Consider the following 57671-nt stretch of genomic DNA (forward strand, 5'->3'; position numbering starts at 1 on the left):
CGCCCAGAATCGAGTTCAGATCGCTGAGCTCGGTTTGCATCTCCTGGCCGGTGCGCAGATAGTCGATAAACTGCTCGATGATGGCGTTGCACTCTTCGATATCTTTATTGATCGACTCCGCCAGATAGCCATCTTCGGCGCTCATCATCTCGGTCGCCAAGCGGATACGCGTCAGCGGCGTGCGAAGATCGTGGCTAACGCCGGCCATCAGCAGCGTGCGGTCGTCGGCCAGTTGCTTGACGCCCGATGCCATCTGATTAAAGGCCCGCGTCACCGAACGCACTTCCGAAGCGCCGTATTCACGCAGCGGCGGCGGGATAATGCCTTTACCGACCTGCAAGGCCGCGTGCTCCAGCTCCACCAGCGGCCGGTTCTGGATGCGGATAAACAGCCAGGCGCCGCCGATAGCCAACAGCATAATCGCCAGGGTATAGCGGAACAACGGCGAGAAATCGCCCTGGTGAATTTCAGTTAGCGGAACCCGTACCCAGATATCAGGTTGCAGCCAGGTTTTCAGCCACACCACCGGTGAGTTCTTGTTCACTTCCACCCGAACGTCGGTCGGCCCGCCGAGCTGCTGCGCCATCTGTTGGCTGAGGAATTGGTAGTGCTGCGCCCAGCGCAGGCCGCTCTCTTCCGCCGCCGAGTTGGTGTACAGAGAAATCCCCAACTCGCGGTAAATTTCACGGCGAAACGCCGGCGGCACTTCCAACAGCGTGCCATCTTCCAGCTGCAACCGATCGGTCATCAGCATACGGACTTCGTAGGCCAATACCTTGTTGAACTGCTGCAAGCTGGGCAGGATGGCGAAGTTCAGCACCACCAGATAGGTCGTCACCAGGCTGACGAACAGCAAGGTGACGATCAACAGCAGGGTTCGGGCAAACGAGCTACGCGGTGAAAAGCGCAATCGTCTCATGCCTTGCTGCCGTCCGGGACGAAGACGTAGCCAAGACCCCAAACGGTCTGGATATAGCGTGGATGTGCCGGATCTTCTTCAACCATGCGGCGAAGACGGGAAATTTGCACGTCGATGGAGCGTTCCATCGCGCTGTATTCACGGCCGCGTGCCAGGTTCATCAGCTTGTCGCGCGAAAGCGGTTCACGCGGGTGGCTCACCAACGCCTTCAGCACCGCAAACTCACCGCTGGTCAATGGCATAGGCTCATCTTCGCGGAACATTTCACGGGTGCCCAGATTCAGTTTGAATTTGCCGAAGGCAATCACCGCTTCTTCCTGCGAAGGCGCGCCTGGCAGTTCGTTGGCCTGGCGGCGCAATACCGCACGGATGCGGGCCAGCAGTTCACGCGGGTTGAAAGGTTTTGGGATGTAGTCGTCGGCGCCGATTTCCAGCCCAACGATACGGTCGACTTCTTCGCCTTTGGCGGTCACCATGATGATCGGCATCGGGTTGCTCTGGCTACGCAGACGGCGGCAGATGGACAGCCCATCTTCACCCGGCAACATCAGGTCCAGCACCATCAGGTGGAAAGATTCACGAGTCAGCAAGCGATCCATTTGCTCAGCGTTGGCGACGCTGCGAACCTGAAAACCCTGTTCGGTTAAATAACGCTCTAAAAGCGCACGCAGGCGCATGTCATCATCGACGACCAGAATCTTATGATTCTCTTGCATTGTATTACTCCCAAAGGCTTTATTGCCTGACGTGAATATTGTTAAAAAACCCTGTCATTTCGGACAGCGTTTAATGGTATATATTCTAGACGAAATTGTTACAAAGCTTATTCTTTTGCCCATTTATCAACAATTTTCATCAAAATGCCGGCGACCATTCGTCAAAATCCCGATATTTTTAGACTGAATTTGGGATAACGCCGTTAATCGACCAAGGGCGATGCCCCATGAATTTCAAGTTGCAGCCGGGCGGCTGGTTCGGCAGTGTAACTCAGGCGAGGCGATAAAAAACGTCAGCGGTCGGCAATTTTGCGAGCCAATGCTTTATTGAGCGCTTATTGCATCCAGCAACGCCAAGCCAAAGCACCGTCATGCAACCTTTGATATCCCCATAAAGGCAGAAAACAATGAGAACGCAGCTGATAACCCGCGAGGGTTACGACAATCTCAAGCAAGAGCTGGACTTTCTCTGGCGTGAAGAACGACCGGAAGTCACCAAGAAAGTGACCTGGGCCGCCAGTCTCGGCGACAGAAGTGAAAATGCCGATTACCAGTACAACAAAAAACGATTGCGGGAAATCGATCGCCGCGTCCGCTACCTGACCAAATGCCTCGAGCAGTTGAAGATTGTCGACTATTCGCCGCAACAGGAAGGCAAGGTGTTCTTCGGCGCCTGGGTGGAAGTGGAAAATGAGAATGGCGAGAGCAAGCGCTTTCGCATCGTGGGCTACGACGAAATTTTTGGTCGCCGGGACTACATCTCCATCGATTCGCCGATGGCCCGCGCCCTGCTTAAAAAAGAGGTGGGGGATGCCGCCACCGTCAACACCCCGGTGGGCGATGCGCTGTGGTATGTGAATGAGATCGAGTACGTGAAGTAAGATTCGGTTTTTTCCGAGCGTCCGCGCAGGTGGCCGCTGTCCCGCGGAGCTTGCGGCAACAACCACCTGCGTAACCTCGGCGCATCGGGCAAAGACGGGCAGCGCCACTGGCATTTTTGCCGATCAATCCGTATAACTGTCCCCCTGTTTCCTAACCGTTCTCAACAGATACCAGACCTATGAATGACCCACTGAGCCGCATTATTGCAACAGAACTGCAGGCCCGGCCGGAGCAAGTTGACTCCGCCATCCGTCTGCTGGATGAAGGTAATACCGTGCCTTTTATCGCACGCTATCGTAAGGAAGTCACCGGGGGCCTGGACGACACCCAACTGCGCCAGCTGGAAACCCGCCTGGGTTATCTGCGTGAACTGGAAGACCGCCGTCAGACCATCCTCAAATCGATCGACGAGCAGGGCAAACTGACCGAACAGCTGGCAGGGGCGATCAACGCCACGCAAAGCAAAACCGAGCTCGAAGACCTCTACCTGCCGTACAAACCCAAACGTCGTACCCGTGGCCAAATCGCTATCGAAGCCGGTCTGGAACCCTTGGCCGACACCCTGTGGCAGGATCCGCAGCAACAGCCGGAACAGTTGGCCGAAGGCTACGTTGACGCCGACAAGGGCGTGGCGGATGTCAAAGCCGCCCTCGACGGTGCGCGTTACATCCTGATGGAGCGCTTCGCCGAAGACGCCGCGCTGCTGGCCAAGGTACGTAACTACCTGTGGAAGCATGCCCACCTGGTGTCCAAAGTGGTGGAAGGCAAAGAAGAAGCCGGCGCCAAGTTCCGCGATTACTTTGATCACCATGAGCCTATTGCCCAGGTGCCTTCACACCGTGCGTTGGCGATGTTCCGTGGCCGTAACGAAGGCGTGCTGCAGCTGGCGCTGAACGCCGATCCGCAGTTTGAAGAAGCCCCGCGCGAAAGCCAGGCGGAGCAAATCATCATCAGCCACCTCGACCTGCGCCTGAATAACGCCCCGGCCGACGCCTGGCGCAAAGCGGTGGTCAACTGGACCTGGCGCATCAAGGTGCTGTTGCATCTGGAAACCGAATTGATGGGCACGGTGCGCGAACGCGCGGAAGACGAAGCCATCAACGTTTTCGCCCGTAACATGCAGGACCTGCTGATGGCCGCACCGGCCGGCATGCGCGCCACCATGGGCCTGGACCCTGGTCTGCGCACCGGGGTAAAGGTGGCGGTGGTGGATGCAACCGGCAAGCTGGTTGCCACCGATACCGTCTACCCGCACACCGGCCAGGCCGCGAAAGCCGCCGCCATCGTCGCCGCGCTGTGCATCAAACACAAAGTGGAGCTGGTCGCTATCGGCAACGGCACAGCGTCGCGTGAGACGGAGCGTTTTTACCTTGAATTGCAGCAGCAGTTCAGCGACGTCAAAGCGCAGAAGGTGATCGTCAGCGAAGCGGGCGCCTCGGTGTATTCCGCCTCCGAACTGGCGGCGCTGGAATTCCCTAACCTCGACGTTTCGCTGCGCGGGGCCGTTTCCATCGCCCGCCGCTTGCAGGATCCGCTGGCCGAGCTGGTCAAAATCGATCCGAAATCCATCGGTGTCGGCCAGTACCAGCACGACGTCAGCCAAAGCCAACTGGCGAAGAAACTGGACTCGGTGGTGGAAGACTGCGTAAACGCCGTCGGCGTCGATCTGAACACCGCCTCAGTGCCGTTGCTGACCCGCGTAGCCGGCCTGACGCGCATGATGGCGCAGAACATCGTCACCTGGCGTGATGAGAACGGGCGCTTCAGCAACCGCGAACAACTGCTGAAAGTCAGCCGCCTGGGGCCGAAAGCCTTTGAACAGTGCGCCGGCTTCCTGCGCATCAACCACGGCGACAACCCGCTGGATGCCTCAACCGTTCACCCGGAAACCTACCCGGTGGTCGAACGCATTCTGGCCGCCACCCGGCAGGCGCTGCAGGATTTGATGGGCAACCCGGCGGCGGTGCGCAGCCTGAAGGCCAGCGACTTCACCGACGACAAATTCGGCGTACCGACGGTCACCGACATCCTGAAAGAGCTGGAGAAACCGGGCCGCGATCCGCGTCCGGAATTCAAAACCGCCACCTTTGCCGAGGGTGTGGAAACCCTCAACGATCTGCAACCGGGCATGGTTTTGGAAGGTTCGGTCACTAACGTCACCAACTTCGGCGCCTTTGTGGATATCGGCGTGCATCAGGACGGTCTGGTGCATATCTCCTCGCTGGCGGACAAATTCGTCGAAGATCCGCACACCGTGGTGAAAGCCGGCGACATCGTCAAAGTGAAGGTGATGGAAGTGGATCTGCAGCGCAAGCGCATCGCACTGAGCATGCGTCTGGACGAGCAACCGGGTGAAGGTTCGCCACGTCGCGGCGGCGGCAATGCACCGGCGAAGGATGCCCCCTCCCGCGCGCCGGCCAATAAGGCCAAACCGCGCAACAGTTCACCGGCCGGCAACAGCGCCATGGGTGATGCGCTGGCTGCGGCATTCGGTAAGAAATAGCAGGTGCGCGGCATGGCCGGGGCGAATACATTCGCCCCGGCCACTGGCGCAGTGCTGCATACTGAAAGGCCAAAGGTACACAGGGCGGAGCCGGCTCCGCCCTTTCTCAAAAAATAGCGACGCTATTTTTTGACCCGCCTCAATAAACCCGCTTATTTTTCCTGAGCGATAAACACCCGGTTTTTAAGCCTGAAAATAACGTCGAATCCCGGTTCATTAACACCGTTATTAACATGGCGTTTTCATTTTGGCATTTCCCGGCGAAACACAAATGGTTAGCGCTCGTATTCCGCAGACAAGATGTTACCGAATAAACGCCGGCTCGCCGCCACACCCTCTAAAAACCACTCAATCTGTCGCCAAGTTTTGCAAATCGGAAAAAATCGCCGCAATTACGTAACTGATTTAACTCGCCATTCGCATTTGCACCCCTGCAGACCCGGTGATAGAAATAAGGCATCAGGCAATCCGATCGTTAAGTGTCGGTGCCATAACCTTTGGTTACCAATACCCTTACTTTTTGTATTGAATACGATAACTATTCTCACTATTATTGCGTTGCGTGTTCACTGCATTACCTCATGGATTGAAAACGTCGGCAGCCTGCGATCCTCATCGCGGCGCTTCGTCTGGAACGTTCTTTATCGTCATCGGCCCAAAACCAGGGGCTCTGAGAAGGTTATATGCATCTTCAACCTAAACGCTCTTATAAAATTGCCGGTTTCTCCAATGACATCGGCCCGGCCTATCGCCAGAAACTGTTATCGCTCGGCATGCTGCCCGGCTCATCGTTCGAAGTGGTGCGCGTCGCGCCGCTGGGGGACCCGATAGAAATAAAAACCCGCCGCGTCAGCCTGGTGCTGCGCAGGAAAGATTTGGCCCTGATCCTGCTCGACGGCCAATCCTGACTCTGCGCCCTCTTGCCCCGGCCGCGGCCCCACCGCCCGGCTCAATGTCCATTGACTGATATCACGCGAAATGATGAAAAAACTCACTATTGGCTTAATAGGCAACCCCAATTCCGGTAAAACCACGCTGTTCAATCAGTTGACCGGGGCTCGCCAGCGGGTCGGCAACTGGGCAGGCGTGACGGTAGAGCGTAAAGAAGGCCAGTTCACCACGCCGCAATCCCAGGTCAAACTGGTCGATCTGCCCGGCACCTATTCGCTGACCACCATCTCGGAGCAAACCTCGCTCGACGAGCAAATCGCCTGCCACTACATCCTGAGCGGCGATGCCGATCTGCTGATCAACGTCGTCGACGCCTCCAACCTTGAGCGCAACCTGTACCTGACGCTGCAACTGCTGGAACTGGGTATCCCCTGCATCATCGCGCTGAACATGCTGGATATCGCCAGAAGCCAGCAAATCGACATTGATATCGCTGCGCTGTCGGCACGCCTCGGCTGCCCGGTGGTGCCTCTGGTCTCCACCAAGGCCGACGGTATCGGGGCGTTGAAGCAAATAATCGACCATCACCGGTTTAACGATCTGAAAGCGCTGGTGGACTATCCACCGTTACTGTTGAAGGAAATGGCTACCCTGAGCGATGCCATGCCGGAGGCGCTGCCGACGGAACAACGCCGCTGGCTGGCGCTGCAAATGCTGGAAGGCGATATTTACGGCCATCAATTGGCCGGTAACGCTACCGCCCTGCTGCCTGCCGCCAGGCTGGCGCTGCAACAGCAGCAACAAGAAGATCCTGCGTTGGTGATTGCCGATGCGCGCTATCAGTCGATAGCCACTCTGTGTGATGCGGTCAGCAACTCGCAGCAAGCGATGCCAAACCGCCTGACCGAAGCGTTGGACAAGGTGATCCTCAACCGCTGGCTGGGGGTGCCCATCTTTTTGCTGGTGATGTACCTGATGTTCTTGCTGGCGATCAACCTCGGTGGCGCGCTGCAACCGATATTTGATATAGGTTCGGCGGCGATCTTCATCCAGGGCATTCAATGGTTGGGCTACAGCCTGCACTTCCCTGAATGGCTGACGATTTTCCTGGCGCAGGGCGTTGGCGGCGGCATCAACACCGTACTGCCGCTGGTGCCGCAAATCGGCATGATGTACCTATTTTTGTCCTTTCTCGAAGACTCCGGCTACATGGCGCGTGCGGCATTTGTCATGGACCGCCTGATGCAGGCGCTCGGGCTGCCCGGTAAATCCTTTGTGCCGCTGATTGTCGGCTTCGGCTGCAACGTACCCTCCATCATGGGCGCCCGCACGCTGGATGCCCCGCGTGAACGCTTGATTACCATCATGATGGCGCCGTTCATGTCCTGCGGTGCCCGGTTGGCGATCTTCGCCGTCTTTGCCGCCGCCTTCTTCGGCCAGGACGGCGCGGGCGTGGTGTTCTCGCTGTATATGCTCGGCATCGTGGTGGCGATCCTCACAGGGCTGGTGCTGAAGTACACCATCATGCGCGGCGAAGCCTCGCCGTTCGTCATGGAGTTGCCGGTTTATCACGTGCCGCACCTGAAAAGCCTGCTGCTGCAAACCTGGCAGCGGCTGAAAGGCTTTGTGCTGCGCGCCGGGAAAGTGATAGTGATCGCCAGCATCTTCATCGGCGGCCTGAACAGTTTTACGTTCAGCGGCAAGCCGGTCGATAACATCAATGATTCCGCGCTGGCGTCGGTGTCCAAAATGCTGACGCCGCTGCTGCAACCTATGGGCGTGCACAGCGACAACTGGCAAGCCACCGTCGGGCTGGTGACCGGGGCCATGGCGAAAGAAGTGGTGGTCGGCACGCTGAACACCCTGTACACCGCTGAACACATCAATAACACCGAGTTTGATGCCGCCAACTTTAACCTTTTGGACGAGCTGAGCGGTGCTGTGGAGACCACCTGGCAAGGACTGAAAGACACCTTCAGCCTGAGCGTGCTATCCAACCCCATCGAGGCCAGCAAGGGCGACGGGGAAATGGGCGTCAGTTCCATGGGCATGATGAGCAGCAAATTCGGCTCCGGCATCTCCGCTTACAGTTACCTGATCTTTGTGCTGCTGTACGTGCCCTGCGTCTCGGTGATGGGTGCAATCGCCCGCGAATCCAGCCGCGGCTGGATGACTTTCTCCATTCTCTGGGGGCTGAACGTGGCCTACTCGTTGGCCACGCTGTTTTACCAGATCGCCACCTTCAGCCAGCATCCGCGGTACAGCCTGACGGCCATCGCCATCGTGGCGCTGTTTAATCTGCTGATCCTGTTCTGCCTGCGCCGGGCGCGCAGCCGGGTAACGGTACGTCTGGGCAAGGCGACGCCTGCCGCCTGTTGCCAGGGTGCTCAGGGTAACTGCCACTGATGGCCGGCCTGCTGCAGATCCGCGATGCGTTGGCGCTGCATGGCAGCGCTCAGGCGCAACAACTCAGCCGCCAGTTGGCGACCCCACTGCCGCTGGTACTGGCGATGCTGGAACGTTTAACGGCGATGGGAAAAGTGGAGCGGGTTGAGCAGGATAACAGCGCCTGCCTGAGCGGCAGTTGCAAAAGCTGCCCGGAGGGCAAGGGGTGCGATACGGTGGTGTATCGGTTGAAATAATCGGAGCAGGGGCGCACATTATGCGCCCCTTGTTAATCAAGAATGATTACTTGTCTTTATACACTTCGGCTGTCGCGCTGAACTTACCGTGTTCGCGGCCGGAGATAATCACATAATACTGACCACCTTTTTCATCGGCCTTCTTCGACAGTTCTTCTTTCGCATCCATCGGTGAAGTGGTTTGCGCGGTGGTGGTGACCGTACCGATCTTCTCGTATTTACCCGGATTCTTGTCCAGATCTTCTTTGGTCAGCAAGGTTGCCGCCAGGGAGCTGAAAGACACGGAACCTACGACCAACGCTGCAATAATCATTTTCAAAGATTTCATTACCATACCTCTCAAGGGAAGATTTATTTGTTATGAAAGCCGTCCAGGGGTACATGCGTAATAACACCGGCTGCCGTGACATCTTCAGACCTCGTTGCTTTCCCTGACGAGAATCCTTTTCCCAGAGACGAAACGTCAAAGCGAAAAAATCCGCGAGCGGTTTTTCAGTTTTCAGCCAACGCATCTACCCCACTAAGTATCGAACAGGTTTCTTTTTTATCCACTGAGCGGCCATTTCTTTAGCGCTTTATTGTGCGTTTTAGCGCGGAATGCCACCTTCGGTCACAAAGGTACGGATAATCTCGGCAAATTCATCAGGGTGAGAAATGAAGGGCGCATGAGCGGCTTTCGCCATGACCACCGACGATGAGTGCGGCCAACTGACATCCAGCAGCCCGGCGACCTTGCGCGGCACCACCCCGTCCAGATAACCGTATATACGCAACAGCGGCAGGGTCAGTTCCGCCATCGGCAGGCGTAAATCCGTGGTGCGCAGCATCTCCAGGCCACCGTTCAGCACCTCGACGCTCGGCATCGGCTGATTCAACACCACCGATTTCAGCAGGCGTGCGTCCTGCCGTGCGCTTGCCGTACCCAGGGTTTGTAATGCCAGAAAGCGTTCTACGGTGCGCTGGAAGTCCTGACTCAACTGATGCTGAAAACCGCTCAGCACCTCTGGGCGAATCCCCGGCCAGTCGTCCTGCGCGGCAAAGTACGGCGAGGAAGCCACGGTGATCAATCCGCGTACCCGCTGAGGCTGCGTCAGCGCAATCTGGCCGGCCACCAGCCCGCCGAGCGACCAGCCCAACCACCAGGCCTGTGGCGGTGCGGCGGCCAACACGATCTCCGCCATCTGCGCGAGCGACATGCCGCCAAATCCCTGACTGCGGCCATAGCCCGGCAGATCGACCAGATGCAGGCGAAAATGCGGCGTCAGCCGCTCAAGCGTGCAACCCCATACCTCCGCATTCAGTCCCCATCCGTGCAGCAGCACAAGATCGCGTTCGCCTTCACCTATTGTTTGCCAGTACAGCGCTGTCATCAGTTATTGTCCTTTCATTCTCATCCGTCAGGGAGGACGGCCATGCTATCAATCCACAGCCGCTGTTGGCTATGCCGGCAGCCATTATGCCTCAGCCGCCACGGCATCTGTAGTTACTGCCTGCGCCATCTGCCGGCCAAACCGCTGTGCTGCCCCTGCTGCGGTCTGCCCGCCGGCGACGCCGCACACCCCTGCGGCCGCTGCCTGCAACGGCCACCGCCCTGGCAGGCGTTGGTGTTCGTCGGCGACTACGTCGCGCCGCTGCGTCAACTGATCAAAAAATTCAAGTTTCAGCACGCACCGGAACTGGCGCCGCTGCTGGCACGGCTGATATTGCTAAACTGGCAACGGGCGCACAGAGAGCAGTATCTGAACAGACCCGATATGATTTTAGCGGTACCCTTGCAGGCTAAACGCTGCTGGCGACGCGGCTATAACCAGAGCGATCTGCTGGCGCGGCCGCTGGCGCACTGGCTGGGTTGCGATTATCGCCCTGCCGCCCTGAGGCGGGTACGAAAAACCGCTCCACAGCAGCGGCTGCCTGCCCGTATGCGCAGGCGCAACCTGCGTGGCGCCTTTCGTTGCCATGAGCCGCTGGCAGGCCGACACGTTGCCCTGTTGGATGATGTGGTGACGACCGGCAGCACGGTGGCAGAAATCAGCAGGCTCTTGCTGCGGCAAGGGGCGGCATCGATACAAATCTGGTGCGTTTGCCGCACATTGTAGTGCCACCGCAATGGGCGTATTATAACCGACAATAGAAGTCAACTACTGAGCTAATGCTATGATTCGTATAACAGATACCGCACAGGAACACTTTGCCAAACTGCTGGCAAATCAAGAAGAAGGCACCCAAATCCGCGTATTCGTGATCAACCCGGGTACGCCTACGGCCGAATGCGGTGTCTCTTATTGCCCGCCGGATGCCGTGGAAGCGACAGACACCGAGCTGAAATTCGAAAAGCTGTCCGCCTATATTGACGAGCTGAGCAAACCTTATCTGGACGACGCCGAAATCGACTTCGTCACCGACCAGTTGGGTTCGCAGCTGACGCTGAAAGCGCCAAACGCCAAAATGCGCAAGGTCGACGACAACGCCCCGCTGATGGAACGCGTCGAATACGTGCTGCAATCGCAGATCAACCCACAGCTGGCAGGCCACGGCGGCCGCGTAACGCTGATGGAAATCACCGACGACAGTTTGGCGATCCTGCAGTTCGGCGGCGGCTGTAACGGCTGTTCAATGGTCGACGTAACGCTGAAAGAAGGGATCGAGAAAGAGCTGCTGCAGAAGTTCCCTGAGCTGAAAGGCGTGCGCGATCTGACCGAGCATCAGCGCGGCGAGCACTCTTACTACTGATCCCGCTCTCCAGGCAATAGCCTGGAAACGGAAAGAAAAATGCCGGATTGGCTTCGCCAACTCCGGCATTTTTATGACAATTACCCCACCGACACCGTTCGCCGCCGCTTGTCCAGATCCTTCAGCAACCGGTTAACTTGCTGATCGGCAAACATCTCCTCGAGGGTTTTGTTCAGTTTACGCCGCCAGTTTGGGTACTGATCGCTGGTGCCGGGAATATTGACCGGTTCGGCCATGTCCAGCCAGTCTTCCGGCTGCAGGCCCAGCAGTGCGCTGGCGCTGTCGGCAACATAGCGCTGCAAGCCACGGTTGAGCAGCGGGCTCATGTTCAGCAACGCCGCCTTCTTGCCCACCTTCTGCGGCACACAGCCATAATGATGCAATCCGTCCAGCAACCCCTGTTTGGCGCGCTCACGATCGGCAAACAATTCTTTCAGGATCTCCGCATCCGGATACAGCCCCAGTTGGTTGCCCAGTTGCAGATCGCCGCTCTGCCAATAACCGCGCAGCGTCGGCAGGTCATGCGTGGTGATGGTCGCCATCGCCTGCACCGGGTAGGCCTGCGGCGCACGGAAGTGGTTCTCGCCGTCACGCTCGAAATACAGCACCTTATAAGAATAGACGCCGCTGTCGCGCAGCTTGGCGACAATCTCGACCGGCACGGTCCCGAGGTCTTCGCCAATCACCATACAGCGGTGACGCTGGCTCTCCAGCGCCAACACCGCCAACAGGTCATCCACCGGGTATTTCACGTAAGCGCCATGATCGGCGGTTTCACCGTAGGGGATCCACCACAGGCGCAGCAGCGCCATTACGTGGTCAATGCGCAGCGCACCGCAGCTGGTCATATTGGCGCGCAACAGATCGATAAACGGCTGATAACCCCGCGCCGCCATCACGTGCGGATCCATCGGCGGCAGCCCCCAGTTTTGCCCCAACGGGCCCAGAATGTCCGGCGGCGCGCCAACCGACGCTTTCAGGCAATAAAGATCCGGCTCGCACCAGGTTTCCGAACCGCCCTCCGCCACGCCTACCGCCAAATCGCGGTACAGGCCAATCGGCATTTGCTGTTGCTGGCTCCGGCGGAAACAGTCGGCGAACTGGCTGGCGGCCAACCACTGCAACCACAGATAGAAGGTCACCGAATCCTGCTGTTGCCGGCAAAACTGCTTCACTGCGGCGCTGTCGCCCTGCCGATATTGCTCAGGCCAGGCCGGCCAGCCCCACAGGCTGCCGTCAGCGGCGGCAAGATGAGCATGCAATGCGTCAAACGCCGCCTGCTGATACAGGCTGTCGCCACCGTCGGCAACAAGCTGCTCGAACGCCTGACGCTGTTCGTCACCGGCTTTACGCCCCTGGAACAACGGGAACGCCAGCTTCAGCGCCGCCAGCTTGAGCTGCGTCACCGTGCTGTAATCCACCCGTTCGCTGCTGCGTGCTTTGGTCAGCTGTTTTTGCGTGGCCGGCTTCAGCCACCATTTTTGCGCCGCATCGCTGCTCTGGAACTCTTCCACCGCGTTCACATCGATATACACCACGTTCAGCCAGCGTCGCGACGACGGGCTGTACGGGCTGGCGCTTTCCGGGTTCGCCGGATACAGCGCGTGGATCGGGTTCAGCCCGACAAAAGCGCCGCCCCGTTCCCCAACCTGCTCCACCATTTGCCGCAGATCGCCAAAATCGCCGATACCCCAGTTACGATCGGAGCGCAGGGTGTAAAGCTGGACGCAAGCGCCCCACAGCTTTTGTCCGGTCAGCAGCGCGTCCGGCTCAAAGCAGCGTTTCGGCGCAACAATCAACCGGCACTGCCACTGCCGTTCGTCCTGGGTCAGCGTCAGTTGGTGATAACCCGCCGGCAACTCGCCCGGCAGGGTAAGGGTTTTACGCGCGCCAGCGCGCCCCTGTTGCCGGCCACCGTCTTCACGCAGCAGAGTCCAGAGATACTCGCCGCTGCCCGCAAGCGGCAACGCCACCGGCGCGCCCTGATAGAACACCTTGACCGCCGGCAGCGGCGTCACCGCAGCCTCCAGCGGCGCGGCAGTCCGCCCCATGGCCTCCAGCAGTTTGCGCTTGGTGTCCTGCGCGATCGCCTGCTGTTTCCCATGAGCGTTAATATAATCAGCGGCAATACCCGCCTGAGCGGCCGCCTGATCGATGCGCTTGCGATCCATTCGCTCTCCTTAACGCTTGGCTTGCCAGATACGCTGTTGGTAGTCGCGGATCGAACGATCCGAACTGAACATACCGACCCGCGCGGTGTTAAGAATAGTGCGGCGTGTCCATTCGTCCTGGTCACGATACAGCTCGTCTACCTGCCGTTGAGCCTGGCAGTACGAAGCGAAGTCGGCCAGCACCAGATAAGGGTCACCGCCTTCCAGCAAGCTGTGCAACATCATGTCGAAGGCATGCTTGTCGCCATGGCTGAAGGCGCCGCTCGCCAACTCGTCGAGGATCGCCTTCAGGTGTTTGTCCTTCTTGCGGTAGCTGAGTGGGTCGTAGCCTTTGGCCAGCAGCGCCTTCACCTGATCGACGGTATTGCCGAAGATAAAGATATTGTCTTCGCCCACCTGCTCGGCGATCTCCACATTGGCCCCGTCCAGCGTACCGACGGTCAGCGCGCCGTTCAGCGCCAGCTTCATGTTGCCGGTGCCGGACGCCTCTTTGCCGGCGGTAGAGATCTGTTCGGAGATATCCGCGGCCGGGATCATCAGTTCAGCGACGGAAACGCGGTAGTCGGGAATAAACGCCACTTTCAGCCGATCCTTCACCAGCGGATCGTTGTTGATCACCGAAGCCGCCTGATTGATCGCATAAATGATGTTCTTCGCCAGATAGTAGCCCGGCGCCGCTTTGGCCCCGAACAGGAATACCCGAGGCACGATGTCCAGATTCGGATTGTCACGCAGTTGGCGATACAGCGACAGAATGTGCAACAGGTTCAAATGCTGGCGTTTGTATTCGTGCAGGCGCTTGATCTGCACGTCGAAAATGGCGTCCGGGTTCAGCGTCAGGCCCATTACGCCGTGCACGTAGTTTGCCAAGGCGACTTTGTTATCGCGTTTGATTTGCTGATAACGCTGGCGGAACGCTGCGTCGTCGGCATATTTTTCCAGCCCTTTCAGCGCGTCGAGATCGTTGGCCCACTCGACCTTCAGCGTCTCGTCAATCAGCCCCGACAGCGCCGGGTTACACTGTTTCAGCCAGCGGCGCGGCGTGATGCCGTTGGTGACGTTGTGGAATTTGTTCGGCCACAGCTGGTGATATTCCGGGAACAGGTCTTTCACCACCAGGTCGGAGTGCAGCTGCGCTACGCCGTTGACCGCAAAGCCGCTGACCACGCACAGGTTAGCCATGCGCACCTGTTTGTCATGGTGTACCGCCAGCTTGGCCCACACCGCCTTGTCGCCCGGCCAGTGTTTATCCACCAGCTTTTTGAAGTTGGCGTTGATCTGCTTGATGATGGAGAAATGACGCGGCAGCAGGCTGCGTACCAGCTTCTCGTCCCAGCACTCCAGCGCCTCAGGCATCAGGGTGTGGTTGGTGTAGGCAAAGGTGTTGCTGGTGATCGCCCAGGCGGCATCCCATTCCAACTGATGCTCATCCAGCAGAATGCGCAGCATTTCCGGGATGGCGATGGTGGGGTGAGTGTCGTTGAGTTGAATCACTTCATACTTAGGCAGGTCTTCGATCTTGCGGCCGGCCTGATGGTGTTTGCGCAGGATATCCGCCACCGAACAGGCGCACTGGAAATATTGCTGCATCAGGCGCAGACGCTTGCCCGCCTGATGGTTGTCGTTCGGGTACAGTACCTTGGTCAGCTTGGCGGCTTCTACGCCCTGCTTCTCCGCCTGCAGGAATTTGCCGTCGTTGAAATCCCCCAGATCGAACGGGTGCTGATGGGTCGCCTGCCACAGGCGCAGAGGTTGGGTCACGCCATTACGGAAGCCCAGCACCGGCAGATCCCAAGCTTCGCCACGCAGGGTAAACGCCGGACGCCACAGTTCGCGGCCATCGGCCAGTTTTTCCAGTTTCCCGCCGATACCCACATCCACCGACAGCGCGGCATTGTGCTGGAACCACGGGTAGCTTTCGCGCTGCCAGTTATCCGGCGCTTCTTGCTGCTGACCTTCGCTGAACGACTGGCGGAACAGCCCGTATTGGTAATTGAGGCCATAACCGGTGGCCGGTTGCTCCACCGTCGCCATCGAATCCAGGAAACAGGCCGCCAGGCGCCCCAGCCCGCCGTTGCCCAGTGCCGGATCGGTTTCCTGCTCGAGCAGATCCGCCAGCTTGATATCCTGCTCCGCCAGCGCCTGTTCGACGGTGTCGTACCAGCCCAGGTTAATCAGGTTATTCGCCGTCAGGCGGCCAATCAGAAACTCCATCGAAATATAGTTCACATGGCGCAACGGCTTGGCGCTTTTGCGTGGCGCAGGCTGCGCAGCAAGCTGCTCGGCCAGCGCGCGGCTTACCGCCTCCCACCATTGGTGCTGGGTCATCTGTTGTGCAGAACTGAGGCCAAACCGTTGCCACTGACGGGTCAGTGCCGCCAGAAAAGCATCCTTTTTAAGCATAGGCTGTGACATAAGGGAAACTCTCTATCCAGTAAGTGGGTCAAATTACCGTTATCGTGCCGGGGAGAAAGGTTGAAGGCATCATCCCGCCCGGGGATTAGCTGGGGAGGAGGATTGGGGCGTAGCTAAAATTGTGATCTCAGGCACTTTTTGACTCCCTTGCATGATGCAAAAAAGCCCGCAGACGAACGCCGCGAGCACTGAGAATAAGCAGAAAATCCCCGCTATGAAATTAGCATAGTTAATGCAGCTGATGAAGTTTTGTACATGCATCGAAATGCTTTCCCTCAACGGCCTTACCCAACCGTCCCACAACGCCGCAATTGCGCAATGATTTGCCTGCAAACGTAAAAAAGTGTGATCAATAGCAATTTAACTCCAAGCCGAAGATGAACCTTGTTGCAATACGTTTAACGTTGTCAGAAGTTAGGAGGGTGATTAATTACGAGCCATAAAATAATTAGTTTTACTCCGATCCCGGCAGGAGTCGCGATGAAATGAACCCCTTCGGGCAGGCCAACGGCTACGGGAGCCGCGATTTTCACTCTGGAATACTATGCTGATCCCATCAAAACTGAGCCGTCCGGTACGGCTGCAAAATACCGTGATCCGCGATCGCCTGCTGGCCAAATTAGCCGGCACGGCAAACTATCGCCTGACATTGGTTAATTGCCCGGCGGGATACGGAAAAACGACGCTGGTCGCACAATGGGCAGCCGGCAAATCAGATTTGGGCTGGTACTCGCTGGATGAAAGCGACAACCAACCCGAGCGCTTTGCCAGCTACCTGATCGCCGCCTTGCAACATGCCAGCGGCGGCCACTGCGTGAAGAGCGAAGCGTTGAGCCAAAAACATCAGTACGCCAGCCTGTCGGCGCTGTTCGCCCAGCTGTTCATTGAGCTGTCCGACTGGCATCAGCCGCTGTACCTGGTGATTGACGATTACCACCTGATCACCAATGACGTCATCCATGAAGCCATGCGCTTCTTCCTGCGTCACCAGCCGGAAAACCTGACGCTGATCCTGCTGTCCCGTACCCTGCCGCCGCTGGGCATCGCCAACCTGCGCGTGCGCGATCAACTGCTGGAGATGGGCACGCAGCAACTGGCATTTACCCATCAGGAAGCCAAACAATTCTTCGACTGCCGCCTGACCGCACCGATGGAACAGCATGACAGCAGCCGCCTGTGCGATGAAGTCGAAGGTTGGGCCACCGCGTTGCAGCTGATTGCGCTGTCTGCCCGGCAGTCCACCTCGTCTGCACAGCAATCCGCCAAACGTCTGGCCGGTCTGAACGCCAGCCACCTGTCCGATTATCTGGTGGACGAAGTGCTGGATCACGTCGATGCCGGGGCGCGCGCCTTCCTGTTGCGCTGCTCGGTGCTGCGTTCAATGAACGATGCGCTGATCGTGCGCCTGACCGGCGAAGATAACGGCCAGCAACGGCTGGAAGAGCTGGAACGCCAGGGGCTGTTTATCCACCGCATGGACGACACCGGCGAATGGTTCTGCTTCCATCCGCTGTTCGCCACTTTCCTGCGCCAACGCTGCCAATGGGAGCTGGCGCTGGAGCTGCCGGGGCTGCACCGCGCCGCCGCCGAAGGCTGGCTGGCATTGGGTTACCCGGCGGAGGCGATTCACCACGCGCTGGCGGCCAGCGACGTCAGCATGCTGCGCGATATCCTGCTGCAACACGCCTGGTCGCTGTTCCATCACAGCGAGCTGGCCCTGCTGGAAGAGTGCCTGAATGCGCTGCCGTATGAACGCTTGATCCAAAATCCCAAGCTGGCGCTGTTGCAGGCCTGGCTGGCACAGAGCCAACACCGCTACATCGAAGTGAATACCCTGTTGGAACGCGCCGAACAGGCGATGCGCGATCAAAAAATCGACGTCGATCGGACCCTGCATGCCGAATTCGACGCTCTGCGCGCACAGGTGGCGATCAACGCCGGCAAGCCGGAAGAGGCCGAACGCCTGGCCACCGAGGCGCTGAAGTTTCTGCCGCTTTCCAGTTATTACAGCCGCATCGTCGCCACCTCGGTAACCGGCGAAGTCCATCACTGCAAGGGCGAGCTGGCCCGCGCGTTGCCGATGATGCAACAAACCGAGCAGATGGCGCGACGCCATCAGGCTTATCACTATGCGTTGTGGGCGCTGTTGCAACAGAGCGAAATCCTGATTGCCCAGGGTTTCCTGCAGGCCGCCTATGAGACGCAGGACAAGGCGTTTGAGCTGGTGCGCGAACAGCATCTGGAACAGTTGCCGATGCATGAGTTCCTGCTGCGTATCCGTTCGCAGATCCTGTGGTCCTGGTCACGGCTGGACGAAGCGGAAGACGCGGCGCGTCAGGGCCTGAAAATTCTGGCCAACTTCCAACCTCAGCAGCAGCTGCAGTGCATCGCCATGCTGGCCAAATGCTCGCTGGCGCGCGGCGATCTGGATAACGCCCATGCGCATCTGCAGCGTTGCGAAGCGCTGTTGCACGGCTCTCAGTACCATCGCGACTGGCTAACCAACGCCGACAAACCGCGAGTGATCCACTGGCAGATGACCGGCGATACCGCCGCCGCCGCCCAATGGTTGCGCCAGACCGAAAAACCCGGCATGGCGGATAACCACTTTATGCAGGGCCAGTGGCGTAATATCGCCCGGGTGCAAATCATGCTCGGCCAGTACGAAGAAGCCGAAGTGGTGCTGGATGAACTGAACGAAAACGCCCGCCGCCTGCGGCTGGTGAGCGATCTGAACCGCAACCTGCTGCTTAGCAACCAGCTTTACTGGCAAATGGAACGTAAAGGCGATGCGCAGAAGGTCCTGATGGAGGCGCTGTCCCTGGCCAGCCGCACCGGATTTATCAGCCACTTTGTCATCGAGGGCGAAGTGATGGCGCAGCAGCTGCGTCAGCTGATTCAGCTCAATACGCTGCCGGAGCTGGAGCACCATCGCGCTCAGCGCATTCTGCGCGACATCAACCAGCATCATCGGCATAAATTCGCGCATTTTGACGAGAACTTCGTCGATAAGCTGCTAACGCACCCGCAGGTGCCGGAACTGATCCGTACCAGCCCGCTGACGCAGCGCGAATGGCAGGTGCTGGGGCTGATTTATTCCGGTTACAGCAACGACCAGATCGCCGGCGAGCTGGACGTGGCGGCCACCACCATCAAAACCCATATCCGCAATCTGTATCAGAAGCTGGGCGTGGCCCACCGTCAGGAAGCGGTACAGCAGGCGCAGCAACTGCTGAAGATGATGGGTTACGGCGCCTAAAAACCACAGCGTTGCTCTGGTCTTAATTGCCGCAGAGTTGGTTACAATGGCGGCATATTCTCATTACAAGGCAGTCAGAAGTCATGGAACAGTTTGAAGCGATCAACGTTGAACAAGCCTACGCGCGTTGGAAAGAAGACAGCGCCGCTCTGGTCGACATCCGCGATCCGCAGAGTTTTGAAGCCGGGCACACGCCGGGCGCGTTTCACCTCACCAACGCCAGCCTGCAAACATTCATGCAGCACAACGACTTTGACCGGCCGGTGATGGTGATGTGCTACCACGGCAACAGCAGCCGCAGCGCGGCGCAATACCTGCTGAATCAGGGGTTTGATGCGGTGTACAGCATTGATGGCGGCTTTGAAGCCTGGGCACGCCAGTACCCGCAGGACGTTGAAACTTCAGCGTAAAAATCAGGGCGCATCCTGCGCCCTCTTCCTTTGCTACTCCGCCGCCGCCATCGGCCGTTTGACAAACAGGCCGTAGCTGAACGCCCCCAGCATCAGCAAACCCGCCCCCAACAAGAACACGTTGGTGAACTGCCCGGTCAGGTCGAGGATCACCCCGGTGACAATCGGCGCCATCGCCGCACCGAGGAAACCGCCAAAGTTCTGAATCGCCCCCAACGAAGCCACCTGCTGTTTCGGTGCGATATCCGTCGCCAGCGTCCAGATCACGCCGGAAGGCAGCTGCGAGAAGAAATACCCCAGCGACAGCAATAAAATGCACAGCGGCGTACTGTCGACAAAGGCGATCGGCGCCACGCAGCAGGCCGCCAGCGCGGCACCGCAGACGATCGGGATCTTGCGTGCGGTGATCGCTTTCACCCCGCGGCGAATCAAACGATCGGAAATCGCCCCGCCGCACAATACCCCCAGAATGCCGGCAAAGAACGGGATCGAGGCGATCCAACCGGTCTGCTTCAGGCTAAAGCCCAGCGAATTCTCCAGGTAGCTCGGCAGCCAGGTCAGGTAAACCCAGATGGTGAACATGATGGAAAAGTTGCCCAAAATCATGAACCAGGTCGTTCTATGGCGGAACAGCGAACCCCAGCTCCCCCCCTGCGCCTGGCTGACGGCTTTTGCCGCCGCACGTTTTTCGGCGTGGATCATCGCCTCTTCCCGCGCCGTCGGATCACGGTAAAACTTCAGCCAGGCCAGCATCAGCGGAATGCCCGCCAGGCCAATGGCGATAAACATGCCGCGCCAGCCCAGGGTCAGCAGCAGCACGGTGAGGATCGGCGGAGCGATGGCGTTGGCAATCTGCGAACCGGTGTTGATGATCGACGTAGGCAGGCCACGCTCTTTCTCCGAGAACCAGCGATGGGTGATCTTGATCCCCGACGTGAAAAACGGGGATTCCGATACGCCCAGCAGCATCCGCAGGCCATAGAACATCGAGTAGCTGTTGACGAACGCCGCCATCACGGTAAATGCCGACCACAACCCCAGCGCCCAGGAAAACATTTTTTTCGGCCCCAGTTTGTCCACCAGCCAGCCGGCGGGCAGGTTGGCAAGCGCGTAAGGCCACAAAAACGCCGACAGCAGCAGGCCCATTTCGGTCGAGGAAAAGCCAAACTCCCGGGCGATAGTGGTATTGGCGATGCTCAGGTTGGCGCGATCGAGATAGTTCACCACCGCGGCAATCAACAGGATCAGGATAATGCCCCAGCGCAAACGGGAGATCGGCGCCGCCGGTGCGGCGGCCGATGCATGCAGCGCAGAAGTCGCCTCTTTCATGATTGCGGCTCCGTAAACAGGCTGAGGTGAATTTTGATCACGGCTTTGCGGATAAAACACTCACCGTGGGTTTGGCAGCAAGGGCGATGCAGATCGTGCGGGAAAAATACCGCAAAGGTGCCTGGCAGCAGCGGGACCGCCATTTCATTTTGCACCTGTTGGTAAAACACGATGTCGTGGTGGCGCCGCTCTTCCGCCACGGGTTCATCACCCCGGCGGCGCGCCACGCCGATGGTTTCTTCCCCCTGCAACAGGTACTGCACGTCAACGTGGTCAAAGTGCGACTCAGGGCGCATTTGCTGCGCCGGCACGGTGCTTATTTCCTGCAACAGACAAAACATCTTGTCGGGAATAATGTCGATTTTACCGGGTTGCAGCGTGGCAAAATCAGTGCGTTCGATAAACGCGATGGCCTGGTGAATAATCGGATGAAACGCGTGTTTTTCCCGCGCCCAGTCCTGCAGATCGCAAAGCATCATGATGGTGTTCCCCGTGTAGTGATAGTTTTAGCGGGTGTAGTAGGTACAGCGGTGTTGTTGAACCGCGGGAGGATGTCGCCATCTTCCCGCACAGCCTTAACCGGCAATTTTTTGCTGGTAGAACCCGGTGCCGCTGCGGATTTGATCCAGCAGCACGCCCAGTCCCCAGAATTTCTCCAGCACGTCGTCCTGATTTACCCGGCACAGCTCGCTGTCGAAAGTGCCCAAACGCTGGTGATAGATCTTGGCGTTTTTCGGGTAACCCAGCGTCTCCGTGACCGCCGCCAGCGACAGGAAAGTCGCCAGTTCCTGCGCCAGCTCAGGCCGCTGCGCGCCGTGGTGATACAGCCAGTGGTACAGCTCCGGGTGGAAATTGGTGAACACCCCGCTGAACCCTTTGGATCCGGCCTGCATCGCCGGCCAGGCGATAGCGGCGTTGGCATTGATGATATTCAGCGGCGTCCCTGCGGTTAATGCCACCCGACGCGTCACGGTCGGCAGATCGCAACTGACGTCCTTCAGCACGACAAAACGGCCGCTGTTGGCGCAATAGCTCAGCTCTTCATCGCTCAGCAAACGGCGGTAAGGTGCCGGGCATTCGTACAGGCCCAGCGGCATGCTAGCCGGCAACGCCGCCAGCAGGCTGTCCAGCGTGGCGAAAAATGCCGCGCTGCCCTGGCGTTGCGGGTCAAGATGGTTGGTCACCAGCACCAGCGCGTCGATGCCGGTTTGCGCCATCGCCTGCAGCTCTTCAATTTGCTGCTCCAGCGCGTCGCTGATATGGCCGGAAGCGATAACCGGCACCCGGCCGTCTACCCGCTGCACCACAAAACGCGCCAGCTCAACCCGTTCCGCCAGGCTGAGGAACTGCATCTCGCTGGACTGACAAACGGCGAACAACGCATCGACGCCACGCTGCAAATACCAGTCGATCAGGCGCGCCAGACCCGGATAGTCGATCTCGTTGCGAGCGGTAAACGGCGTTAGCATGACCGGCACAATGCCCTCGATGTTCTTCATTTTTGCTCCTCACACCGCGCTGACGCGGCAGACAATGGTGTTGTTTGATTAGGGATCAGCGCTGGCTCAGACGAGCCACCACCTGTTGATGTTGCGGCATGTTGGACGCCCCTTCTCTTTCCACCGCCAGTGACGCGAAGGCGGCGGCATAGGTTGCCGCCTGGGCAATCGTTTGCCCGGTGGCGATAGCTGCGGCGAAAGCGCCGTTGAACGCATCTCCCGCACCGGTGGTATCAACGCTCAACGCCGGGAATGCGGGAATATGCTGGAATTGCGAACCTTCGAGGATCATCGCTCCGCGCGCTCCCATGGTGATGATGACCCGTCGGGCGCCCAGCGCGGCGATACGCTGCGCCGCCTCTTTGGCGCTGTTCAAATCCGTGACCTCCACGCCGGACAGCAGCGAGGCCTCGGTTTCATTCGGGGTAATCACATCGACATATTCCAGGCATTGCAGCGCGTCGGCGGAGTAAGGCGCAGGATTGAGGATCACCCGGATCCCCAACGCATTGGCCAGCTTCATCGCGTTCAGCGTGGCGTTAAAGTTATTCTCCAACTGCACCAGCAGAACCTCTGCGCCGGCCAGCTCCGGGGCGATTGCAGCCACTTCTTCGTCGGTGATGGTTTTATTGGCGCCGGAATAAATGGCGATCATGTTCTCGCCGTCCTGCTGCGAAACATAAATGATGGCGTTGCCGGTCGGCTCGGTTTCCGATTGGTATAAAGTGAACGAGTGGATTTCCGACGCAGAGAGATGGTCGAAAGCGAACTGGCTGAACTGATCTTTGCCCACTTTGGACACGAAATGCACCTGAGCACCGGCCCGGCTGGCGGCCATCGCCTGATTGGCCCCCTTGCCGCCGGGGCCGAGCGTACTGCCGAGCGCCAGCAGCGATTCGCCGCCTTTGGGAAAGCGCGCCACTCTGGCGACGATATCGACATTGAATGACCCCAGAATACAGACCTTGCCTCGCATGTTTTTTCCTCTCTCCGGCTCCTGCACCTTTCTTTTCTGGCTTTCCAGGCGCCTTAACAGCACTTCGAACGTGCCGTCGGTTTCGGTAATTAATTTGGCCTGCAGGCTGCGGCGGATGACGATCGCGCCGCCGTGGCAGCGCTGCACTAACCCCAGTTGCGCCAGCACGTTTAAATCGCTGCGGATGGTTTCTTTGGTCACCGCAAAAGACGTGGCCAGGTACGCCACGCTAACGCGTTCATATTTATCCAGATAATCCAGAATGTTATTGCGTCGTTCTTCGAGAAACATAGTCACCTCAGCACCTGTTTTTGAGAGTAAGGGACCCCCGGTGGTTAAAAAGTGACTGTGATCATATGTTGCAGGGCTAAACGGAAGTAAACAAAAATCGCTGCAATATTCGCCGGCCCATGGCGGGAAAACCGCGGGATTGATGAGCCGTCATAGGGCCGTTAGTGAGTGTTTTTACTGGTTTTTTGCAGATCCCTTGCCTGCGTTCAAGATTTCAACGGTATAATCAGCCGTCAACGCCGTCGGCGGCAAACCGACGGTCCAACTTATCTTTACCCTATGAATTTCAAGCTGCGGCCAGGCGGCAAGTGGCTTGGAAGGCGACGGGTATATGAAACGGAATATCTATGGTTCGAGTAATCGCCGTATCCAACCCCCGCCTGGCTCAGGCCTTTGTCGACTACATGGCGACACAGGGTATTGAACTTAGCGTGCACAATACCGGCGAGGCGGCGGAAATCTGGTTGGCTGACGACAGCCATCTGGATCAGGTGCAGCACGAGTTGCAGCAGTTCCTGGTCGATCCGCTCAACCGCCGCTATCAGGCCGCCAGTTGGGAAACCGGCAACACCGGCGCCGATCTGCACTACCCAGGCTACTCCTATCTGCATACCCTGCGCAGCAAGGCCGGGCCGCTGACGCTGGGCGTGATGGTGCTGTGCATTGCGGTGTATATCCTGATGCAGGCGATGGGCGATGACACCGTGATGTACTGGCTCTCCTGGCCGCAGGACAGCAGCCAATACCCGCAGCTGTGGCGCTGGGTCAGCCACGCGTTTTTGCATTTTTCGCTGCTGCACATCACCTTTAACCTGCTGTGGTGGTGGTATCTCGGCGGCCCGCTGGAAAAACGCCTCGGCACCGGCAAGCTGTTCGTGCTGGCGGTGGTATCGGCCTTCTTCAGCGGTTGGGCGCAGTCACTGTTCAGCGGCGCGTTGTTCGGCGGCCTGTCCGGCGTGGTCTATGCGCTGATGGGCTACAGCTGGCTCAGCGGCGAACGGGCACCGGAACGCGGCCTGATGCTGCCGCGCGGCCTGATGGTATTTTCAGTGCTCTGGCTGGTGGCCGGGTATTTCGATATTTTAGGAATGTCGATCGCTAACGCGGCACACGTGGCCGGTTTAGTGTTAGGGTTATTGATGGCATTTTGGGACACGCGTCATCGCGCGCACAACGAACAATAACAGCCAGGTACAAGCCAGGCGTTTTAGGGGATTATCGTGAAGCAAACACAGCGTCATGACGCAATTATCGAGCTGGTGCGCCTGCAAGGTTATGTCAGTACGGAAGAACTGGTCGAACATTTTGACGTCAGTCCGCAAACGATTCGCCGCGATTTGAATGACCTTGCCGATCAGAACAAAATTCAGCGCCATCACGGCGGCGCCACGCTGTTTATCGACATCGGCACCACACCGGAAGCGGTCGCTCACGCACTGATGAACCACAAAAACCTGCGCGTGGTGACCAATAACCTGAACGTCGCCACCCTGCTGACCGCCAAGGAAGATTTCCGCCTGATCCTGGCCGGCGGTGAAGTGCGCACCCGCGACGGCGGCATCATGGGCGAGGCCACGCTGGACTTTATCTCCCAGTTCCGGCTCGATTACGGCATTCTCGGCATCAGCGGCATCGACATGGACGGCTCGCTGCTCGAATTCGACTACCATGAAGTGCGCACCAAACGCGCAATTATCGAAAACTCGCGCTGCGTGATGCTGGTGACCGACCATTCCAAATTCGGCCGCAATGCGATGGTCAACCTCGGCAATATGAACCTGATCGACTACCTGTTTACCGACCAGTTACCGCCGCCAAGCGTGATGAAAATCATCGAACAGTACGACGTGCAGCTGGAGCTGTGCTGATTTCCGCCCTTCTCGTCTAACCCAATGGGCGCAGCCTGCCGCGCCGTCACCCCGCCGTTTTTACCCGGGCTCAGCCTGCTGAGCCCAGTATTGCCTGCCGGAATATCCCTTTTCTTTGTATAACTACTATCACCAAACTGTTACCTCTATCACGCCTAAATGTTTTTGTTTGGTTAAGTCTTGGCTTGTTTGTTGGTTTTTGATTACAATCATGAGCGAAAACGAACATGAAAGAGCTATTTCGAACATCTGGAGGAAGTTGACGTGGAAACCAAAGACTTGATCGTTATCGGTGGCGGCATCAACGGTGCCGGCATCGCAGCAGATGCTGCCGGGCGCGGGCTGTCCGTACTGCTACTGGAAGCGCAAGACTTGGCCTGCGCTACGTCTTCCGCCAGTTCCAAACTGATCCACGGCGGCCTGCGCTACCTGGAACACTACGAATTCCGCCTGGTGAGCGAAGCGCTGGCCGAGCGTGAAGTGTTGCTGAAGCTGGCACCCCACATCGCGTTCCCCATGCGTTTCCGCCTGCCGCACCAGCCGCATCTGCGCCCGGCCTGGATGATCCGCATCGGCCTGTTCCTGTACGATCACCTGGGCAAACGCACCAGCCTGCCGGGCAGCAAGAGTTTGCGCTTTGGACCAGAATCGGTACTGAAGCCTGAACTGAAGCGCGGTTTCGAATATTCCGACTGCTGGGTCGACGACGCTCGCCTGGTGGTGCTGAACGCGCAGGAAGTGGAAAAACGCGGCGGCGAAGTGCGCACCCGCACCAAAGTGACCCGCGCATGGCGTGAAAACGGCCTGTGGATGGTGGAAGCGGTTGACGTCGACAGCGGTAAAACCTTTACCTGGCGCGCCAAGGGCCTGGTCAACGCCACCGGCCCTTGGGTGAAACACTTCTTTGACGATGGCCTGAAGCTGAAATCCCCGTACGGCATCCGCCTGATCAAAGGCAGCCACATTGTGGTGCCGCGCGCTCACAACCAGCCGCAGTCCTATATTCTGCAAAACGAAGACCACCGTATCGTGTTCGTGATCCCGTGGAATGACGAATTCTCGATCATCGGCACCACCGACGTGGAATACCACGGCGATCCGAAAGACGTGAAGATCGACGATAACGAGATCGACTACCTGCTGAAAGTGTACAACGACCACTTCAAGAAGCAGCTGGGCCGTGACGACATCGTCTGGACCTACTCCGGTGTGCGTCCGCTGTGCGATGACGAATCTGATTCGCCGCAGGCGGTGACCCGCGACTACACGCTGGACGTGCATGACGAGCAGGGCAAAGCACCGCTGCTGTCGGTGTTCGGCGGTAAACTGACCACCTATCGCAAGCTGGCTGAACATGCGATGGAAAAACTGGCGCATTACTATCCTGGCTGCGGCCCGGCATGGACCAAAAACGGTTCTCTGCCCGGCGGCGACATCGGTGGCGATCGCGACAGCTATGCCGCCAAACTGCGCCGCGAACACGGCTGGTTGCCGGAATCCCTGGCGCGCCGCTACGCCCGCACCTACGGCAGCCACAGCGAGCTGATCCTGGCGAATGCCAACGGCCTCAGCGATCTGGGCGAAGAGTTTGGCCACGGCCTGTATGAAGCCGAACTGCGCTATCTGGTAGAGAAAGAGTGGGTGGTCGAGCTGGAAGACGCCATCTGGCACCGTACCAAGCTGGGTATGTGGCTGGATGATACGCAGCAGGCGCGGGTGAAAGCCTGGCAGGCGCAACACACGAAAACGAAAACGCTCTCTCTGGCTTCCTGAGCCATTGAAGGTGAAAAGGGCCGGATATCCGGCCCTTCTGATCGGTGACAAAGGTCCGAAAAACGTGGTTTTCGAACCTTTGGGGTAAAGCAGAAGATCTCATCCTTTGTTTCATTCGCCGTCAAAGTAAACCCTTTAGCTGCAAAGAACTTTGCCTACATTCTCAAAGGGCCGGATATCCGGCCCTTTTGCATTACAGCTTGATCGGTTTGATGTGCCAGATTTCGTCCGCATACTCCTGAATGGTGCGGTCGGAAGAAAAATACCCCATGTTGGCGATATTCAAGATCGCCCGCCGCGTCCAGTCATCCTGATTGCGGTACACCTCATCCACCTTGTCCTGCGTATCCACATAGCTGCGGTAATCGGCCAGCAACTGGTAGTGATCGCCCAAATTCACCAGCGAATCAAACAGATTGCTGTAGCGCTTTGGCTCCTCCGGGCTGAATACGCCGGTGGCGATCTGGGTCAGCGCCTGATGCAGTTCGGGATCTTGCTCATAGTACAGATGCGGGTTGTAGCCGTTGCGGCGCAACTCTTCCACCTGCTCGGCGGTATTGCCGAAGATAAAGATGTTCTCTTCACCCACATGCTCCAGCATCTCTACGTTGGCACCGTCCAGCGTGCCGATGGTCAGCGCGCCGTTAAGGGCGAATTTCATGTTGCTGGTGCCCGACGCCTCGGTGCCCGCCAGCGAGATCTGCTCGGAAAGATCCGCCGCCGGAATGATCAACTGCGCCAGACTGACGCTGTAGTTCGGAATAAATACCACCTTCAACTGGGTATGCACGCGCGGATCGTTGTTGATCACCTTCGCCACATCGTTGATCAGGCGAATGATCTGCTTCGCCGCATAATAGGCCGAGGCCGCTTTGCCGGCGAAGATCACGACCCTCGGCACGCGCTCGGTCTCCGGATCCTGCAACAGGCGGTTATACAGCGTGATCACGTGCAGTACATTGAGCAGTTGCCGTTTGTACTCATGAATGCGTTTGATCTGCACATCGAACAACGCATCCGGGTTGACCACCACATTCAGGGTTTTGGCGATGTACTTCGCCAGCCGCTCTTTGTTTTGCCTTTTGGCAGCCTGAACCGCCTGCAGGAAACTGGGGAAATCGATGTTGGCTTTAAGCTCGCTCAGTTGGCTGAGATCGGTGCGCCAGGTCTGGCCAATGCTGTCGTCCAGCACGGCGGAAAGCGGCCGGTTGGCCAGCCCCAGCCAGCGGCGCGGCGTGACGCCGTTGGTTTTGTTGCAGAAACGATCGGGGAAAATGCGCGCAAAGTCGGCAAACAGCGACTGCACCATCAGCTCGGAATGCAGTGCGGAAACCCCGTTGACCTTATGGCTGGCCACCACCGCCAGCCATGCCATGCGTACCCGGCGGCCATTGGTCTCGTCAATGATCGACACCCGCGCCAACAGCTCGTTGTCGCCCGGCACCACTTCCTGCACGTGCTTGAGGAAGTGATCGTTGATCTCGAAGATCAACTGCAAGTGACGCGGCAGGATCCGGCCGATCATGTCCAGCGGCCAGGTCTCCAGCGCTTCGCTCATCAGCGTGTGGTTGGTGTAGGAGAATACCCGTTCCACGACGGCCCAGGCGTCGAGCCAACTGAACTTGTGATCGTCGATCAGCCGATGCATCAGTTCGGGGATAGACAACACCGGGTGAGTGTCATTCAGGTGAATGGCAATCTTGTCCGCCAGGTTGTCGAAGGTTTTATGCATCGTCCAGTGGCGGTTGAGGATATCCTGCACCGTGGCCGACACCAGGAAATACTCCTGCCGCAGCCGAAGTTCGCGCCCGGAATAGGTGGAGTCGTCCGGGTACAATACGCGCGATACGTTCTCCGAGTGGTTTTTATCCTCAACCGCCGCGAAATAATCCCCCTGATTGAATTTACCGAGGTTGATTTCGTTACTGGCCTGGGCGCTCCACAGCCGCAGCGTGTTGGTGGCGTCGGTATCAAAACCGGGGATCACCTGATCGTAAGCGATGGCCAACACCTCTTCGGTTTCCAGCCAGCGCGCCTTGGCGCCTTCCTGCTGAATTCGCCCGCCGAAGCGCACCTTGTATCGGGTGTTGTGGCGCGGGAACTCCCACGGGTTACCGTATTCCAGCCAGTAGTCCGGTGACTCCATCTGCTGGCCGTTAACGATGTTCTGCTTGAACATGCCGTATTCGTAGCGGATGCCGTAGCCGCGCCCCGGCAGCGCCAGCGTCGCCAGCGAATCAAGGAAACAGGCCGCCAACCGCCCCAGCCCCCCGTTGCCCAGCCCCGGATCGTTCTCTTCCTCCAGCAATTCACCGAGGCTCAGCCCCATTTCATTCAACGCGTCATCGATATCCTGGTAAATCCCCATCGACAACAGCGCGTTGGAAAGCGTGCGCCCGAGCAGGAACTCCATCGACAGGTAATAGACCTGTCGCACGTCCTGGGAAAGCTGGGCGCGGTTGGAACGCAGCCAGCGTTCCACCATGCGATCGCGCACCGCAAACAGCACGGCGTTCAGCCAGTCATGCTGGTTGGCGATAGCCGGATCCTTGCCGACAATAAACATCAGCTTATAGGCGATGGAATGTTTCAGCGCTTCAACACTGACCGTGGGTGAGGTGTAACTAATCGGTGAAGTCATAGCTTTTCTATCCCCTGAAGGGGGCGCCCTATTCTTCGGAATATCAACGCCCCGCTGAATATGGGCACAGCATGCTGCGCCCCTACAACCTACAATTACGGATGCTTGCTGCATGCACGCTAACCAGACACCCGTATTACGACTATAACAACCGTTGATAAAGCGACAGATAATCCTTTGCCGCAATCTGCCAGCCAAAATCCACGCTCATGGCGTGGCGCTGTACGTGACGCCAATGCTTTGGCCTGCTCCACAGCACCATGGCGCGCCGGATGGCGTTGCCCAGTGCGGCGGCATCACAATCATCAAACACAAATCCGCTGGCGGTGCCGTCGGCCAGATTCTCCAGCGCGCAGTCCACCACTGTGTCCGCCAACCCGCCGGTGCGGCGCACCAAGGGCAGCGTGCCGTATTTCAAGCCGTAGAGTTGAGTCAGTCCGCAGGGTTCAAAGCGGCTCGGCACCATGATCACATCGGCGCCTCCGATAATCCGGTGCGAGAACGCCTCGTGATAACCAATCTGTACCCCGACCTGTTCCGGATAGTCGGCGGCGGCGGCCAGAAACGCCTGCTGCAGCACCGCATCGCCGGCCCCTAACAGCGCCAGTTGGCCTCCCTGTTCGAGCAATGCCGGCAGCGCTTCCAATACCAGATCCAGACCTTTCTGGTTAGTCAGGCGGCTCACCACCGCAAACACCGGCAGCGACTCGTCCACCTTCAGGCCCATCGCTTTTTGCAGGTGCAGCTTGTTCTTGGTCTTGTTCTTCAAATCTTCAGCATCGTAGCGGGCGGTCAAGCGCGGATCGTGGGACGGATCCCAAATATTGTCGTCCACGCCATTAAGAATGCCGCTCAACCGCCCCTGCCGCTGGCGTTCCTGCAACAACCCTTCCATGCCGCAACCGAACTCCGGCCGGGTGATTTCCCGCGCGTAGGTCGGGCTGACGGCAGTGATATGGTCGGCGTAATACAGCCCGGCTTTCAGGAACGACATCTGGCCGTAAAACTCCAGGCCGTAAACGTTGTAAAACGAAGGCGGCAGCCACAGTTCAGCCACGTGATGGGCGGAGAACAGCCCCTGATAAGCCAGGTTGTGCACGGTGAAAATCGAACGCGCCGGGTGGCCGTTGGCCGCCAGATAGGCACAGGCCAGGCCGGCGTGCCAGTCATGGGCGTGCACCACCTGCGGCCGCCAGTAGCGGTCCAATCCCTTGGCCAACTCGCAGGCGATCCAGCCCAACAGGGCAAAACGCCGATGGTTGTCGGAATAGGCATTCATCGACTGGTCATGATAGGGGCTGCCCGGCCGGTCATACAGCCAGGGGGCGTCAATCAGGTAGATGCCCACGCCATGATAGGTACCGTAGCGCAGGCCGACCCGGCCGGCGAACGAATCGATTTCCGCCACCAGCACGGAGTCCGGTATACCATTACGCACGTCAGGAAAAGCGGGCAATAGCACCCGAACGTCGCCGCCCTCGGCAATTTGAGCCGCCGGTAATGCGCCAACCACGTCTGCGAGCCCCCCGGTTTTCAACAGAGGGAACATTTCAGAACATACGTGTAAAACCTGCATTATCACTCCTGAAGTCGGCAAAGAAGCAGGCTTGCCGCTGTTGTAAATTCCGCGTTTTGCAAGCCATCAGTCCATTCACAAGGCGGCGGTATCATCGTTCCGCCGACAACCTTAACTCACAACTTTGACAGCATTTCGCGCGTCACCAGCACAATGCCGCCTTCCGAGCGATAAAAGCGTTTACTGTCTTCATCGGCGTTTTCGCCAATCACCATGCCCTCGGGAATGTGACAGGCGCGGTCAATGATGCAGCGCCGCAGGCGGCAGGAACGGCCGACGTTTACGTCCGGCAGCAATACGGTAGAGTCGATGGTGCAGAACGAGTTCACCCGTACCCGCGGGAACAGCACCGAATGCACCACCACCGAACCTGAGACGATGCAGCCGCCGGACACCAGCGAATTCATGGTCATGCCGTGGCTGCCGGAACGGTCCTGCACGAACTTGGCCGGCGGCAGCGGCTCCATATGGGTGCGGATCGGCCAGGCGCGGTCATACATGTCCAGTTCCGGCGTCACCGAGGCCAGATCGAGGTTGGCGCGCCAGTAGGCTTCCAGCGTGCCCACATCGCGCCAGTACGGCGGCAGATCGGGGTTGGAGGTGACGCAAGACAGCGTGAACGGGTGCGCCCACGCCGCTTTCTGAGCGGTGATTTTCGGGATCAGATCCTTGCCGAAATCGTGGGTGGAGCCGGGGGTCGACATATCCTCTTCCAACAGTTGGAACAGATAGTCGGCGTTAAAGATGTAGATCCCCATGCTGGCCAGCGACATCTCCGGGTTACCCGGCATTGGCGGCGGATTGCTCGGTTTCTCCAGGAACTCGAGGATCAGATCGTTCTCATCGACTTCCATCACGCCGAATTCGCTGGCCTCATCACGCGGTACCGGCAAGCAGGCCACCGTGCATTGCGCGCCCTTTTCGACGTGGTCGATCAGCATGCGCGAGTAATCCATCTTGTAGATGTGATCGCCCGCCAGGATCACCACATACTCGGCATCGTAGCGGCGGATGATGTCCAGGTTCTGGTACACCGCATCCGCCGTGCCCTTGTACCAGTGCTCGGTACTGAGGCGTTGCTGGGCCGGCAGCAGATCGACAAATTCGTTCATCTCTTCATTGAGAAACGACCAGCCGCGCTGAATATGCTGCACCAGGGTATGGGACTGATACTGGGTGATCACGCCGATGCGGCGGATACCCGAATTCAGGCAGTTCGACAGGGCAAAATCAATGATGCGGAACTTACCGCCAAAGTGGACGGCAGGCTTGGCACGGGTTGAGGTTAAATCTTTCAAGCGCGAACCGCGGCCGCCGGCCAGAATCAGAGCAACGGACTTAATCGGCAGTTGGCGCGCCAACATCAGGGGGTCTTTATTTTCAAACCTAACCATAGCTGACTCCTTTTATTATTTCTGTACCAGCACGCAAATCGAGTGCGCAGCCTGGTTCCAGGCGGGTAAAACCGCCTGCGATCCTTCCTGAGTAAAGGGGGCGACAACCTGCCAATCGCCCGCAGGCAACCTCATCTCCACCGGCTGCGGCGTGGCGTTAACCACCACCAGCCAGCGCTGCGACAGGCGGATCTGCAGTTGCAAGTTTCCCTGCTCCCATTCTTGCGCCGCAAGCGGCAGCCCTTGCGCGTTCAGCCACTGCACGCTGCCGTCGCCCTCCTGCCACCAGCGGTCTTGCTGCAGGGCGGGGATCTGCCGGCGCAGGTGAATCAGCGCTGCGGTATAAGCAGTGAGCGAGTCATCCGCCTTGGCCCAGTCGAGCCAGGTGATGGCGTTGTCCTGACAATAGGCATTGTTGTTCCCCTGCTGGCTGTGTCCATGCTCATCGCCGGCCAGCAGCATCGGCGTCCCCTGAGACAGCAACAACGTAGCAAGCAGTGCCTGCCGGCTGGCCCTGCGGCGTTGCACAATGGCGTCGTTGGCAATCGGGCCTTCAACACCGTGGTTATAGCTGAAATTATGGTCGCTGCCGTCACGGTTGCCTTCACCGTTAAGCTGGTTGTGCTTACGGTTAAAACTGACCAGATCCTGCAGGGTAAACCCGTCATGAGCGGTCAGCATGTTGATGCCGGCGTACGGCGCACGCCCGCGTTGGTTGAACAAATCGCTGGAGCCGGCAAAGCGTTGGGCAAACTGGCCAAGCGGTAAATCGCCCTGCAGCCAAAAGCGGCGTATATCATCCCGGTAATGGTCATTCCACTCGGCGAAGCGCCCCGGAAAAGCGCCCACCTGATAACCGCCGGGGCCAATGTCCCACGGCTCGGCGATCAGCTTGCAACGCGACAGCAGATCGTCCGCCAGCATCGCCTGGAACAGCGGCGCATCGCGATCGAACGCCGGGGTGCGCCCCAGTACGCTACCCAGATCGAAGCGAAAACCGTCGACATGACATTCGCTCACCCAGAAACGCAGGCACTCCATCACCCAGGCCACGCCCTGCGGTTTATCCAACCGCAGCGTGTTGCCGCAGCCGGTGTCGTTAACGTATCCCCCGTCGGGAGTCAGCCAGTAATACCCCGGGTTATCGATGCCGCGCTGCGACAGCGTCGGCCCGTCCATGTCCAGCTCGGCGCTGTGGTTGAACACCACGTCGAGGATCACCTCAATCCCGGCCTTGTGCAGCGCCTTCACCGCATCGCGAAATTCACGCAACGGCGTCATGTCGGTGCGCAGGCTGCAATAACGGTTATCCGGCGCATAGGGCGCCAGCACGTTATATCCCCAGTAGTTAATCAGCCCGAGACGCTGCAGACGCGGCTCGGAGCTATGCTGCTGTACCGGCAACAGTTCCAGCGCCGTGATGCCGAGGCGCTTGAAATGGGCGATCATCACCGGATGCCCGAGAGCTGCGAAACTGCCGCGCAGCACCGGCGGGATATCCGGGTGCAGCAGAGTCAGGCCGCGCACGTGCGCTTCATAAATCACCGTTTTGCCCCACGGCGTGGCCGGCGGGCGGTCATCCTGCCAATCGTAGGCTTCGTCGATGACCACGCACTTCGGCATCACCTCTGCACTGTCCTGCGGGTCCGGCCGGTCGTAGCCGCCATGCAGTTCCAGATCGTCCGCCACCGGCCCCTCGACCGCGCGGGCTGCGGGATCCAGCAGCAGTTTGTTAGGGTTAAACCGCAGCCCCTGCGCGGGATCAAACGGGCCGTGCACCCGGTAACCGTAGCGCTGGCCCGGTTTGCCGCCCGGCAGATAGCCGTGCCAGATATCACCGCTGCGCGCCGGCAGCGGCAGACGCACCTCGTGCTGTTGCCCGTCAAACAGGCACAGCTCCACGCCGGTGGCGTGGGCTGAAAACAGGGTAAAGTTGATGCCGTTACCGTCATAATGCGCCCCGAGAGGCGCGGCGATGCCGGGCGTCAGCTCAGTCATTGCGCCTCCCGCAGCAGGTAGATCGTCGCCAGCGGCGGTACGGTCACGCTAATCGAATGCTCGCGGCCGTGATTGCCGATCGGGTCCGACACCACGCGGCCCTGATTGCCGGTATTGCTGCCGTGATAATGGTGCGAGTCGGTATTAAGGATTTCCCGATACTCGCCGGGGCGGGAGATACCGATGCGGTAGTGGTGGCGCGGCACCGGAGTAAAATTGCTGACGGCGATCAGCTCGTTGCCCTGCGAGTCATAACGGGCAAAGGCAAACACCGAGTTGTCGTGGTCGTCCACCACCAGCCATTCGAAGCCGTCCGGGCGGTAGTCACGCTCATACAGCGGTGCCTGCTGCTGATAGCAGTGGTTGAGATCGCGCACCAGCCGCTGCACGCCGTGATGCCAGCCGTCCAGACCTTCCAGCAGATGCCAGTCGAGGCTGGTATCGAAATTCCATTCGCGCCCCTGGGCAAACTCGCAGCCCATAAACAGCAGTTTTTTGCCCGGATGCGCCCACATAAAACCGTAATAGGCGCGCAGGTTGGCGAACTTCTGCCAGGCGTCGCCGGGCATGCGGTCGAGAATCGATTTTTTGCCGTGCACCACTTCGTCATGGGAAATCGGCAGCACGAAGTTCTCGGTATAGGCGTACAGCATGCCGAAGGTCATCTGATTGTGATGATATTTGCGGTGTACCGGATCGCACTGCATGTAGTCGAGCGTGTCGTGCATCCAGCCCAGATTCCATTTGTAGTGGAACCCCAACCCATTGGCGTCCGGCGGTAGCGTGACCCCCGGGTAATCGGTGGATTCCTCCGCCAGCGTCACCGCGCCGGGCCGCTCCTTGCCGACGGTATGGTTGGTGTAGCGCAGGAAGGCGATGGCCTCCAGATTTTCGTTGCCGCCGTAATAATTCGGTACCCACTCGCCTTCGGCGCGGCTGTAATCGCGGTAGATCATCGAGGCCACGGCATCGACGCGCAGAGCGTCGATACCGTAACGTTCCATCCAGTAAAGGGCATTGCCCGCCAGGTAATTGCGTACCTCATTGCGGCCATAGTTGTAGATCAGCGTGTTCCAGTCCTGATGGAAGCCCTCGCGCGGGTCGGCGTATTCATACAGCGCGGTGCCGTCGAAATTCGCCAAACCGTAGGCGTCGCTGGGGAAATGCCCCGGCACCCAGTCCAGGATCACATTGATGCCGGCCCGGTGCGCCGCCGCCACAAAGGCTTTGAAATCGGCCGGCGTGCCGAAACGCCGGGTCGGAGCGTAGAGCCCCAACGGCTGATAACCCCAACTGCCGTCGAAGGGGTGCTCGTTGATCGGCAACAGCTCGATATGGGTGAATCCCATGTCTTTGACGTAATCGATCAACTGCACCGCCAGCTCGCCGTAGCTGAGCCAGAAATTGTCGTCGGTGTGGCGCCGCCACGACCCCAGATGCACTTCGTAGATGGAGATCGGCCGATCAAAATCGTTGGCGCGTTGGCGTTCCGGGGTATTTTCCACCACCTCCGGCAACGGCGTCACCAGGGATGCCGTATCCGGTCGCATCTGCGCTTCAAAGGCATAAGGGTCGGCTTTCAGTTGGGTATTGCCATAGCAGTCGATGATTTCGTATTTGTACAGCTGCCCGGCTTTCACCCCGGGTAGGAACAGCTCCCAGATACCGTTTTCACGGCGCAGGCGCATGGGATGGCGGCGACCGTCCCAGAAGTTGAACTCTCCCACCACCGAAACGCGCTGAGCATTGGGCGCCCAGACGGCAAAGCTGACGCCTTCTACCTCGTCAAGCGTAGCGAGATGCGCCCCCAGCCGCTCATACGGCCGTAGATGGGTGCCCTCCGCCAGCAGCCAGCCGTCGATATCCTGCAACAAGGTGCCAAAACGGTAGGGATCGTCGACGATCTGCTGGTGATTTTGCCAGCGGACCTCCAGTTGATAACGGAAGGGGTTTTTCCGGCGCGGGACGGTAGCGCTGAAAAAGCCACGGGCATCGTCGCAGGCCAACTGCACCACCCGCTTGCCGGTTTGCTGCTCCAGCAACCAGACTTCGCTGGCATCAGGCAGCAGCGCACGGACCTGCAGGCCATTATCGGCCGCATGCATACCCAGCAGGGAGAAAGGATCGGCAAAATTGCCGGAGAAAAGCTGATCAATCACGTCACGATCGGGAAGTACAGGCATAGACTTCTTCCTTAGATTAAGAGCATGATTTATAAGAGGCTGCGTCTACCCATCACCGTCCAGATCGCCGTCTTGCAGGCCGCGAGTTGAAATCCATTGGGTAAATGATTAATCCATAGCCGTTTTGGTTATCATGCAATTCATTCGGTATCTAAAGCGTGATTGCGGTCGGTTATTGATCAATTTTCAGCTTGCCGACCTGAATTTCCGCTCTTTATGCTTATTTTTAGTCATCTTTTCAGCGTTGGTGAACATGTATTCGCCAACGCTTTAAGCATAGCCAATGTCTGTCAAAAACAGTGCCGTATTAGCATGGAAAATCATTCATTAAGAAAACTGCCAGCCCGCAGCGCCGTTGCGCTACTGCCTGCCGGGAGGAAGGCCGGTTATCGGTACGAACATCTCCCCTGGCAGCAACTTCGTCCATAGCGTGCCAAGACAGGGTGAAAAGCGGAAAATAAGGCTTTGGGGGGCTGAAAGAATCCAGCCCCCGGGAAGTTCAGTTCAGGTTTACAGCAGGATGCGCAGCATACGGCGCAGCGGCTCTGCCGCGCCCCACAGCAGTTGGTCACCCACGGTGAACGCGGACAGGTATTCCGGCCCCATATTCAGCTTGCGCAAGCGACCGACCGGCGTGTTCAGCGTCCCGGTTACCGCAGCCGGCGTCAACTCACGCATGGTCAGCTCACGGTCGTTCGGGATCACCCGCACCCAGTCATTGTGGGTCGCCAGCATCTGTTCGATTTCCGGCAGCGAAACGTCTTTTTTCAGCTTCAGGGTGAACGCCTGGCTATGGCAACGCAGCGCGCCAACGCGCACGCACAAACCGTCAACCGGAATCACGCTGGAGGTGTTCAGAATCTTGTTGGTTTCCGCCTGGCCTTTCCACTCTTCGCGGCTCTGGCCGTTATCGAGCTGTTTGTCGATCCACGGGATCAGGCTACCGGCCAGCGGCACACCGAAGTTATCGGTCGGCAGTTTGCCGCTGCGGGTAGCCGCAGTGACTTTACGTTCGATATCCAAAATGGCCGAAGCCGGGTCCTGCAGCTCTTTCGCCACGTCGGCATGCAGCATGCCCATTTGGGTCAGCAGTTCGCGCATGTGGCGCGCGCCGCCGCCGGAGGCCGCTTGATAGGTGGAGACAGAAGCCCACTCCACCAGATCGTTGGCGAACAGGCCGCCAAGCGACATCAGCATCAGGCTGACGGTGCAGTTACCGCCAACAAAGGTCTTGATGCCTTTGTCCAGACCCTGCTGAATCACCGCATGATTGACCGGATCCAGGATGATAATCGCGTCATCCCCCATGCGCAGAGAAGATGCCGCGTCAATCCAGTACCCTTGCCAGCCGATTTCACGCAGCTTAGGGTAGATTTCATTGGTATAATCGCCGCCCTGGCAGGTAATAATAATGTCGAGCGCGCTCAGCGCGTCAACATCGTAAGCATCTTGCAGCGTGCCCTGCTGGCCGCCGAATGCCGGCGCCGCAGAACCGTGCTGCGAAGTGGAGAAAAAGACCGGGCGAATGGCGTCGAAATCGCGCTCTTCCGTCATGCGCTGCATGAGTACGGAGCCGACCATTCCGCGCCAACCGATGAAACCAACGTTTTTCATAATAACTGTCCTACCTTGGAGGATGACTGCTTAGAGTTGTGTGCAATATCTCTCCACCTTACAAAATGTCAGCGCAGGCGCAAAGTGAATTTATTCGATGGGTGAGCGATTCTCAGCAATCCTTCTTATATACCCGCAGTCTTTCAAGCCGCAGCTTTGTTGTCAGCGCTTGAAAGCCCTCGGGGATGGCCTGTTCACCGTCGGGATGGGCGGCGTGTTTTTTTAATTCTGAGGTAATAATGACAGAGATGATTTCAGTCACGGTATTGCTGTTTTTAATCATGGATCCGCTGGGCAACCTGCCGATTTTCATGTCGGTGCTCAAGCACCTGGAACCGCGCCGCCGGCGGATGGTGTTGATTCGCGAGCTGTTGATCGCCCTGCTGTTGATGCTGATTTTCCTGTTTGCCGGCGAGAAAATTCTGGCGTTCCTCAACCTGCGTACCGAGACCGTGTCCATTTCCGGCGGGATTATCCTGTTCCTGATCGCCATCAAGATGATTTTCCCCTCGCAGGAAGGCAACAGCAGCGGGCTTTCCGCCGGTGAAGAGCCTTTCCTGGTGCCGCTGGCGATCCCGTTGGTGGCAGGGCCTTCGATTTTGGCGGCACTGATGTTGCTCTCGCACCAGTATCCGAACCAGATTTCGCATCTGGTGGTGGCGCTGCTGATTGCCTGGGGTATTTCCGCCGCGATATTGCTGATGTCGAACCTGTTCCTGCGCCTGCTGGGCAGCAAAGGGGTCAGCGCGCTGGAAAGGCTGATGGGGTTGATTCTGGTGATGTTGTCGACCCAGATGTTCCTGGACGGCGTGCGGGCTTATATGAAGCTGTAGTGAACATACTGGCGCCGGGCGGCGCCGGTATCATGACGCAGCCGGTTATTGCGGGGCTGCGACGCTGCGAATATACGCCAAAGTATCGGCGACCACGCCATCCAACGGCTGGTTGATGTCAATCGCCCGCACGTCCTGCTCCTGCGCACCCGGTTCTTCAAGCGTCGCGAACTGAGAAACCAGCATCTGCGGCTTGAAGAAATGCCCCTTGCGCTGTTTCAAACGCTCTTCAATCACCGCCTTATCCCCTTTCAGATAGATAAAATGCAGGTTGCTGTTACCCTCGCGCAGCCGGTCGCGGTAGCTTTTTTTCAGCGCCGAACACACCAGCAGCGACACGTCATTGGTGCGCTGCATAGCGAAAATGGCGTCGTTCAGTGCCGTCAGCCACGGGGCGCGATCGTTGTCGTCCAGCGCGTGCCCGGACGCCATTTTGTTGATATTGGCGCGCGGGTGCAGGTAGTCGCCATCCAGCATCGCGGCATGGGCCTGGTGGGCAACGTCGCTGGCGACGGCGGATTTACCGCTGCCTGAAACGCCCATCAAAATAAATACGTGGTGTTGCGGATTGCTCATAATCTCATGCCCTTATGGGGACTCACGCAGGTTTGTGCGGTGGATTGCACCGCCCAATGCGCCCCAAACTCAAAATGATGCCCGGTGCCGCGCAGGGCACCCGATAGCCTCAGGATATCCTATGAATTTCAAGCTGCCGCCAGGCGGCCGCAGCTTGAAAGATAACCGCTAAATTATACGACCGTCGCCAGCAGCAGGCAGCCTACCAGGCCGCAAACCGAGATGATGGTTTCCAGCACCGACCAGGATTTGAGGGTTTCCATAATGCTCAGGTTGAAATACTCCTTGAACAGCCAGAACCCCGGATCGTTGACGTGAGAGAAAATCACGCTGCCCGAACCGACCGCGATCACCATCAGCTCCGGGCTGACGCCGGTGGTGGCAATCAGCGGGGCGACGATGCCGCCGGCGGTGATCGCCGCCACGGTGGCGGAACCCAGCGCCAGACGCAGGGCGGCGGCAATGGACCACGCCATCAGAATAGGCGATACGTTGCTGCCTTCCATCAGACCGGCGATGTATTTCTCTACGCCGCTGTCGACCAGCACCTGCTTGAACGCGCCGCCACCGCCGATGATCAACAGCATCATGGCGATAATTTTGATCGAGTCGGTGATGGTGCCCATCACTTCATCCATGGTGCGGCCACGGTTAAGACCAAAGGTGAAGATAGCGATCAACACCGCAATCAGCGTCGCCATCACCGGATCGCCGAAGAACTCGGCAAAGCGCAGCAATGTGTGGCCCTTCGGCAGCACCATTTCGGCCACTGCACGCAGTGCCATCAGGATCACCGGCACCAGAGAAGTGGCAACGCTGATGCCAAAACTTGGCATTTCTTCTTCGGTGAAGATTTTCGGGTTATACAGGCCTTCCGGCACCGGCTTGTCGATGCCTTTCAGGAAGCGGGCGTAGACCGGGCCGGCCAGGATCACCGTCGGGATGGCCAGCAGCGTGCCATACAGCAGAGTTTTCCCCATGTCGGCATGGAAGATGGTCGCGATCGCCGTTGGGCCAGGGTGCGGCGGCAGGAAACCGTGGGTCACCGACAGCGCAGCCGCCATCGGTACGCCAACGTACAGCAGCGGAACGCGGGCGGAGGCGGCGATGCTGAATACCAGCGGCAGCAGCAGCACGAAGCCGACCTCATAGAACAGCGCGAAACCGACGGTAAAACCGGTCAGCACCACCGCCCATTGAATGTGTTTTTTGCCGAACTTGTCGATCAGCGTAGTGGCGATGCGCTGAGCGCCGCCACAGTCCGCCAGCAACTTGCCGAGCATGGCGCCAAAGCCCATGATCAACGCCAGGCTGCCCAGCGTGCCGCCAACGCCGGCCTTGATGGAGCCGATCACTTTATCTACCGGCATGCCCTGTGCGATACCCACCGCCAGTGCGACTAAAACCAGAGAGATAAAGCCGTTCAGCTTAAAGCGAATCATCAGCAGCAGCAGCAACGCCACGCCGCCTGCAACAATCACTAATGGCATAATTTTTCTCCAACCCTTTTATCGCGACTCTCTTTACCCTAGACCGTAAAGCGTGCGCTTGTTGTATTTTCAGGCTCTTCCCCGGTGTCAGAAGGCGAGCTGTAGGTGGTACTGAGTCAAAGGTTCTGTCCCTGCTTGCAGGGGGCGACTTACTCGCCCCGCTCCGTGCGGCCGCAGCGTGCTGCGCCCCCAGGCGGTCACTGACCTCTTTGTTACCGGTATCATGATACCGGTAACAACACGAATGACGGAATCGGGTAAACGACTAAAATTCGCGTTCTGGGATAGAGATCAAACTTACGGCGGTAACGAGCGGCAAGCGCACAGGTGGGAGGTGAAACGCGCCGAACGGCGCGGGTTCAAAATGCGGTTAGTTGAAAACGATCAAATACTGCCACCGGGGATCACGGTAAAACCCACGTCTACCATGCGCGGACAGACGGTTTCACCCCGCAACCGCGCCAGCAGACGCTCGGCGCCGATTTGCCCCATCCTTTCACGCGGCGTCAGCACGCTCGCCAGTTTCGGCACCATCACCTGACCGATATCGTGGCCGTGGAAACCGGCAATCGCCATCTGATCGGGGATCGACAACCCTTGACGCTGGCACTCAAAGGTGGCGCCAATCGCCAGGTCATCGTTGGTGCAGAAGATACTGTCAATTTGCGGATAGTCGCGCTGCGCCTGACGCAGCAGTTCGCCGCCGGCGGAATAGGACGACGAACGCGCGGTCATGACGCTGTACGGCTCCAGACCGGACTCGCGCATTGCCTGCTCATAGCCCTGCTGTTTGATAATGGTGCGCTCATCCTGACGTGCGCCGAAATACACCACGTGACGGTGGCCGCGAGCGATGATTTGCTGGGTCATCTGGCGCGCGGCTTCGAAGTTATTGAAGCCCACCGCCAGATCGATGCACGGCGACACGCAGTCCATCAGCTCCACCACCGGGATGCCCGCCACCTCGATCATCTTCAGGGTTCGCGGAGTATGGTGGCGTTCGGACAGGATCAGGCCGTCGATATTGTAAGACAGCAGCGAGGTCAGACGCTGCTCTTCACGCTCCGGCAAATAGCCGTAGTGCGCCAGCATGGTCTGGTAATTGTGCGCATCGGTCACGCTCTCGATACCGCGCAAGACTTCGGCAAACACCTGGTTGGTTAACGACGGCAGCAGTACGCCAATGGCGCGGCTGGTCGAGTTGGAAAGGATATCCGGCGCACGGTTGGGAATGTAGCCCAGCTCATCAAGCGCGACGGCAATTTTTTGCTGCAAGGCGACAGAAACCTGATCGGGATTACGCAGATAACGGCTCACCGTCATCTTGGTCACGCCAACCTTGTCTGCAACATCCTGAAGTACCGGCCGTTTTTTCTTCATTATCAATGAACTGGCTAACCGTGAAAGGGCGTTCATTTTAGCAAAAAAAAACCGGGGCCGATATTGTTGGTTGCCGGATGGCCAAATGCAAAAAGGGCTCACCGCGTGAGCCCTTGATATTTACCGCTTAATCACAATTTACCGCTTAATCACACGGGCGGCAGATCGAACAGCAGAATTTCACTGTCTTCATCTGCCTGAATCGACAGCTCGGCTTCATCCCACACCGCGAAAGCATCGCTGGTGCCGGCCTGTTGACCGTTGATCACCACTTTGCCGCGGACTACCTGGATCCAAACGCGGCGCTGGGCCTCAATCTGATACGCCGACTGCTCGTCTTTGTTCAGCGCCCAGCGTGACAAAGTCATATCCTGGAACACCTTCAGCGAACCCTCGCGCGCATCCGGCGACAGCACTAACTGGCGGCCCTGCGGCGCATCGAACATACGTTGTTCATAACGCGGCTCCAGCCCGACCTGATCAGGAATAATCCAAATCTGGTACAGATGCAGCGGACGATCCTTATTGCCGTTGTATTCCGAGTGGCGCACCCCGGTGCCCGCACTCATGATCTGGAACTCACCGGCCTGGATCTGCTCTTTGTTGCCCATGCTGTCCTGATGCTCTACCGTGCCGCTCAGCACGTAGGTCAGGATCTCCATGTCTTTATGCGGATGAGTGCCAAAACCCTGCCCCGCGTCGATCACGTCTTCGTTGATCACCCGCAGCGCCGAGAACCCCATAAAATCGGCATCGTAGTAGTTGGCAAATGAGAAGGTATGCCAGCTATCCAGCCAACCATGATTGGCATGACCGCGATCTTCTGCTTTACGTAAATAAATCATATTCAACTCTCCTCAATGTTTTTTTACAGTCTAGTCCCGGCAGCAGAATAAGAAAGCGTAAAAAACTCATCCCTCTGTTCAAAAAATTAGATGGAGTGAAGAAGCTATTTTCAGCGGAGTTGTTGAAGGCGTGAAGGGGGTAAAAACAGGCAAAAAAAAAGCCAGCACCCGAGCTGGCTAAGTAACACTGGAAGCAATGTGAGCAATGTCGTGCCTTCGCAGGAAGAGTATCAAAAAGGCGATGCTCTCCCCGGAACGCATCGCAATAATAATCATTATCATTCGCACCTGTAAAGCGTTATTTTTCCCCATCCGAAATAATATTGACTCGTCGGGATAAACGGATAAATTCAAAGGTTATTCAACCGGTAAGCAACAGGAGCAGCGTCATGAGTGAAATAGTGGTTCGTCACGTAGAAGCGGCAGATGCACAGGCCTTACATCAGCTTTACTCTCAACCACAACTTTACCGTGACACGCTACAACTCCCGCTAGCCTCTAAAGAACTGTGGCATCAACGTTTGGCCAACCTCGAGCCGGGTACCCACAACCTGGTGGCCTGTATCGACGGGCAGATCGTCGGCCAGCTTGCCGTGATGCTGAACCAGCGCCTTCGCCGCCGCCATGTGGCGACCTTCGGCATTGGCGTCGATGCGCGTTATCACGGCAAAGGCGTCGGCAGCAGCCTGATGAAGGCGATGATCGACCTTTGCGACAATTGGGCAGCCATCGAACGCATCGAACTGACGGTGTTTACCGACAATCAGGCCGCCATTGCGCTCTACCGCAAGTTCGGCTTTGAAATTGAAGGTACCAGCCGCGCTTACGCCATGCGCGATGGCGAGCTGGTGGATTCTCATCATATGGCTCGCTTTCGCAGCGAGCAGCGGGTAAAAGCGCATCATGAATGATAGCGAAAGTGAATCAGGGCCGGTTAACCGGCCCTTAAACGTCAGCCGCCGCGCTTTTGTGCAGACGCTGGCCTGCGTAACGGGTGCCATCGGCATCCTTTCTCCCACCACCTTTTTAGGGGCCGCCATGCCAACCTCTCCCGCCGTGCGGACCGGCGCCCGCAACCTGATTACCGACGTGCCCGGCCTGCAGGTCGGCGTCGCCCAGAGCAGCCTGGTACGCACCGGCACCACGGTTATCCTGCCGGATAGCCCGGCGATCGCCGCCGTCGACGTGCGCGGCGGCGGCCCGGCCACCCGTGAAACCGACGCGCTGGGGGAAGATAACCTGGTGCAAACCGTCGATGCGCTGGTGCTGAGCGGCGGCTCGGTATACGGGCTGGCGGCGGCGGACGGCGTCGCGGCCTGGCTGGGGCAACAAGGCCGCGGCTATGCCCTGCGGCCGGCTCCCGGCGTGCCGGTGTCCCCCATAGTACCTACCGCCTGCCTGTATGATCTGAACAACGCGGGCGATAAAAACTGGCAGCTTGAGCCGCCTTACCGCCAACTGGGGATAGAAGCGGTCGGCAAAGCGGGCCACGACTTCCCGCTCGGCACCGTGGGCGCAGGCTATGGCGCCATGACCGGCATGGGCAAGCTGAAGGGCGGCCTCGGCTCGGCTTCCATCGTGGCGGCTAACGGCGCTACCGTCGGCGCGCTGGTGGCGGTCAACAGCCTGGGTTCGGTGGTCGCGCCCGGCAGCCGTGCCTTCTGGGCCACGCCTTATGAAATCAACGGTGAATTTGGCAACGGCGGCGCGGCCGCGCTGGCGCAGTTGCATGGCCAGGGCGAAGACTGGATGCCCACAGAGCCGACAGGCGGCAGAAAAAACACCACCCTGGCCTGTATCGCCACCGATCTGGCGCTGACCCGGGTGGAGTTGAAACGCGTGGCGATCATGGCGCAAGACGGCATGGCGCGCGCCATTCGCCCATTGCACAGCCCGTTCGACGGCGACGTGGTGTTTGCCTTGTCCACCGGCAAGCGCGAGGTTCAGGGCAGCCGCGAGCTGGCGGTGCTGCAAATTGGCGCGTTGGCGGCAGATACGCTGGCGCGGGCGATCGCCCGTGGCGTTTACGCCGCCACCCCATGGCCCGGCAGCCAGGTCACCACCTGGAAAACCCTCGGCTGATCCTGCCCAATAAAAAGGGGCGCTCTGATGACTCAGGCGCCCCTGGCAAATCCCGGCTCGATTAAATGCCGGCGGTCTCCCTGATATAACGGCGCGCCTTCACCGCATATTCAAACGGGTTGGCCAGCGCCGGATCCTGTTCGGCCTCCACCACCATCCAGCCCTTGTAGCCCCGCTCATCCAGCAGTTTAAACACCGGACGGAAGTCGATCACACCATCACCCGGCACGGTGAAAGTGCCCTTCTTCACGCCGTCGAGGAAGCTCAGCTTATTGGCCTTCACTTCCGCCACCACCTCGTCACGCACGTCTTTCAAATGCACATGGTTAATGCGCGGCAGATACTTTTCCAGTATCGCCATCATCGCCTGCTGGCTGCCTTCCGAGTAGTAAGCGTGGCCGGTATCAAACAGCAGATAGACGTCGTCATTCACCATGCTCATGTAGCGGTCAATCTCTGCGGTAGTCTGGATGCCGGTGCCCATGTGGTGGTGCAGGCAAACCTGCATCCCCTTGTCGGCGGCAATTTTCGCCAGCTCATTGTAGCCATCGGCCACCCGCTGCCACTCTTCGTCGCTGAAATACGGCTTCTCTTCGAACACCCCTTTGGTGGTGCCCTGAATGCTCTTGCTCTGCTCGGAGCAGCCGATCACCCTGGCGCCCATCGCATGCAGGAAATTCATATGGTTGATAAATTCATCGATGGTTTTTTCTTTCTGGCCGTCGGCAAAAAAGGTGCTGAACCAGGCGTTGCAGATCTGGATACCGCGAATATCCAGCATCGGCTTCAATACCGCCGGATCGCGCGGGTACTTGCTCCCGACTTCGCTGCCGGTGAAGCCGGCCAGCGCCATTTCACTGACGCACTGCTGGAAAGTGTTCTCTTTGCCCAGTTCAGGCATATCGTCATTGGTCCAGCCGATCGGCGCGATGGCCAGTTTCACGTTGTCTTTGTTCATGTTCAGCCTCAATAATCGGATGCGCGCCAACGGCGTTAACGCCGACGCGCCAAAAAGGTTATTTGCCCAGCAGCTCTTTCTCGATGCGCTCTCTGGTCGCCACTGCCTGGCTTTTCATTTTTTCCGGGTAGCCGAACAGCGAAGTGCAGATGATCGCTTCGCCACCGACCTTAAAGTTGCGGTTGGCGAACTCCATATCGCGCAGGGTCTGGAACAGGGCGTCGAAATCCACCTCGCCTTCGCCAATACCCACGTGCTGGTGCACGGCAGCGTCCACCCCCGGTGGGTTGACGATATAGCGGCAGTGTTTGGTGTGGTTCATGGTATCGGCGATCAGCACGTGGGAAAGATCGTCTCCGGCATATTTCAGCATGCCGGCCACGTCGCCCTGGCCCTTGTCGTAATAGAAGCTGTGCGGCACGCTGTAGAGGTACTTGACGTGGTCGCTGCGCAGCGATTTCACCATGTCGGCGGTTTCGTTGCTCAGTTCGCAGAAATCCCACGGATGAGACTGGATTTCCATGCGGATACCTTCGCGCTCAATGATCGGCAGCAGCTCCTCCATTGAGCGATACCAAAGCTCCTCGCAAATTTCCGGCTCATTAGGGTTGCCGGCCAGCTCGGTGTTGATCACCTGCACGCCCATTTCCACCGCAATCTCTATCATCCGGCGCCAGTTTTTGACTGCCGCCTGGCGACGATCCTCGCCCGGGCCGGACCAGCGGTACACCACAATAAACGAGGAAATCTCCACACCGGTCGCTTTCAGCGCGTTCTTGTATTCCGCCATCACCTCACGGCCGGCTTTCGGATGCTTATAGAACGGATTGATTTGCGGGTGCGGCGACTGTTCGATATACCGATAGCCCCAGTCCGCTACCTGCTGAACCATTTTGGTGATGCCCAGGTCCCTGATGACATCAACATCAAAAGCGATCTTCATGGTCATTCCTCTTAAACATGGGTACCGCGGTCAGCCCATTAGTGGTTGTAGAATGCCGGGCGCGGCGGCAGGGTCACCGGCACAATCTCGCCGCTGAGCTGTGCGGCCACACAGGCATCGGCAGTCACAGAGGCCGCATAGCCGTCCCAGGCGGAAGGCCCGGTTAGCTTTCCGGCCAGCACGTCGTTAATAAAGCCTTGCAGCTCAACGTCATAAGCGTCGATAAAGCGGTCTTTCCAGTCGGTCAGGATCTCGGTAGAGAGTTTGGCGCCGCTGCGCATCTGCACCGACGAAGGCTCCGGCAGTTTGGCGATGCCGGTTTCCCCCACCACTTCACACTGGATGTCATAGCCGTACTGGCAGTTAACGAAGATTTCGACGTCAATGCGCGTGCCCTTGGCGGTTTCAAACAGCACAATCTGCGGATCTTTCAGGTGCGGGAACGCCTTGGGGCTTTTACGCGGGAATACCACCTGCACCGAGACGTAGTCGTCATCCAGCAGCCAGCGCAGCACGTCGATCTCGTGAATCAAGGTGTCGGTAATCGCCATATCGGTGGTATAGGCCTCGCCGACGGTCGGGTTACGGTGCGCGCAGTGCAGCATCAGCGGCTCGCCGATCTGGCCGCTGGTCAGCACCTGTTTTAACGCGCGGTAGCCGCGATCGTAAGGGCGCATAAAGCCCACCTGCACCAGGCGTTTGCCGTGCTTCGCTTCGGCTTCGACGATGTTTTTACAGCCCTGTGCGGTGACCGCCAGCGGCTTCTCGCAGAACACCGGCTTGCCGGCTGCGATGGCCGCCAGCACAAATTCTTCGTGGCTCGGGCCCCAGGAGGTGACCAGCACCGCCTGCACGTCCGCCGCCTTGATCAGATCCTGGCCGTTGTCATACACCTTGGCGTCCAGCTTCAGATCGCTCACAACCTTGGCGGCGTTGTCGCGATTGATGTCGTTGACCGCCACGATGCGGCTGCCCTGCAACACTTTGCTGCAACGGCGAATATGATCCCGACCGATTGCGCCGGTGCCAATAACCCCAATGTTCAATGTCATCTTCGTTATCCTCTTCAAATAGTTGCGGCAGACGCCAGGTCTGGGTAATCAGTAATCGCGGGCCTTATCGATGTTTTCCTGCAGCTTGCGGGCCACGGCGACAATTTTTTCGCTGTCGGCAACCTGGGCGCCGCCCACGCGCCACCAGCTGAGATATTTGTGCACCATGGTTTTTGGCAGCACTTTGATGTCCAGCAGGGTGGAGACTTTCTGCAGGCGCGCATCGGCCAGCGCGTCGATCAGTTGCTGTTCGGTGGTGACGCTGTAGGTTTTGCAACCGTAGGCCGCCGCCAGCATGGCAAAATTGACCGGCACAAAGTTGCCGTCGAGCTTGCCGCCCTGCGGGTTACGGAAGCGGAATTCGGTGGTGTAGCTGTCCATACCGTGTTCCATCTGCAGGTTGTTGATACAGCCGTTGGTCATGTTGTCGAACAGCACCACGTTGATTTTGCAGCCTTCCTGGATCGAGGTGACCAGTTCGGAATGCAGCATCATAAAGGCGCCGTCGCCGACCATCGCATACACCTCGCGCCGCGGTTCGGCCAGCTTGACCCCCAACGCCGCGTTAACCTCGTAGCCCATGCACGAATAGCCGTATTCCACGTGATAACCGTGCTCGCCGTGGTTGTGCCACACGCGCTGCAAATCGCCCGGCAGGCTGCCGGCGGCGGCGACGATCACACTGTCCTGCGGCAGGTGCTGATTCAACACGCCCAGCACCCGGCTTTGGGTCAGCAGCGAGTCGGTCTGTTCAATAAATTCGGCGAAGACACGGTCGCGATCGAGAGAGTCGTCAATTTCCGGCACAAAGCCTTCGCCGGTGTATTCCACCGCATAAACGCGGGCAGTTTCCTGCTGCTGCGCGCTGCGCGCCTCGGCAATGGCATCGCCCCAACCGGCGCGGTAATCGGATTGCGCCAGCAGGGCGCTCAAGGCGACCAACGCCGCACGGGCATCGGCCAGCACCTGTACGCCGTCGAGTTTGCCGGCGTCAAAACCGCTGACGTTAATATTGAGGAAATCGACATCCGAATGCTGGAACAGCCATTTTGACGACGTGGTGAAGTCGGTGTAACGGGTGCCTACGCCAATCACCAGGTCGGCCTGTTTGGCCAGCGTATTGGCCGCCAGACAACCGGTTTCGCCGATGCCGCCCAGGTTAAACGGATGGCTGGAAGGCACCGTGCCCTTGCCGGCCTGAGTTTCCACAAACGGAATGTGGAAACGTTCGGCAAACTCGCGCAGCGCCTGCCCGGCCTGCGAATATTTCACCCCGCCGCCGCACACCAGCAGCGGTTTGCGTTTGGCGGTCAACAGCGCCAGCGCATCCGCCAGCATGCCTTCGGTCGCCGGGCGGCGATCGAGCCGATGTACGCGCTTTTGGAAAAAGTAGTCCGGGTAGTCATAGGCTTCGCCCTGCACGTCCTGCGGCAGGCACAGCGTGACCGCGCCGGTTTCCGCCGGATCGGTCAGCACGCGCATCGCGTTGATGCAGGCGCTCATCAGCTGTTCCGGCCGCACGATGCGATCCCAGTATTTGCTGACCGCGCGGAAAGCGTCATTGGTGCTGATGCTGAGATCGTAGGACTGTTCGATCTGCTGCAACACCGGGTCCGGCTGGCGCGACGCATAGACGTCGCCCGGCAGCAGCAATAAAGGAATGCGGTTGGCGGTGGCGGTCGCGGCGGCGGTGATCATATTGGCGGCACCGGGGCCGACGGAAGAGCTGCAGGCGTAGATCTGCTGACGCAGCTTCTGCTTGGCGAAGCCGGTCGCCGCATGGGCCATGCCCTGCTCATTGCGCCCCTGGTGCACCACCAGTTCGCCGCTGTCTTGTTCCAGCGCCTGCCCCAGGCCGAGGACGTTGCCGTGACCGAAAATCGCAAAGATACCCTTTACGAATTTGGTTTCCACGCCGTCGACCAGCAGATACTGGTTGTCGAGGAACCTGACGAGCGCCTGTGCCATGGTTAATCTGATCTTGCCCATTTCTCCACCCTCTACATTATGCCTATGGCTTTCCAGCGGTGCCGCTCACTAAACCGACAACGTGAAACGTGAAGCGATTATAAACAAATATATTTTCCATAAAATCACATTACAGAAGAAACATTTCATTTTGCGATAAAGATCGCATAATGATGAAAACCCCATTTCATCCATGCCTTTAGAATTCACCGACTTAGCCGCCCTTTCCCGCCGGCGCGGCCCCATCCCAACCGCGCCAAACCCGTCTGCGCACCCGATGCCATCGGCCTGTGACGCGCAAGCATCACCCCGTGTTGCAGCACGTTTTCCTCTCAGGCAGGGCGCGGTTTTTTCCCCCTGCATCCCCGCTTTCATCACGCTTTTAAATGCATCACATTTTTGGGGTGTAAATTTCATTCAATCTTGAAATTGAAATTTTTATTCCTCATACTCCAAAATATGCTTCGCAGTCGGGGTTTGGCTTAATACAGAAGGAAACGGGTATGGCTACACAAGAAAAACAACTTGATGTCATTTGTCTCGGGCGTATCGCCGTCGATTTCTATGCACAACAGATCGGCGCACGCCTGGAAGATGCCAGCACATTCTCCAAGTATCTCGGCGGCTCTTCCGGCAACGTAGCCTACGGCACCGCCATTCAGGGGTTGAAGTCCGGCATGCTGGCCCGCGTCGGCGATGAGCATATGGGCCGCTTCCTGCGCGAAGAGCTGCAACGCGTCGGCGCCGACACCCGGAGCCTGATCGTCGACCCAGAGCGCCTGACCGGCCTGGTGATCCTCGGCATCAAGGATCAGGAAACCTTCCCGCTGATTTTCTACCGTGAAAATTGCGCCGACATGGCGCTGACGCCGAACGATATCGACGAATCCTATATTGCGTCGTCACGCGCGCTGGCCATTACCGGCACCCATTTGTCGCACCCTAACACCCGAGCTGCGGTGCTGAAGGCGCTGGAGTACGCCCGCCGCCACGGCCTGCGCACCGCGCTGGATATCGACTACCGCCCGGTCTTGTGGGGCCTGACCTCGTTGGGCGACGGTGAAACCCGCTTTGTCGAATCCGAGAAGGTGACCCGCGAACTGCAGGAAGTGCTGCACCACTTTGATTTAATCGTCGGTACCGAAGAAGAGTTTCACATTGCCGGCGGCAGCACCGACACGCTGACCGCGCTGAGCAATGTACGCAAAGCCACCCCGGCCACGCTGGTCTGCAAACGCGGTGCGCAGGGCTGCTCGGTCTTCGAAGGCGAGATCGCCGCCGACTGGCAGCAGGTAAAACTGCATTCCGGCGTACGGGTCGAGGTACTGAACGTGCTGGGCGCCGGCGATGCCTTTATGTCCGGCCTGCTGCGCGGTTACCTGAACGATGAAGGCTGGGATCAGGCCTGCCGCTATGCCAACGCCTGCGGTGCGCTGGTGGTTTCGCGCCACGGTTGCGCGCCGGCGATGCCCACCAAACTGGAGCTGGATGACTATTTGCAACGCGAACGGGAAGTGAAACGCCCGGACCGCGACCCGCGGCTCAATCACCTGCACCGGGTGACGACCCGCAAAAAACAGTGGCCGGAACTGTGCGTGTTCGCCTTCGATCACCGCAAGCAGCTGGCGGATATGGCGCGCGAAGCCAACGTCAGTGAAGAACGCATCCCCAAATTGAAAACCCTGCTGCTGGCGGCGGCGCAACGGGCCGCAGAAGATGCCGGGCTGCAGGGCAACAGCGGCATTCTGGCCGACACCACTTACGGCCAGGCGGCGCTGAACGAAATCACCGGCCAGGGCTGGTGGATTGGCCGGCCGGTCGAGCTGCCCAGCTCGCGCCCGCTGCGGCTGGAGCACGGCAATATCGGCTCGCAACTGATCGACTGGCCGCAGGAACACGTAGTGAAATGCCTGGTGTTTTACCATCCGCATGACGCCGCCGAACTGCGCCGCGAACAGGATGAACTGATCGGCGACGTCTATCGCGGCTGCTGTAAATCGGGCCACGAGCTGCTGCTCGAGGTGATTTTGCCGGAAAGCAACGCCGACAAAGACGAGCGCTACTATCTGGACATGCTGCAACATTTCTACCGGTTGGGCGTGAAGCCGGACTGGTGGAAACTGCCGCCGCTGAGTGCCGAGAACTGGCGGCAGGTCGGCGCGTTGATCGAGGCTAACGATCCCTTCTGCCGTGGCGTATTGATCCTGGGGCTGGATTCCCCGGAGGAAACGCTGAAGGCCGGTTTCGCCGCCGCTGCCGATGCGCCTTGGGTGAAAGGCTTTGCCGTTGGCCGCACCATTTTCGGCCAGCCCTCACGCCGCTGGTTGCAGGGCGAACTGGATGACGCCGGCTTAATCGAACAGGTGAAACAAAAATACCTGACGCTGATCGGTTTCTGGCGCCAATATCGCCCCGGCCACGACGCAAATTAATCGACAAAGGCTCCCCTTACAGCGATTTTCGCCGCTTTAAGGGGATTTTTTTGCCGGTTTTCTGTGAAGTAACGCAACTTGCAATCGAATAAATCGCTTTTAGATGAAATGAAATTTCCGCTCCATCTGTTAGAATGGGCTGTCAACAACTCAGGCGTCAGGCCGATACGCCTTAGCCCCCACTGCGAGCCGAATGGATGAACAACCCAACTCAACTTTCGCTGTTACAGGACGAGATTCGCCACCGTTATGAAACGCTAAGCAAGCGCTTGAAACAGGTGGCGCGTTACATTTTGGATAACAGTAACAGCATTGCTTTCGATACCGTTGCCTCCATTGCCGCCCAGGCCAGCGTCCCGCCTTCCACGCTGATCCGCTTCGCCAACGCGTTTGGCTTTAGCGGTTTCAACGAAATGAAACAGGTTTTTCGCCAGCACCTGATGGAAGAAACGGTCAACTACACCGAACGCGCCCGTCTGTTTCGCCAGACCTCGACCGACGGCAACGTCGCACCGGAAAAACCGGCGGAAATTCTCAACGTGTTCACCATGGTCAACGCTCAGGCGCTGCAACAGCTGGCGATGCAAACCAGCTCTGAGCAGTTGGACCGTGCCGTTGAACTGCTGAACAACGCCGAGAACATCTACGTGATTGGCCTGCGCCGTTCTTTCAGCGTCGCCTCCTACCTTACCTATGCGTTGCGCCACCTTGAACGTCGGGCGTTCCTGATCGACGGGTTGGGTGGCATGTTCACCGAACAATTGAGCATGGTGAAACCCAAAGACGTGGTGATTGCCATCAGCTACTCGCCGTATGCGCAAGAAGCGCTGGAGCTGGTGGAACTGGGTGCCAAACGCGGCGCGCAACAGATCGCCATCACCGACAGCCAGGTCAGCCCGCTGGCCGCCTTCAGTGACGTGTGCTTTGTGGTGCGCGAAGCGCAGGTGGACGGTTTCCGCTCGCAGGTCGCCTCAATGTGTCTGGCGCAAACCCTGGCGGTATCCTTGGCGCTGAATAATGCCAAAGACGAATAACGCTGAATAATAACAGGCCCGGCATGCCGGGCCTGATAACGCTTATTTCGCCGCCGGATAGCCGTCGCTGTTAATCCAGGCGTGGTCTTTTTCCCAGGTGAATTTCCACAGCCGCACCGGCCCGGCCATCACGTTGAGATAGTAGCTGTCGTAACCGGCCAGCGTCGCCACCGGGTGGTAACCGCGCGGCACCTTGACCACGTCACGGTTATACACCGGCATGCACTCATCGAGTTCGCGATCGTCGGTATAAACTCGCTGCAGGCAAAAGCCCTGTTCAGGCTGAATGCGGTGATAGTAGGTTTCTTCCAGATAGGTTTCATCCGGTGAATCCTCCTGGTCGTGCTTGTGGCTGGGGTATGAACTGGTATTGCCTTCATCGGTGTACACTTCCACCACCAGCAGGCTGTCGGCGGGTTCGCTGTCCGGCAGAATGTTGTGCACCAAACGCTGATTGCGCCCCTTGCCACGCCGCTCGACGCCCACATCCGCCGGCGTAATCAGGCGCGACGGCAGATGCCCTTTGCCCGGTGCGCTGCACACCGCCAGCTCCAAATCGCTTTCCGCCCGCACGTTAATCTTGTCGTGATGCGGCACGTAGACCGCGTAAGGCGGCGTGCGCTCAAACGGGCTCATGCGTTTGCCGATATGCGGATATTCCGCCCGCAGGGTGGCGACGGAGGCAATGCCGGCGACCAGCACCAGGCACAGCTCTTTATCGCCGCTTTCCAATTGCAGCGTCTGGCCGGCTGCGAGGCGATAGACATCGAACCCGACAAAGCGCCAGTCGGCATTCTCTGGGGTGACGTGCTGGATGCGCCCCTCGGCGTTCGGCTGCTGACATTTGGCGAGCAATGAAGACATGATTATTCTCCTGTTAACCTATAGCGTTACAAATGCAGCGGCCGTCACTCCAATGAAGTAACGGCCCTGGTCTGTCGGTTCGGGGATTAACCCAGCGTCGGCATACTGTATTCCGACACCGTCTGCTGCCCGGTCGGCCAGCGCGCGGTGGCGGTTTTCATGCGGGTGTAGAAACGCACGCCGTCGGTGCCGTGCACGTTCAGGGCGCCGAACACCGAGCGCTTCCAACCGCCGAAGCTGTGAAACGCCATCGGGACCGGCACCGGCACGTTAACCCCCACCATGCCGGCCTGCACTTCCTGCACGAACTGGCGTGCATAGTGGCCGTTACTGGTGAAGATGGCGCTGCCATTGCCAAACTCATGGCTGTTCACCGTGTCGATGGCAGTCCGGTAATCCGGTACGCGGACAATGCCCAACACCGGTCCGAAGATCTCTTCACGATAGATGCGCATGTCGGAGGTCACATGGTCAAACAGGGTGCCGCCAACGTAATAGCCATCCGGGTAGCCCGCTACCTGATAGTTGCGGCCGTCGGCCACCAGCGTTGCGCCCTCTTCCACACCCAGATCGATATAACCCAACACTTTCTTCTGGTGCGCCGAAGACACCAGCGGCCCCATTTCGTTTTCTTCGCCGCCCTGCTGAATCCCTGGGCCAACACGCAGCTGGGCAATCAGCGGTTTCAGCTTGGCGATCAGCTTGTCGGCCGTGTCGTCACCCACCACCACCGCCACCGGCAGTGCCATGCAACGCTCGCCGGCAGAACCGAACGCGCCGCCCATCAGGGCATTTACGGTCGCGTCCAGATCGGCGTCCGGCATGATGATGGCCTGATTTTTCGCTGCGCCAAAGGCTTGTACCCGCTTGCCGTGAGCGCTGGCGGTCGTGTAGATGTGTTCCGCTACCGCCGACGAGCCAACAAAACTCACCGCCTGAATGTGCGGATCGGTGCACAGTTGGGCGGCGTTTTCATTAGAACAATGAACCACATTGAATACGCCGTCCGGCAGGCCGGCTTCTTTCAGCAGCTCCGCCAGCCGCACCGAGGCCGAAGGCACCAGCGCCGGCGGCTTGAGGACGAAGGTATTGCCGCAGGCGAGCGCGATAGGGAACATCCACATCGGCACCATCGCCGGGAAGTTGAACGGGGTGATGCCCGCTACCACGCCCAGCGGTTGCATCAGCGAGAAGCTGTCGACACCGCTGCCGACGTCCGGCGAATATTCGCCTTTGATCAAATGCGGAATGCCGCAGGCAAACTCGACCACTTCCAGGCCGCGGGTCAGTTCGCCCAGCGCATCGGAATAGACTTTGCCGTGTTCACTGACGATAAGATGCGCCAGTTCTTCGCGATGCTGTTCCAGCAGCGCCTTAAAATTGAACATGATGCGCGCACGGCGCAGCGGCGTGGTGCGCGACCAATCGGTAAACGCCTGATGGGCGACATCGATGGCCTGTTTCACCTCGGCGGCGGTGCTCTGCGTGACGCGACGTTCAACCTGCCCGGTAGCCGGGTTATGCACGTCGACGGTTTGATTGCTGCTGCTCAGGCACACCTGCCCGCCAATAAAGTTACCCACGGTTTTCATGTCTCACCCTCTTTTAAGTCCGCTGTCGCCTGGCCGCATGCGGGGCTGCCGCACGCCGTGGCGTTTGAATCACACTGCCAGCTCATGCCCGCAAGCAGGCTAAATCCTGACCGGATAAAGCAAACTCTATTTCATTGAAAAAAAAGTTTCAAATAAATTATTTTAGAAATTTTGTTTTTAGTGCGGAAGGTCGCAATTTTACCCTGTCGTCATACAGGGTCATTGCATCGAGGTAAAAAAACGCGCCACCGGCTTGCCCGGCGGTGGGCGGCAATGACCCCTGACTTTTATACAGAAAAATAGCGGCAACCGGTCAACGCAACGGCGCCGGGCGCACGTAAATCTTTCGGTAACATAGGCGGTCCGTTTGCGGTTTTTTTTGAACTGGATCTAAAAATCAATATTTCATTATTCACTAATTATGAAATAAATGTTCTTGTTTAAGGAAGAACTGCACAAATATCACCGTCTTGATGACAGGCACGGTTCACTCTTCTGCCCCCCTCTCTACCTACAACGCAACATGCGGGCAGAAGCCAGGATAAAAATCGGAGCAATAAATGTCATATCAGCGTAAGCGCAATACCGGCTACATCATGAAAATTTGCGGGGTCGCCGCTCTGGGCGGCCTGCTGTTCGGCTACGATACCGCCGTGATCTCCGGCGCGATCGAATCCCTGAAAACCTATTTCAACCTCAGCCCGGCCGAAACCGGCTGGGCGGTATCCAACGTGGTGATCGGCTGCGTGGTTGGCGCCTTTGCCGCCGGGCCGCTGGCGGGGCGTTATGGCCGCAAGAAGGCGTTGATGCTGGCGGCGCTGCTGTTCACCGTCTCGGCCATGGGTTCCTCGTTGGCGCCGACCTTCACCTGGTTCGTCATTTACCGCATGATCGGCGGGTTGGCAGTGGGCATCGCCGCCACCGTCTCACCGATGTACATGT

General features: G+C 58.5%; 45 protein-coding genes (2 of these 45 only partly in view). 18 read left to right on the forward strand and 27 right to left on the reverse strand.

All coding sequences use genetic code 11. From position 1 onward, the window contains the following. Both envZ and ompR read right to left on the reverse strand, forming a co-directional pair. A protein-coding gene (gene envZ, locus SPL01S_RS13975) for a two-component system sensor histidine kinase EnvZ (protein ID WP_063200628.1) crosses the window boundary here: on the reverse strand, nt 1-919 show its 5' portion. Its footprint begins 452 nt before the window's first position; the window shows 919 of its 1371 coding nt (coding positions 1-919); it begins with the start codon at nt 917-919; the stop codon falls past the left edge of the window. Then, the gene (ompR, locus tag SPL01S_RS13980) at nt 916-1635 is read right to left on the reverse strand and encodes an osmolarity response regulator transcription factor OmpR (protein WP_004709363.1); all 720 of its coding nucleotides are present in this window, start codon (nt 1633-1635) and stop codon (nt 916-918) included. Before ompR ends, envZ begins: the two co-directional genes overlap by 4 nt. 407 nt (nt 1636-2042) lie before the next feature. Here ompR and greB point away from each other — a divergent pair, with 407 nt between their 5' ends. The 5 genes from greB (at nt 2043) to SPL01S_RS14005 (ending at nt 8553) form a co-directional block, all read left to right on the forward strand. Beyond that, the gene (gene greB / locus SPL01S_RS13985; RefSeq protein WP_062868933.1) at nt 2043-2516 is read left to right on the forward strand and encodes a transcription elongation factor GreB; all 474 of its coding nucleotides are present in this window, start codon (nt 2043-2045) and stop codon (nt 2514-2516) included. Nucleotides 2517-2695: 179 nt separating this feature from the next. Then, entirely contained in the window at nt 2696-5020 is a 2325-nt protein-coding gene (locus SPL01S_RS13990; protein WP_063200631.1) for a Tex family protein, read from the forward strand. A 683-nt stretch (nt 5021-5703) separates the two neighbouring features. Continuing rightward, nucleotides 5704-5928: a ferrous iron transporter A gene (gene feoA / locus SPL01S_RS13995; RefSeq protein WP_004951370.1), complete on the forward strand. Its 225-nt coding sequence runs from the start codon at nt 5704-5706 to the stop codon at nt 5926-5928. Nucleotides 5929-6001: 73 nt separating this feature from the next. Next, nucleotides 6002-8317 carry a Fe(2+) transporter permease subunit FeoB gene (gene feoB / locus SPL01S_RS14000; protein ID WP_063200783.1) on the forward strand — a complete coding sequence of 772 codons (2316 nt, stop codon included), beginning with the start codon at nt 6002-6004 and terminating at the stop codon, nt 8315-8317. Continuing rightward, nucleotides 8317-8553 carry a FeoC-like transcriptional regulator gene (locus SPL01S_RS14005; RefSeq protein ID WP_062868935.1) on the forward strand — a complete coding sequence of 79 codons (237 nt, stop codon included), beginning with the start codon at nt 8317-8319 and terminating at the stop codon, nt 8551-8553. The genes feoB and SPL01S_RS14005 overlap by 1 nt, the downstream gene beginning before the upstream one ends. A 46-nt stretch (nt 8554-8599) precedes the next feature. Here SPL01S_RS14005 and SPL01S_RS14010 read toward each other — a convergent pair whose 3' ends face one another. Both SPL01S_RS14010 and bioH read right to left on the reverse strand, forming a co-directional pair. Continuing rightward, nucleotides 8600-8881 carry a YdgH/BhsA/McbA-like domain containing protein gene (locus SPL01S_RS14010; protein ID WP_004951376.1) on the reverse strand — a complete coding sequence of 94 codons (282 nt, stop codon included), beginning with the start codon at nt 8879-8881 and terminating at the stop codon, nt 8600-8602. A 259-nt stretch (nt 8882-9140) separates the two neighbouring features. Then, nucleotides 9141-9923 (reverse strand): pimeloyl-ACP methyl ester esterase BioH, encoded by a 783-nt coding sequence (gene bioH / locus SPL01S_RS14015; RefSeq protein WP_063200634.1) that lies wholly within the window; start codon nt 9921-9923, stop codon nt 9141-9143. Nucleotides 9924-9965: 42 nt separating this feature from the next. Here bioH and gntX point away from each other — a divergent pair, with 42 nt between their 5' ends. Together gntX and nfuA are read left to right on the forward strand one after the other, a co-directional pair. Continuing rightward, a complete protein-coding gene (gene gntX, locus SPL01S_RS14020) occupies nt 9966-10649 on the forward strand; it encodes a DNA utilization protein GntX (protein WP_063200637.1) in 684 nt (227 codons plus the stop codon). A 58-nt stretch (nt 10650-10707) separates the two neighbouring features. Then, entirely contained in the window at nt 10708-11283 is a 576-nt protein-coding gene (gene nfuA / locus SPL01S_RS14025) for a Fe-S biogenesis protein NfuA (protein WP_012147309.1), read from the forward strand. A gap of 80 nt (nt 11284-11363) precedes the next feature. On the opposite strand, the gene malQ is transcribed toward nfuA, so the two are convergent. Beyond that, nucleotides 11364-13454 carry a 4-alpha-glucanotransferase gene (gene malQ / locus SPL01S_RS14030; RefSeq protein WP_063200640.1) on the reverse strand — a complete coding sequence of 697 codons (2091 nt, stop codon included), beginning with the start codon at nt 13452-13454 and terminating at the stop codon, nt 11364-11366. A gap of 9 nt (nt 13455-13463) precedes the next feature. Next, complete coding sequence (gene malP / locus SPL01S_RS14035; protein ID WP_037433784.1) at nt 13464-15869, reverse strand: maltodextrin phosphorylase; 2406 nt, start codon at nt 15867-15869, stop codon at nt 13464-13466. A 544-nt stretch (nt 15870-16413) separates the two neighbouring features. Here malP and malT point away from each other — a divergent pair. Beyond that, nucleotides 16414-19128, forward strand: a complete 2715-nt coding sequence (gene malT, locus SPL01S_RS14040) for an HTH-type transcriptional regulator MalT (RefSeq protein ID WP_004951391.1) — start codon at nt 16414-16416, stop codon at nt 19126-19128. Between the two features lie 83 nt (nt 19129-19211). Next, nucleotides 19212-19538, forward strand: a complete 327-nt coding sequence (gene glpE / locus SPL01S_RS14045) for a thiosulfate sulfurtransferase GlpE (protein ID WP_004951393.1) — start codon at nt 19212-19214, stop codon at nt 19536-19538. A 33-nt stretch (nt 19539-19571) separates the two neighbouring features. On the opposite strand, the gene SPL01S_RS14050 is transcribed toward glpE, so the two are convergent. The 4 genes from SPL01S_RS14050 to rbsK all read right to left on the reverse strand — a co-directional run bounded on the left by SPL01S_RS14050 (nt 19572) and on the right by rbsK (nt 23633). Further along, on the reverse strand, nt 19572-20867 hold the full coding sequence (locus tag SPL01S_RS14050; RefSeq protein ID WP_062868939.1) for an MFS transporter: 1296 nt from the start codon (nt 20865-20867) through the stop codon (nt 19572-19574). Further along, nucleotides 20864-21346, reverse strand: a complete 483-nt coding sequence (locus SPL01S_RS14055; RefSeq protein ID WP_063200643.1) for a NanQ anomerase/TabA/YiaL family protein — start codon at nt 21344-21346, stop codon at nt 20864-20866. The genes SPL01S_RS14050 and SPL01S_RS14055 overlap by 4 nt, the downstream gene beginning before the upstream one ends. 96 nt (nt 21347-21442) lie before the next feature. Then, entirely contained in the window at nt 21443-22366 is a 924-nt protein-coding gene (locus SPL01S_RS14060; RefSeq protein ID WP_006328578.1) for a dihydrodipicolinate synthase family protein, read from the reverse strand. A gap of 55 nt (nt 22367-22421) precedes the next feature. Further along, nucleotides 22422-23633: a ribokinase gene (gene rbsK, locus SPL01S_RS14065; RefSeq protein WP_004951403.1), complete on the reverse strand. Its 1212-nt coding sequence runs from the start codon at nt 23631-23633 to the stop codon at nt 22422-22424. A 347-nt stretch (nt 23634-23980) separates the two neighbouring features. Between rbsK and glpG the strand changes: the two genes are divergently transcribed. The 3 genes from glpG to glpD all read left to right on the forward strand — a co-directional run bounded on the left by glpG (nt 23981) and on the right by glpD (nt 27274). Further along, a complete protein-coding gene (gene glpG, locus SPL01S_RS14070) occupies nt 23981-24817 on the forward strand; it encodes a rhomboid family intramembrane serine protease GlpG (protein WP_062868941.1) in 837 nt (278 codons plus the stop codon). 36 nt (nt 24818-24853) lie between these two features. Further along, complete coding sequence (locus SPL01S_RS14075) at nt 24854-25501, forward strand: DeoR/GlpR family transcriptional regulator (protein ID WP_063200646.1); 648 nt, start codon at nt 24854-24856, stop codon at nt 25499-25501. Between the two features lie 264 nt (nt 25502-25765). Further along, nucleotides 25766-27274: a glycerol-3-phosphate dehydrogenase gene (gene glpD / locus SPL01S_RS14080; RefSeq protein ID WP_063200649.1), complete on the forward strand. Its 1509-nt coding sequence runs from the start codon at nt 25766-25768 to the stop codon at nt 27272-27274. Between the two features lie 193 nt (nt 27275-27467). On the opposite strand, the gene glgP is transcribed toward glpD, so the two are convergent. The 6 genes from glgP to asd form a co-directional block, all read right to left on the reverse strand. Then, nucleotides 27468-29915, reverse strand: coding sequence for a glycogen phosphorylase (glgP, locus tag SPL01S_RS14085; RefSeq protein ID WP_020439938.1), 2448 nt, complete (start codon nt 29913-29915; stop codon nt 27468-27470). Between the two features lie 142 nt (nt 29916-30057). Further along, nucleotides 30058-31491 carry a glycogen synthase GlgA gene (glgA, locus tag SPL01S_RS14090; protein ID WP_006328588.1) on the reverse strand — a complete coding sequence of 478 codons (1434 nt, stop codon included), beginning with the start codon at nt 31489-31491 and terminating at the stop codon, nt 30058-30060. A gap of 116 nt (nt 31492-31607) precedes the next feature. Then, nucleotides 31608-32885, reverse strand: a complete 1278-nt coding sequence (gene glgC, locus SPL01S_RS14095; RefSeq protein ID WP_004951423.1) for a glucose-1-phosphate adenylyltransferase — start codon at nt 32883-32885, stop codon at nt 31608-31610. Between the two features lie 15 nt (nt 32886-32900). Further along, complete coding sequence (glgX, locus tag SPL01S_RS14100; RefSeq protein WP_063200653.1) at nt 32901-34883, reverse strand: glycogen debranching protein GlgX; 1983 nt, start codon at nt 34881-34883, stop codon at nt 32901-32903. After that, nucleotides 34880-37066, reverse strand: coding sequence for a 1,4-alpha-glucan branching enzyme (gene glgB / locus SPL01S_RS14105; protein ID WP_063200656.1), 2187 nt, complete (start codon nt 37064-37066; stop codon nt 34880-34882). Before glgB ends, glgX begins: the two co-directional genes overlap by 4 nt. 510 nt (nt 37067-37576) lie before the next feature. Beyond that, nucleotides 37577-38680 carry an aspartate-semialdehyde dehydrogenase gene (asd, locus tag SPL01S_RS14110; RefSeq protein ID WP_004951431.1) on the reverse strand — a complete coding sequence of 368 codons (1104 nt, stop codon included), beginning with the start codon at nt 38678-38680 and terminating at the stop codon, nt 37577-37579. 239 nt (nt 38681-38919) lie between these two features. Here asd and SPL01S_RS14115 point away from each other — a divergent pair, with 239 nt between their 5' ends. Then, entirely contained in the window at nt 38920-39513 is a 594-nt protein-coding gene (locus SPL01S_RS14115; RefSeq protein ID WP_004951434.1) for a YhgN family NAAT transporter, read from the forward strand. Between the two features lie 45 nt (nt 39514-39558). Here SPL01S_RS14115 and gntK read toward each other — a convergent pair whose 3' ends face one another. The 4 genes from gntK to SPL01S_RS14135 form a co-directional block, all read right to left on the reverse strand. Next, the gene (gene gntK / locus SPL01S_RS14120; RefSeq protein ID WP_062868948.1) at nt 39559-40089 is read right to left on the reverse strand and encodes a gluconokinase; all 531 of its coding nucleotides are present in this window, start codon (nt 40087-40089) and stop codon (nt 39559-39561) included. Between the two features lie 173 nt (nt 40090-40262). Then, nucleotides 40263-41579 carry a gluconate transporter gene (gene gntT / locus SPL01S_RS14125; protein ID WP_004951440.1) on the reverse strand — a complete coding sequence of 439 codons (1317 nt, stop codon included), beginning with the start codon at nt 41577-41579 and terminating at the stop codon, nt 40263-40265. Between the two features lie 384 nt (nt 41580-41963). Further along, entirely contained in the window at nt 41964-42959 is a 996-nt protein-coding gene (gene gntR / locus SPL01S_RS14130) for a gluconate operon transcriptional repressor GntR (protein WP_006328604.1), read from the reverse strand. Nucleotides 42960-43108: 149 nt separating this feature from the next. Beyond that, the gene (locus SPL01S_RS14135) at nt 43109-43804 is read right to left on the reverse strand and encodes a pirin family protein (protein WP_006328605.1); all 696 of its coding nucleotides are present in this window, start codon (nt 43802-43804) and stop codon (nt 43109-43111) included. Between the two features lie 389 nt (nt 43805-44193). On the opposite strand from SPL01S_RS14135, the gene SPL01S_RS14140 reads away from it, so the two are divergent. Both SPL01S_RS14140 and SPL01S_RS14145 read left to right on the forward strand, forming a co-directional pair. Next, complete coding sequence (locus SPL01S_RS14140) at nt 44194-44715, forward strand: GNAT family N-acetyltransferase (protein ID WP_063200659.1); 522 nt, start codon at nt 44194-44196, stop codon at nt 44713-44715. Next, complete coding sequence (locus SPL01S_RS14145) at nt 44708-45886, forward strand: P1 family peptidase (protein ID WP_063200662.1); 1179 nt, start codon at nt 44708-44710, stop codon at nt 45884-45886. Before SPL01S_RS14140 ends, SPL01S_RS14145 begins: the two co-directional genes overlap by 8 nt. Before the next feature lie 61 nt (nt 45887-45947). On the opposite strand, the gene iolE is transcribed toward SPL01S_RS14145, so the two are convergent. The 5 genes from iolE to SPL01S_RS14170 are packed head-to-tail and all read right to left on the reverse strand — an operon-like array spanning nt 45948 to nt 51224. After that, entirely contained in the window at nt 45948-46844 is an 897-nt protein-coding gene (gene iolE / locus SPL01S_RS14150; RefSeq protein WP_062868951.1) for a myo-inosose-2 dehydratase, read from the reverse strand. Nucleotides 46845-46902: 58 nt separating this feature from the next. Continuing rightward, complete coding sequence (locus SPL01S_RS14155) at nt 46903-47787, reverse strand: sugar phosphate isomerase/epimerase family protein (RefSeq protein ID WP_062868952.1); 885 nt, start codon at nt 47785-47787, stop codon at nt 46903-46905. Nucleotides 47788-47825: 38 nt separating this feature from the next. Next, nucleotides 47826-48839 carry a bifunctional inositol 2-dehydrogenase/D-chiro-inositol 1-dehydrogenase gene (iolG, locus tag SPL01S_RS14160; protein WP_062868953.1) on the reverse strand — a complete coding sequence of 338 codons (1014 nt, stop codon included), beginning with the start codon at nt 48837-48839 and terminating at the stop codon, nt 47826-47828. Between the two features lie 48 nt (nt 48840-48887). After that, nucleotides 48888-50828, reverse strand: coding sequence for a 3D-(3,5/4)-trihydroxycyclohexane-1,2-dione acylhydrolase (decyclizing) (iolD, locus tag SPL01S_RS14165; RefSeq protein WP_063200665.1), 1941 nt, complete (start codon nt 50826-50828; stop codon nt 48888-48890). A gap of 48 nt (nt 50829-50876) precedes the next feature. Continuing rightward, entirely contained in the window at nt 50877-51224 is a 348-nt protein-coding gene (locus SPL01S_RS14170) for a hypothetical protein (protein ID WP_063200668.1), read from the reverse strand. A gap of 86 nt (nt 51225-51310) precedes the next feature. On the opposite strand from SPL01S_RS14170, the gene SPL01S_RS14175 reads away from it, so the two are divergent. After that, the gene (locus SPL01S_RS14175; protein WP_063200671.1) at nt 51311-53239 is read left to right on the forward strand and encodes a bifunctional 5-dehydro-2-deoxygluconokinase/5-dehydro-2-deoxyphosphogluconate aldolase; all 1929 of its coding nucleotides are present in this window, start codon (nt 51311-51313) and stop codon (nt 53237-53239) included. Nucleotides 53240-53436: 197 nt separating this feature from the next. Continuing rightward, complete coding sequence (locus tag SPL01S_RS14180) at nt 53437-54273, forward strand: MurR/RpiR family transcriptional regulator (RefSeq protein ID WP_004951463.1); 837 nt, start codon at nt 53437-53439, stop codon at nt 54271-54273. 42 nt (nt 54274-54315) lie between these two features. Here the strand turns inward: SPL01S_RS14180 and iolB are convergent, their stop codons facing one another. Both iolB and SPL01S_RS14190 read right to left on the reverse strand, forming a co-directional pair. Continuing rightward, nucleotides 54316-55137, reverse strand: a complete 822-nt coding sequence (iolB, locus tag SPL01S_RS14185) for a 5-deoxy-glucuronate isomerase (protein ID WP_006328613.1) — start codon at nt 55135-55137, stop codon at nt 54316-54318. A gap of 86 nt (nt 55138-55223) precedes the next feature. Beyond that, entirely contained in the window at nt 55224-56729 is a 1506-nt protein-coding gene (locus tag SPL01S_RS14190) for a CoA-acylating methylmalonate-semialdehyde dehydrogenase (protein ID WP_063200675.1), read from the reverse strand. Nucleotides 56730-57289: 560 nt separating this feature from the next. Here SPL01S_RS14190 and SPL01S_RS14195 point away from each other — a divergent pair. Continuing rightward, nucleotides 57290-57671, forward strand: partial view of a sugar porter family MFS transporter gene (locus SPL01S_RS14195; protein WP_063200678.1) — the beginning only. It continues 1061 nt past the right edge of the window; only the first 382 of its 1443 coding nucleotides appear in the window; its start codon is at nt 57290-57292; the stop codon falls past the right edge of the window.

This window comes from Serratia plymuthica NBRC 102599 (assembly GCF_001590925.1).
Taxonomy (GTDB): Bacteria; Pseudomonadota; Gammaproteobacteria; order Enterobacterales; family Enterobacteriaceae; genus Serratia; species Serratia plymuthica.

Coding starts and splice junctions, on each gene's coding strand:
- gntX (WP_063200637.1), top strand. CDS start 9,966: ATGCTATCAATCCACAGCCGCTGTTGGCTATGCCGGCAGCCATTATGC.
- SPL01S_RS14010 (WP_004951376.1), bottom strand. CDS start 8,881: ATGAAATCTTTGAAAATGATTATTGCAGCGTTGGTCGTAGGTTCCGTG.
- SPL01S_RS14155 (WP_062868952.1), bottom strand. CDS start 47,787: ATGAAGATCGCTTTTGATGTTGATGTCATCAGGGACCTGGGCATCACC.
- SPL01S_RS13990 (WP_063200631.1), top strand. CDS start 2,696: ATGAATGACCCACTGAGCCGCATTATTGCAACAGAACTGCAGGCCCGG.
- glgP (WP_020439938.1), bottom strand. CDS start 29,915: ATGACTTCACCGATTAGTTACACCTCACCCACGGTCAGTGTTGAAGCG.
- bioH (WP_063200634.1), bottom strand. CDS start 9,923: ATGACAGCGCTGTACTGGCAAACAATAGGTGAAGGCGAACGCGATCTT.
- glpG (WP_062868941.1), top strand. CDS start 23,981: ATGGTTCGAGTAATCGCCGTATCCAACCCCCGCCTGGCTCAGGCCTTT.
- SPL01S_RS14180 (WP_004951463.1), top strand. CDS start 53,437: ATGAACAACCCAACTCAACTTTCGCTGTTACAGGACGAGATTCGCCAC.
- nfuA (WP_012147309.1), top strand. CDS start 10,708: ATGATTCGTATAACAGATACCGCACAGGAACACTTTGCCAAACTGCTG.
- SPL01S_RS14190 (WP_063200675.1), bottom strand. CDS start 56,729: ATGAAAACCGTGGGTAACTTTATTGGCGGGCAGGTGTGCCTGAGCAGC.
- glgB (WP_063200656.1), bottom strand. CDS start 37,066: ATGCCTGTACTTCCCGATCGTGACGTGATTGATCAGCTTTTCTCCGGC.
- glpE (WP_004951393.1), top strand. CDS start 19,212: ATGGAACAGTTTGAAGCGATCAACGTTGAACAAGCCTACGCGCGTTGG.
- glgC (WP_004951423.1), bottom strand. CDS start 32,885: ATGGTTAGGTTTGAAAATAAAGACCCCCTGATGTTGGCGCGCCAACTG.
- SPL01S_RS14005 (WP_062868935.1), top strand. CDS start 8,317: ATGGCCGGCCTGCTGCAGATCCGCGATGCGTTGGCGCTGCATGGCAGC.
- rbsK (WP_004951403.1), bottom strand. CDS start 23,633: ATGTTTCTCGAAGAACGACGCAATAACATTCTGGATTATCTGGATAAA.
- iolG (WP_062868953.1), bottom strand. CDS start 48,839: ATGACATTGAACATTGGGGTTATTGGCACCGGCGCAATCGGTCGGGAT.
- malP (WP_037433784.1), bottom strand. CDS start 15,869: ATGTCACAGCCTATGCTTAAAAAGGATGCTTTTCTGGCGGCACTGACC.
- gntK (WP_062868948.1), bottom strand. CDS start 40,089: ATGAGCAATCCGCAACACCACGTATTTATTTTGATGGGCGTTTCAGGC.
- SPL01S_RS14170 (WP_063200668.1), bottom strand. CDS start 51,224: ATGAAATTTACACCCCAAAAATGTGATGCATTTAAAAGCGTGATGAAA.
- iolB (WP_006328613.1), bottom strand. CDS start 55,137: ATGTCTTCATTGCTCGCCAAATGTCAGCAGCCGAACGCCGAGGGGCGC.
- SPL01S_RS14175 (WP_063200671.1), top strand. CDS start 51,311: ATGGCTACACAAGAAAAACAACTTGATGTCATTTGTCTCGGGCGTATC.
- feoA (WP_004951370.1), top strand. CDS start 5,704: ATGCATCTTCAACCTAAACGCTCTTATAAAATTGCCGGTTTCTCCAAT.
- feoB (WP_063200783.1), top strand. CDS start 6,002: ATGAAAAAACTCACTATTGGCTTAATAGGCAACCCCAATTCCGGTAAA.
- malQ (WP_063200640.1), bottom strand. CDS start 13,454: ATGGATCGCAAGCGCATCGATCAGGCGGCCGCTCAGGCGGGTATTGCC.
- SPL01S_RS14135 (WP_006328605.1), bottom strand. CDS start 43,804: ATGATTTATTTACGTAAAGCAGAAGATCGCGGTCATGCCAATCATGGT.
- ompR (WP_004709363.1), bottom strand. CDS start 1,635: ATGCAAGAGAATCATAAGATTCTGGTCGTCGATGATGACATGCGCCTG.
- asd (WP_004951431.1), bottom strand. CDS start 38,680: ATGAAAAACGTTGGTTTCATCGGTTGGCGCGGAATGGTCGGCTCCGTA.
- glgX (WP_063200653.1), bottom strand. CDS start 34,883: ATGACTGAGCTGACGCCCGGCATCGCCGCGCCTCTCGGGGCGCATTAT.
- gntR (WP_006328604.1), bottom strand. CDS start 42,959: ATGAAGAAAAAACGGCCGGTACTTCAGGATGTTGCAGACAAGGTTGGC.
- gntT (WP_004951440.1), bottom strand. CDS start 41,579: ATGCCATTAGTGATTGTTGCAGGCGGCGTGGCGTTGCTGCTGCTGCTG.
- SPL01S_RS14060 (WP_006328578.1), bottom strand. CDS start 22,366: ATGAAGAACATCGAGGGCATTGTGCCGGTCATGCTAACGCCGTTTACC.
- glgA (WP_006328588.1), bottom strand. CDS start 31,491: ATGCAGGTTTTACACGTATGTTCTGAAATGTTCCCTCTGTTGAAAACC.
- iolE (WP_062868951.1), bottom strand. CDS start 46,844: ATGAACAAAGACAACGTGAAACTGGCCATCGCGCCGATCGGCTGGACC.
- SPL01S_RS14115 (WP_004951434.1), top strand. CDS start 38,920: ATGACAGAGATGATTTCAGTCACGGTATTGCTGTTTTTAATCATGGAT.
- greB (WP_062868933.1), top strand. CDS start 2,043: ATGAGAACGCAGCTGATAACCCGCGAGGGTTACGACAATCTCAAGCAA.
- SPL01S_RS14140 (WP_063200659.1), top strand. CDS start 44,194: ATGAGTGAAATAGTGGTTCGTCACGTAGAAGCGGCAGATGCACAGGCC.
- SPL01S_RS14145 (WP_063200662.1), top strand. CDS start 44,708: ATGAATGATAGCGAAAGTGAATCAGGGCCGGTTAACCGGCCCTTAAAC.
- malT (WP_004951391.1), top strand. CDS start 16,414: ATGCTGATCCCATCAAAACTGAGCCGTCCGGTACGGCTGCAAAATACC.
- SPL01S_RS14050 (WP_062868939.1), bottom strand. CDS start 20,867: ATGAAAGAGGCGACTTCTGCGCTGCATGCATCGGCCGCCGCACCGGCG.
- iolD (WP_063200665.1), bottom strand. CDS start 50,828: ATGGGCAAGATCAGATTAACCATGGCACAGGCGCTCGTCAGGTTCCTC.
- SPL01S_RS14055 (WP_063200643.1), bottom strand. CDS start 21,346: ATGATGCTTTGCGATCTGCAGGACTGGGCGCGGGAAAAACACGCGTTT.